Here is a 57671-nt window from a genome sequence, read left to right on the forward strand (position 1 = left end):
ACTACTTGTCTGTTTCGGGAATTTACTCTACTTACACTACAGAGCCAGTAAGATAACGCCCTGGTGGGGTGTCTTAGTTCCTCAGCGAACAGCTTTTTTAACTATTCTTCTAAGCAACTGATTATCTGACTAATTAATCCTGAAAGCGGATAAAACATCTCTTTTGAGGCTTTCGGGAACACAAATATACAACATAACCGGGCAGGCTGCTGTTCCTGTTTACAACTTTTTTTCTGACCTGAATAGAAACGCTCGGATCTGTCAATAAAACTTCAATCCCTGACTCTGCGGAGAAGATAGTTAAACCCAATCGAACCAACCTATATAGCCCATAGAATGAGCCATTCCCTCATTTTAAACCGTTACTGATGACTCCTTGAATTGAGTGGATGTTAAAAAGACATTAACAATCCTGTAAAACAATCTGTCTATTAAGTGAGAACTGAGGTTATTGAAAGCCTGAATTCTGAACGCTGGACCAATTATATTACGTATGACGCAAGTATATAACGCTGACCAGCGAACGCTTGGGGTTACCTTCTCAACAGAAAATGAAGCAAGCGTGCTAGTCTGGGCGCCCGTAGCCAAACACGTATCAATTAAAGTATATGGGTACGCAGCGGCTCTACCACTTAAACGGGAAGAACTAGGTTACTGGAGTTTAAAAACGAACCAGATTTGTCCCGGCGACCTATACACGTTCATTCTGGATGGTCAGAATGAACGGGCCGATCCTGCTTCCCTTTCGCAACCTCAGGGCGTGCATGGACCTTCGGAGGCTTTTGATACGGGTGCATTTGCCTGGAACGATTCGGACTGGGTTAATCCGGACCTGGACGATTACCTGATCTACGAACTTCATATCGGCACGTTTACATCCGAAGGCACGTTTGCCGCCCTGGAAGAAAAACTGGATTACCTGAAAAAGCTAGGGGTTAATGCCATCGAGGTTATGCCCATTGCTCAGTTTCCGGATGCGCGTAACTGGGGTTACGATGGCGTTTTTCCATACGCAACCCAGAATTCATATGGTGGGCCGCAGGCACTTCAGCATCTGGTGAATGCCTGTCATACCAAAGGGATTGCGGTCGTGCTGGACGTAGTCTATAACCACTTCGGACCGGAAGGTAATAACCTGAAAGACTTTGGGCCGTATCTGACGAATAAATACAGCACGCCCTGGGGCGAAGCCATCAATTTTGATGATGACTGGTGCGATGGCGTCCGGCGCTATTTTATTGAGAATGCGCTAATGTGGTTCCGCGATTTTCACATTGACGCCCTGCGGCTGGATGCCGTTCATGCCATCCGGGATTTTAGTCCGGTTCATATCTTACAGGAACTCCGGCAGCACGTTGACCAGTTGATGGCTGCCAGCGGACGACGGCATTATCTGATCGTTGAAAGCGATCTGAATGATCCCCGGCTGATCAATCCACTCTCAGAGAACGGTTATGGTATGGATGCCCAATGGATGGATGAGTTTCATCATTCGCTGCGGGTTACCGTTGGTGAAGAACGGACCGGCTATTACAAGGATTTTGAGGGCATTGGTCATCTGGCGAAATCGTACCAGAGTGCTTACGTATACGACGGTCAGTTCTCGAAAGTACGCCATAAGTTATTTGGCCAGAAGGCAGAGAATAATCCGGGACGGCAGTTCATTGTTTTCTCGCAGAACCACGACCAGATCGGTAACCGTAAACTGGGAGAGCGCTCCAGCCAGTTATACAGTTTCGAAACTCAGAAAGTAATGGCTGGTGCGGTGCTGGTTAGCCCGTATGTACCGCTGCTGTTCATGGGCGAAGAGTGGAGCGAACCGGCCCCTTTCCAGTATTTTGTAAGCCACACGGAACCGGAGCTGGTAGAAGCGGTGCGGCAGGGGCGGCAGGCAGAGTTTGCGGATTTCCACGCGGGCGAAAGTGGGGAGGTTCCCGACCCGCAACAGAAAGAAACCTTTGAGAAGTCGAAACTGCACTGGGAACTGCTGCAACAGGAACCGCACCAAACCATGTTTCGCTATTACCAGACACTGATCGCGCTCCGTAAACAGCATCCGGCCCTTCGTTGTCTCAATCGTCGGCAGCTCAACGTAATCCTGCACGAGGACAAGCAGACTATTCTTTTACAGCGCTGGCACGAGGATCAGCGGGTTCTCTGCCTGATGAATTTCTCGAAAGAATCCCAGTCCATCCAGTTGCCAGACGGACCAAACAATTGGCAGAAACTGCTCGACTCGACCGACCCTCAGTGGCAGGTTGAGCCAGCGCAGGACACCGGTTCCGGTCGCGCCAATCCGGCTCACGAAACCCTGTTGGATGCCAGCATCCTTACGTTACAGGCCGAATCGTTCGTAATTTATTCCCTCAATCATGACTAATCCGGTTGCTACGTACCGAATTCAATTTCATAACGATTTTACCTTCGCCGATTTTGAACGCATTATCCCGTATCTCGACAAATTAGGTGTCCGAACAGTTTATGCTTCGCCCATTTTTGAAGCGGTGCCGGGCAGCACGCACGGGTACGATGCCGTCAATCCGCAACGTATCAACCCGGAAATTGGCACTGAAAAACAGCTGAGAGCCATCAGCGCTGAACTGACAAAACGGGGCATCAAGTGGCTTCAGGATATCGTGCCGAACCACATGGCTTTCCATCCCAACAATGCCTGGCTGATGGATGTGCTGGAAAAAGGTCAACGGTCACTCTACAGTTCTTTTTTTGATATTGACTGGAGCAGTCCGCATCATCACGGGCGGCTGATGGTTCCATTTCTGGGCTCGTCGCTGGAAGAAGTAATTGAAGCCGGTGAACTCAAAATAGACTTCCAGCCTGATCGCCTTGTACTTGTACTGGCTTACTACGATACGGCCTATCCGATACACCTACGCTCATACGCCACTGTGCTGCAGGCCGGTGCCGATAAACCAGATAAGGCGGTTCAATCCCTGCTGAAAACGTTGGCCGACCTTGAACAGGTAACCGATGCCAAAACCTATGCGCTGCGTGTTACGGAGTTTCAGGTTGAGCTAACTAACTGGCTAAAAAATGAGGGGAAGTCTGCTTTTAAAACCTGTCTTAAAGCGGTCAATGAAAATCCAGCGCTTATCCGTCAGATTGCCGACGAGCAGATTTACCGATTGTGTTATCATAGCGAAACAGACAGTCAGATCAATTTTCGCCGGTTTTTTACCGTCAACAGCCTCATTTGTCTGAATATTCAGGACCAACAGGTTTTTGAGCATGTGCATAAGCACACTAAACACCTCCTGGAAGCAGGCGTATTTCAGGGACTGCGCATCGACCATATTGACGGTCTGTATGACCCCGGCCACTATCTGGATCAGCTCCGGGAACTGGCAGGTGAGGACGTTTATATAGTCGTTGAGAAAATTCTGGAGACGGGCGAAGACCTGCCAGCAAACTGGCCAATTCAGGGGGCAACTGGCTATGAGTATCTTTCGCTGGTCAATAATCTGTTTACCCGTACCGGCAGCCAAGAGAAATTCACCCAGTTCTATCACAAGCTGCTGGGCGAAAAAAGCATCATCCGCCAGGAGCTTCATGAGAAAAAAGCCTATATCCTCTATGAACACATGGCGGGTGAGCTGGATAATTTGAGCCGGCTTTTTGAGGAGCTTAATCTGATTGATAACGACCGGCAGGCCAACGTTTCGTTCGATACGTTGAAAGCAGGAATCGCGGAGTTTCTGATTCGATGCCCGGTGTACCGCTATTACGGAAACCACCTGCCCCTGAGTGTTCGGGAGGCCGCAGCCGTCCGGGATATTCTGGATCGGATTCGCCAACGTAAGCCAGGCCTGACAACGGTTATGGACGTACTGGAAGATGTACTTCTGACCAAGCCGCAGACGGGCGACGAGGCCTATAACCGCCGGGCCTTACGTTTTTATCAGCGCTGTATGCAGTTCACCGGTCCGCTGATGGCCAAGGGCGTAGAAGATACGCTCATGTATACGTACAACCGCTTTATCGGGCATGGCGAAGTAGGTGACTCACCGGAGTTTTTTGGGCTTAAAACCGACGAGTTTCACCAGAAGATGCTCGACCGGCAGGCCCGCTGGCCGCTGTCGCTCAATGGGACCTCGACGCACGATACCAAGCGGGGCGAGGATGTCCGCAGCCGCCTGAACGTTCTGACCGAGCTGGCCGATGAATGGATTGCTGAAGTGCATGCCTGGCAGGAGTTAAACGCTGATCTGAAGCAAAACGACGCACCCGATCCTAATGATGAGTACTTCATCTATCAGACACTGATTGGCGCTTATCCGATGCCGGATCAGGATGAGGATAAGTTCCCTCAACGTCTGACGGAATATCTGGAAAAAGCTCTGCGGGAGGCCAAGCGGTTTTCAACCTGGAATACTCCCGACGAAGCATATGAGGAAGCCGCTAAAACCTTCGCGCTACGATTACTGGATCGGAAACGCCCCTTCTGGAAACGTTTTCAGCAGTTTCACCAGCAGGTTTCCGATTTCGGGATTGTCAATTCATTAGCGCAGGTTGTTCTTAAATCGACCTGTCCGGGTCTGCCCGATGTGTATCAGGGTTGTGAGTTCTGGGACCTGAGTATGGTAGACCCCGACAACCGTCGACCCGTTGATTTCGACCAGCGTCAGCAGGATCTGGATGAACTGATAGCCAGTGATGCCGACGACCTGTGGTCGGAATTATGGCACAGCCGTTACGATGCCCGCATCAAGCTCTGGGTAACTCATCTTTTGCTTAATGAGCGGCAGCAGCAGGCCGACCTGTTTGCTAACGGTCATTATGTTCCCCTGACTGTCGAGGGCCGTTATAAGCAGCACGTACTGGCGTTTGCCCGTCGGCACGAATCAACCTGGTACGTAACTGTTGTTCCGCTCGGTCTGGCGCAGCTATGCCGCGAGCAGCAAACAGACCTCCTGAGTCTGGACTGGCAGGATACCCGCGTTGTTTTGCCCCCCGAAGCCTCTACGCAGTGGGAGAACCGGCTGCTCAGCACCAGCGGCACAGCCGAGAACGGTCTTGTCGTCAGTGAACTGTTCCAGACCTTACCACTGGCGGTGCTTAAGCTGGAGCAAGTCCGCAGTGCGCGAAGCGCCGGGATTCTGCTGCCCATTACGTCGCTGCCGTCGCCGTATGGTGTTGGTGATTTCGGTCCCGAAGCAATGGCCTTTGCCGACTTTCTGGGCCGCAGTCACCAGACGTACTGGCAGGTGCTGCCTCTGAACCCGGTTGAATCGGGACAGGGCCATTCGCCCTATAGTTCGAACTCCAGCATGGCCGGTAGCCCGCTGCTCCTGAGCCCGGACATTCTGGTTCAGGAGGGTCTGCTGGAAGAAGCTGACCTCCGGGAGGCTTATCTGCCAATAACCGAACATGTCGATTTCAAGGAAGCCCGCCGGGTCAAGGAACCGCTCTTTGATAAAGCCTATCAGAATTTCCGGAATATCCAGTCTGTCGGCCAGCAACAGGCGTTCAACCGGTTTTGCGAGCAGGAAGCGTACTGGCTCGACGATTACGCCCTGTATTCGGCGCTTAAACTGCATCACAACGACGAACCCTGGCACACCTGGCCCAAGAAATTCAGACTACGTCAGCCAGACGCTCTGGAAACCTTCAGCCAGCAGCATGCCGACGCCATTAACAAGGTAAAATGGCTGCAATTCATGTTTGCAAAACAGTGGAAAGCCCTGCGCGCCTACTGCAATAACCTGGGTATCCGGCTGTTTGGCGACCTGCCGTTTTACGTCAGTTATGATTCGGTGGATGTGTGGGCCAATCCAGAGCTGTTCAGTATTGATGACAACGGAAAAATGACGGGCATCGCCGGGGTCCCGCCTGATTACTTCAACGCCGACGGTCAGCTTTGGGGCATGCCCGTGTTCCGATGGGATGTGTTGAAAAAACAGAATTATGCCTGGTGGGTGGAGCGGCTTCGCAAAAACATGGAGCTTTTTGACCTGCTGCGGCTAGATCATTTCCGGGCCTTTGCCGACTACTGGGAGGTGCCCGCCAGTGAGCAGACTGCCGTTAACGGAACCTGGAAACCGGGGCCGGGCGCCGACTTTTTTTCTGTGCTGCGGCAAGAGTTCGGCGAACTGCCATTCGTGGCGGAAGACCTGGGGCAGATCAATGAGGCCGTCTATGAACTCCGGGACGAATTCGGGCTGCCGGGCATGAAAGTGCTGCAGTTCGCTTTTGGCGATGAGATGCCGAAAAGCATCAACACCCCGCACAACCACACGCTAAATTCGATTGCCTATACGGGTACCCACGACAACAACACCAGCCGGGGCTGGTACCGTCAGGATAAAGAAAAGGCGCAGAGCCGGCAGTTGGAACGGTACGTTGGCCTACCCGTAACAGAAGAGAATGTTCATTTGATTTTAGGTCGGCTGGCCTATGCATCGGTCGCTCAGACGGCCATACTGCCTTTGCAGGATGTGCTGGGTTTAGATGAATCGGCCCGGTTGAACACCCCGGCTACGACCGAGCGCAACTGGACATGGCGACTGCTACCTGACCAGCTCAGCCCGGCGATTGAGGAACAGCTCAGAGAATGGACTACAGTTTACAATCGGTACTGAGCGTGTCATTTGAATCAATACACTAGATAACTCAATGATGATTAAAATAGGCTATCACGCATCCCACGAGCAGATTAAACCCAGCACGTTGCTCGATTACGCAAAACTGGCTCAGGATGCAGGCTTTACGTCTGGCTCTTCGTCCGATCATTTTCATCCCTGGAGCAACCGCCAGGGCGAAAGCGGCTTTGCCTGGTCATGGCTGGGAGCCGCCCTACAGGCTACCTCGCTTGACTTTGGCGTAGTGAACGCCCCCGGTCAGCGCTATAATCCGGCTATTATTGCGCAGGCTGCCGCAACGCTGGCCGATATGTTTCCCGAACGGTTCTGGCTGGCACTCGGAACGGGGCAGGCACTGAATGAACACATCACCGGCGAAAAATGGCCCTCAAAGGCAGACCGAAACGCGCGCCTGAAAGAATGCGTCGATATTATCCGGGCGTTGTGGAATGGCGAGACCGTGTCGCATAAGGGGTTGGTTACCGTAGAAGAGGCTCAGCTTTATACCCGTCCGGTGGTGAAGCCACTGCTGTTCGGCGCGGTCGTCACGAGCAAAACAGCCGAATGGGTCGGTAGCTGGGCCGATGGGTTACTGACTATCTCACAGCCGAAAGACAAGCTGCGCGAAGTCATCGACGCGTTCCGGCGGGGTGGCGGAGAAGGCAAACCTATGCATCTGAAAGTCCAGCTTTCTTACGCGCCCACCCTTGAAGCCGCCCGGCAAGGCGCTTATGACCAATGGCGGTCGAACGTTTTTCCGAATAATATGCTGACGGAGTTACGGATGCCCGATCAGTTTGATGCGGCTGGTGAAATGGTCAACTTACAGGAGGTTGACCGAATGGTACGGATCTCATCCGACCTTGGCCAGCATCTTGACTGGCTCCAGCAGGACGTTGACCTGGGCTTCGAGCGGCTTCTTCTGCATAATGTCAACCTGGAACAGCAGCGGTTCATCGAAGATTTCGGCCAGCATGTGCTGCCAACTCTGCTGGCAACTGACCAGCCAATAAACCGTACAGTAATCAGTAGTCCGTTTTCGGCATAGTCCCATACCCTCAGGGCCGTATGAAACAAACGCGTGTTACTACCTGGAGCCAGTTGATGGATTGTCTGTACGAGGAGGCCTGGATGCCTGCACTCCAACGTTTCCGTCCGCCCTTTGCCTTTAGGGGACTGCCTGATGCGTCCTACACGCTAAACACGTCGCTGATGCGTCTAAGCGACAACTGCGCACCAATTGAAGGGCACCTGCTGCGTAATTTCAAGAAGTATGCGCTTCGAAATGTCGTCGAACGGGACTCGTTCTGGTACTGGCTGTCGGTCGCGCAGCATCATGGGCTACCCACCCGACTGATGGACTGGACCTTCTCGCCCTACGTTGCTCTGCATTTCGTGACGGCGTCAACGCAGCGATACGATCGGGATGGGGTGGTCTGGTGCCTGGACTATAAGAAAATGCACCAGCAGTTGCCTGATGCGCTGCGCGGTTTGCTTGAGAAAGAAGGAGCCGACGTGTTCACAATTGATATGCTGAGCCACATCCATTCATTGCGGGAGTTCGACGATCAGGCTGAGCATCCGTTTGCGTTATTGATCGAGCCCCCTTCTATCGACGACCGCATTGTCAATCAGTATGCCCTGTTTTCGGTTATCTCCAGCCCAACCGTTGGGATGAATAGCTGGCTGGAGGAGCGGCCCGATGTGTATCGGCAGATCATCATTGCGAAAGAACTGAAGTGGGAGATTCGCGATAAGCTGGATCAGGCCAATATCAACGAACGGGTGCTTTTCCCGGGTCTGGATGGGCTGAGCCTATGGCTACGGCGGCAGTATGTTCAGCCCAGCAGCGACTCCGATATTCCGTCAAATCTGTTGATGAACTGAACAGCCTGGCTTACCAGCATCTGTGCCCAATTAAAACATTCAGGCCTCTTCGCTGTCAATATTGAAGCGAAGAGGCCTGAATGTATAGGAAGGTCAATGTTTATTTCTTCATTACGCGTTTGGTCGTTTGCCGGTCGCCCTGCTGAATATGCAGCAGATACGTCCCCGTTGGCAACTTGCCGATTGACAGTCGGTGCTCGGCACCGGTTGCTGCGGGCTGGTTGCTGAGTACGGCCCCATCCGTCCGCAACAGTCGCAGACTGGTAGCGCCACCCGAACGGGGCACCTTAACCGTCAGCACGTCGTCGGCGGGATTCGGGAATACGCTCACCTCATCATCGAAGGTAGGTTCGGTAGCCGTAACGAGGTAATAAAGCGGGTCAGACGCGGCCGAGCCATTGCACTCATTGTACACCAGAACCCCATAGACGCCCGGAAATCCTTTGGGGTTAAACGTCTGGCTGGTGGCGCCGGGAATAGGCCGATCGTTCAGCAGCCACTGGTAGGCCGTTGCCTGCACCGTTCTGAAGGTTGTGCTGTCCGACGAAATGACGGGTTTGGCTGGAATGGGATTGGGCGTCAGCTTAATGGGAATTTCCTGACTGGTTGTGTAAGGACTGGAAGCCACAATCCGCATTTTGTAATTATCGCCGGGCGCAAATCCGGCCGGCAGACGGAACGTAAGCACACAGCCCGCAAAGCCCTGGGCATCGGCGGTGCCGGGTGAGATACATTCCCTGGCGGTCGTAAAGGTTTTGAACGTACCGTCGGGGCCGGATATCTGCAGCGAAAACGCGTTCTTTTCTTCAAACGTATCGCTGATGCGGTAGCTAACCGGTATAACTCCGTTTACGCATGACTGCGCAATGGTAGGGTCGGGCGTAATGTAAGGTGGTTCGTTGAGGGGACGTGTCCAGACTCCGTACAGCGACGACCCGTAGAGCATACCGTTCTCGGTTGTCAGGGGGAACATGCGCAGGTTCTCGGTGGCGGTATTGTCGGCGCTGTTCTGCAGCAGCGGCAGGCCGTTGTTATACCGACGCCAGAACACGCCCCTGGTCGTTGATACGCCAACGCCTTTGAAAGTACCCACAAACAACCCGCCGGGGGTGGGCAGAATAGACCGGACAATTGACGACGTTATGCCCTTATCGGCGCGGGCCCAGGTTGTCCCGTTGTCTACCGAACGATAAAGCGATTCACTATTGGTGCCGGCGTAAAGCGTATCACCGACGGCTGTTATCGTCCATACGTCGGCGTTATTTCGCACATCTTTTACAGCTTCCCAGTTCGTGCCATCGTTGGTTGACCGGTAGAGCCCTCCACCCTGAAAACCAAGGTAGATTGCGTTTTTCAGTTTGGTAACGTAGCTCGGACGACGGTCGGCGGAGGGCAGTCCGTCGCGCGACAGAAATTTCCAGTTCACGCCACCGTCCGTAGAACGAATAATTCCGTTACTCAGCGTAGCCGCAATAATGTCTTTACCGCTTACGTAAAGCTGGGTTAAGTAGACACCGTCTGGTATCGCCTGCGGAGCGTTAACGCGCTCCCAGGTATCACCATCGTTGGTGGAGCGATAGAGGTTGCCACTGGTCAGGTACAGCGTATTGCCATCCCGCACCAGCGCCTGAATGGTTTCGGTTGGCGTCAGACGATACCGGACAATCCGCCAGGATTTACCCCCATCGGTCGAACGAACAACGTTTTCGCCTGATACAACCCATAACTTATTGCCGCTGGTAACCAGCATTTCTGTATCGGCCAGCAGACCGGCGTTGGCATCCACCCAGGATTTGCCGCCGTCGTCTGACCGGTATATACCCTCGGCGCTGGTACTGATCAGCAGGCTGTTGCCCACAAACGTAATGCCGCTGATGCTGGCATCCGAGGGAAAGTTTGCTATCTGTGTCCAGACATTCCCGTTGTTCGTGGAAGTATATACGCCGGTATCGGTACCAATATAAATCACGCCGTTTTTAACCCGAATAACCGACACGGTTGTGCCGAAAGGCAGGCCGCTGTTAGCAGCCGTCCAGTTCGCCCCCAGGTCCGTTGAGCGGAAAAAGCCCTGCCCATAAGCGCCCGCCATCAGCATGCCGTTGATCTGCTCAAGTGCAAACACGTTGCCTTCCAGCGAGTTGTTGCTGGTAGCGGCAATCGGGCTGCGGAGAAGCGCCCAGGTCGTGCCGTCGTCGATGGTCCGGTAAATGCCATTTCCTGTTCCAGCCAGAATAGCCTTGGTGCCGGGTACATTCAGTAGAGAGAAAACACCGTCCCGCGTATATAAACCGGCCGTAACGGATAGCCAGTTCTGGCCGTTATTGGAGGAGCGATACACTCCGTCGCGGGTAGCTGCGTACAGAAATTGACCGCTGCGGAGAAAGGCGTTGGCCGCGGGCTGCGAGCCCGATAAGGTTGGGTCGAACCGGCTGGAAGCGGCCCACGATATACCGCCATCAGTCGAGCGATAAACACCGGCGCCACCCGTACCCAGCAGCAGCAGCGAGTCGGATTGATAAAGGGCTGTGGCCGACGAGGTTGTCAGACCTTTTGAGGTAATCTGCCAGGATTTTCCGCCATCGGCCGATCGGAAGAAACTACCCGCCGGACCGGCTGCGAAGGCTACTTTGTTATCAGATTCAAGCAGGGAAATCGGGCCACCGTAGGGGCCAAGCGGCTTCCACTGAGCCAGTATAGTTTGGGTTAAAAAAAAGCTTAAAAAGATCGTTATAGCTGGACGTATCATAGCGGCACTATCAGGCATGATTACCCGAAAGATACGCTCTGTGGACCCGGCGGTGAAAACTATTTAGTAAAAGGTAGAAATAACTAACCCTCTCCGCTTGCCCATGTTTGTGAAGTCGCTCACTGACAGCCATCCGCCTGTTCAGGCTCTTTCTCCGGGTGTTATCTATACCCGACAGCTCCGGCACGGGCTGGCTTTCCTGCAGTTTTACAGGCCTCCCCTTCATAGAATCATTCTCATAATTATGACATTTTGAGTTCGAAGGGCTGAACTGCTAAACAGCCAGTGGGGGCAAAGCATACAGATTCCGTATACTTTGCCCCCACTGGCTGTTTTCGTAGATTAGATTACCGGGGTCGGCGGCCACCGCCACCACTGGCGGGTGTGCCCCCGGCGGGTTGTGCGGGCTGCTGAGCGCCCGCGTTATCATTGCCGCCTTCGTCTTTCAGGTCGTCGTTGGCACCCCGGTTCCGTTGTCGCTGGGGCTGATCGAAGCTCATCTTCCCAAATTTATAGCTGAAGTTCACCCGGATACCGGCGTTGTACAGACTGGTCACGCTATTCTGCGCGAAGATAGGCGAACTTGACTCGGCGCGGATCGTAAACGGATTGTTGAAGAAGTTCTCGCCCGCAATACCGAAGCTGCCCCGTTTGTCTTTCAAGTCTTTCTTGATACCCAGACTATAGAACGCGAATCCGCCCTGCGAACCCTGCAGCTGAATCTGACGTCCGCGGATAAAGCCGAAGCCCTGAAGGCCCCAGCCGTTTTTAATGTTCAGGCTCGTAAAGAATCGGCCCGTCACGACCCAGCCGGAGTTGGTTGCGCGGTAAACAGCCGTTGCGCTGTTATTGGTCAGGTACGCGTAAAATGCATCGAAACCACCCCCAATCTGCCACTTCGAAAACAGGGTAGCGTTTCCGAATATGTTAATCCCATAAGCTTCTTCACGACCAATGTTCAGGTAGGTTGTCCGGATGGGCCGGGGCAGGGTTGGGTTAGTTACCTCACCCAGGCTGGTCGTAACCGTATCGCGCACACTCGTAATCGAGTTGTTGGTCAGTCGGGCAAACAGGGTAGCATTCAAATACACGTTTTTGACGTAGGCGCTTGTGCTGAACTCCAGATTGTCGGTCAGTTCGGGCGAAAGCAACGGGTTACCCTGCGTGATGTTGGTGGGGTTGGCCGCATTGACGTTCGGGTTCAGGAATTGAATACCCGGCCGCTGCAACCGACGGTTATAGGCCAGCTTGATGGTTTTGCCGCCTTTTAACGTCTTGGACAGGTTAATACTCGGCACTAAATTGCTGTAGCTCGGAATGCCCAGATCCTCACCGGCCTGACCACCCTGCTCGCCGGGCTGTGTGCGGCTATAGTTGGCGTTGATTGTCGTGTATTCGTAGCGCAGACCCGCCTTGAGGGTGAACTTACTCTTGGTTGTGAGCGTATACGATCCGTAGCCTGCGGCAATGTTCTGATCGTAATTGAGCGTGTTGGCCGGCCGGTTCTGATCCAGCACAAACATGCCCATGGCACCCGATGCAAAGTTGTAGCGGAAGCTGCTTTCTACCTGCCGGAAGATGCCCTTTCCACCAAACTCAATCAGCTGATTCTTCCCGATGGGTGTCTGATAGTCGGCCCGCAGCGTCGTTTCCTGGTTATAGCTGTCATTCAGGTTCTGCTGGCGCGACGTAATCGTGGCGAAGTCGGCCTGGCTCAGAAGGTTGGCCGTAAAGTCGTTGTTCCGGTTATTCCGGCTGAACTGCGCCGAAACGCTGAACTCCTGCTGCGGTTTGGCGTAGGTCTTGGTATAGTCGATGTTGGCATCGACCGTTCCCGACAAATCTTTGGTCTGTACGTTCCGAAGGTTGTAGGTTGGCAGATACGCCCCCATCGATCGGGTCAGGAAATTATCCTGAAACTGGGTGTTGTTGCGGGCACCGTAGCGCAGGCTGGCCGTAATGGCGCTGGTCTTGCTGATATCGTAATCCCAGCCGAGCGTGTACTGACCGAACACTCCCTGACTGCGCGTATCGGCCGACTGTTCGGTGGTTATCGTGGTGCCGTTGTTATTGAACGTCTGCTGGGTGTTGGCAAACCGGCCTCTTACGTTATAGTTGGCCCGACCAAAGCCGCTCAGGCTAAAGCCCATTTTTCCTGTTCGCAGGTTGCCGTTTAATCCCAGGTTAGTGCCCCGGTTACCCACGCCTGAATCCAGATTCAGTGTGAATCCCTGCAGGGTAGTTTTCTTGGTTATGATGTTGATGATACCGGCCGAGCCTTCGGCATCGTACTTGGCCGAGGGGCTGGTGATGACCTCCACGGTCTTGATCATGTCGGCTGGAATCTGCTTCAGGGCGTCGGCTACGCTGCTGGCCACGATGGTGGATGGCTTGTTGTTGATCAGCACCCGCACGTTGCTACTGCCCCGCAGGCTGACGTTACCATCCAGGTCGACCGACAGCAGCGGCACTTTCCGCATTACGTCGGTTGCGTCGCCCCCTTTGCTCGTTACGTCTTTCTCGGCGTTATAGACCAGCCGGTCCACTTTTTCCTCAACTATAGCCGCCTGCCCAACCACGTTCACCTCGCTCAGCGTCCGGATGTCGGGCGCCAGCATCACGGTGCCCAGGTTTACGTCGCCCCGGCGATCGAGCTTTACGCTTGAAATGGTCTTGTTGCGATAACCCACGAAAGAAATCAGCAGTTGAAAATCGCCCGAGGGCAATTTGTTGAGCGTAAACCGGCCCTTTTCATCGGCAACGGTGCCGTCAATTGGCCTTTTGGTCGTTACGTCAATAAGCGCAACACTGGCAAACTCAACCGGTTTGCTGGTCGTTGAATCCACAATGATACCCGTCAGTTTGGCATTGCCGCGGGGAACGTCGCTATTGGAAACACCCGGTATGGTCGCGGCTGGCCGCTGACCTCCCCCACCCGGCGTCGTGGGAAACTGCGCCCGAACTACGCTTGCCGTAGTTAGCGCAAGGGTACCCGTAACGAAAAGAAGTATTGTTTTTTTCATAATCAGGTTAAACTGTACCTACTTGAATGAGTTAGCAAATTTCGAATTTGTTCCCGGAAAAAGACAAGTAAATCCACCAGATTCAGCCATTCATGGCTTTATATCCTTGAATTATACACAAACGGTTAACAGCCGGGACGAACGGGGCAGATTACTCAGGCGAACAGTTGAGTGTTATTGCTCAATTCCGGATAGGTTGCCGGTTCCATTACTTCGGGAACGTCACTGGGTTCAGTTCGCGACGTGATTCGTTTGCTGATACTATAACTATGCATTCGCTCGGCCGGGTAGGGTTGCATCAGCAGCGCCAGCGCGTCTGCTTCCGTCAGATCATCGTGCAGCCAGGCCTGTTCGGCATCGGCGCCATCCGGCAGGTGGGTCAGCACGCAGGGCATCCGTTTTTTGGTGTTATGGATGGCCGCCAGCAGCGGATTGGCTTCAGTCGTCAGTAACGTATAAGTCCGGACCAGTTCGCCGGTTTCGGGGTCGGGCCATTCGTCCCATAAGCCCGCAATCGACATAATTTTCTGGTCTTTGGCGGTGATATAGAACGGAAACTTTTTGCTGCCCTTTGTGTGCCATTCATAAAAACCCGTGACCGGAATCAGGCACCGCTGGCCTTTCTGAGCGGCCGTACGATAGGATGGTTTATCATAAATAGTTTCGGCGCGGGCGTTAATCGTCTTTGTGCGAATGTCAGCCGCATCGTCAGCGGTTTTGGCCCAGCGCGGAATCAGCCCCCATTGAATCAGCTGCAGTTTACCGGGCTCCTGTCGGGTTACAATGGGCCAGGCCGGAAACTGGTATGCATTAGCGTGATAAATGGGCTGAAAATTAGCCGTTGGCGGCAGCGCAGCCGCATAACGGACTTCCAGTTCAGGGGCCGACACGTCGAGTGATTTATGGTAGCACATACAGAGCCGATAGTCTATGCTATCGGGGCTTGGATTATGCCGACAGCCATCTGCTACCGGCTCTGTGTCTTAAACCATAAACTATAACCATCGGTTATCCAAATTCGTGAATGATGTGAATCCAATGACCCCTTCAATTCAACTAACGCACCTCGCAGATGGTCAGGCGCTTGACCTCGCTGACCTTGAGAACAATACCTGGCAGCAACTTCAGTCGGCGCTGAAGAATGAATCCGATGGTTTTAAAACGATAACACTGGCGACCTGTACGGCCGATGGTGCCGATGCCCGGATGGTGGTCCTGCGGCAGGTGGACGCCGAACGTAAGTATGTCTGGTTCCATACCGATGCCCGCTCAGAAAAAGTGATTCAGCTGGAAGCGTTCCCCAATGCGACGCTGCTGTTCTGGGACGATAAACGACAGGTACAACTGCGCCTGACGGTCGAAACCCGGCTGCATACAGACGACTACGTTGCCGATGAACACTGGAAGGACCTATGGGTTGGCAGCCGCAAGACGTATCTCTCCGAGAAGACGCCGGGCAGTGAGCAGCCCGAGCCGTATCCGGGCTTCCCGGTTAACCTGGGTGACGATCTGCCTACCGAGGCCGAAAGCGAAGCCGGTCGGAAAAACTTCGCCGTTATCGAATGCCGCGTACTAACGATGGAATACCTGCACCTTAGCCGCGCCGGGCAAACGCGGGCGCGGTTCCAGTACGAACCCGTCCGGAAATCGGTGTGGCTGGCACCCTGACCAGACAGTCTTGACAAAGCACGGTGTCTCATCTGTATCTGGAATACGTTTACCGTATGACAACTGGCAGCCGTATTCCAGCTATTTCTGACTATGGGGCCAGGGCAACTGCGGGGAACGAAATCGATAAGCTTCTCTTTTATATAGTTACCTGTTTTTGGCCAGCTTTACCAGAGACGAAACATTAAGCAGAACTATCTCTATCAGACATACTTCTGCCAGTTATGTTCTTCTTTGAACCCCAGAACTTCGCGGATTTTCCGATTTGAAAACAAGGCTTCGTGCTCGCCCAGTTCACGGGTTACGGGCACTGTAGGAAAGAACCTTTCCGCCAGTTCTTTGCTGGGAATAATGGCCCCGTTATGATCATTTCCAGCATTGAAAACCTGATACCCGAGGCCATCTTTTTTCAAACATAAATCCACGATCTGTCCCAGGTCACGCGCATCTATGTAACAGAAGGCATTCCGGCGTCGCACTTCCGGGTGCTCAAAATAGTAAGGAAACAGTTCCGCGTATTCGTGCGGTTCAATTACATTCCCGATCCGAAGAGCATAGATATCAAAGCCTGACCGTCGCTGGAAGCTGCGCGCTGTTTTCTCATTGACGACCTTCGATAAGCCATAGCTGTCCATGGGATCAACGTCATAGTCCTCCTCCAAAGGCAGAACCTGAGGGTTGGTTTTACCATCCGAAAAACAGACCCCATAGGTGGTTTCTGACGAGGCAATGATAATCTTTTTGATACCCAGCTTAACAGCGGCTTCAATCACATTATAGGTGCCGATGGTGTTCACCCTGAACGTTTCATTATCCGGATTGATCAGTATCCTGGGTACGGCAGCAAAATGGACTACGGCATCAAATTTAGGTACGCCATTGCCAGCCTCCAGTTCGTCCAGGGCGGCATACGAGCTCATGGCATTAAACATTTGCCCAGAATCGGTTATATCCGCGATCAGATTATCTACCCCTGGGTGCTTCAAAGGCACCAGGTCTACATTCATTACCCTGTGTCCTTGGTTGAGAAGGTAGGGAATTACGTGCTTGCCTGCTTTTCCCGATCCTCCTGTAAACAATACTCGCATTTTAGTCATAGGTTCTTCTGTTCAGAACATGTTTGGGAATTGATACCAATTAAAAGTCATAACCGCTTCAATGGTCCGCAATCTCTCTTTTTTTAATCTTGAACGAAAGCAGAAATATAATCTGCATCAACTACTGAACAAGCTCCTGTAACCCTAGCGCATTAATGCGCCAGGGCGAACGTAATGTGACAGCGGCTAGTGCCAAAGCCGGTAAAAAGCAGAAACGCTTTGGAGTAAACATAGCCGCTATGAAGAAAGCTCATAACCAGTGAATTTGTCATTTCAGAAGCAATCGGGCTTTTCAGAACAGGGTTATCCCTTGCGACTTCGGCGCGACTTACGCCAGTTGGCGTAGTCCTGGTAGATTCGGTCCAGAAACACGGCGGGGCTGACGGAATAATAGACGCCGTTCAACGTAACAGGGCCGAGTGGCACCCGGTTCTGGAGGGTATAGCGGTAACCGGTCATTAGGTTAACCCCGAACCACCGAAGTGGCCGGATACCAAATACCTCCGGAAATTTAGCCGAGATGGATAAGCCTACGCTCAGGGGTACGGCTATGCTGTTACGTCGGTCGGGTTTCTGGGTGTCGGTACTAAACAGATCGTACCGGGCCGACCCAACGCCGACTTCAATGGGCGCGCTCAGTTCCCAGAATTTGCGTCGGAAAAAATAGGGCTCTACGTAGACTGTTGCGTACTGAATTCGCCGGTACGTGACCTGAAACTCGTCCCAGGAGTCGCTGATATGCTGCGTTGTGAAGTAGTAGCCAACGCCCAGCTTGATATTATTGGGCAGGAGAAACCCCGCCCGCGCTCCCCACACGTTTACGGGATTACGGAGCAACGGCGGACTCGCATCTTTAAAATAAAAGAACCGCTGGTCGGCTTCGAGAATGAAGCGCGGTTTTTCGGGTCGTTCGTTTTTGGAAGCTGGTAGGCTATCAGCAGGCTGGGCGCAGGCCCTGTGTCCGGCTACGAACCACAACAGGCTAACTATAAGTAAACAACGCAGCATACGGAATACGGAGTTTGTGAACAGAGAGACCTATCCCTTAAAACCCCTGAAGCCTTCCCAGTGTTGCTGGAACGGCGAGAATCTGTCTAACCTCTTTAGCCTCTTTACGAGTTATAGGGTACGGATATCAACGTAAAGCAGTCTATGCCTGCCAATAACCGCGCATTCAACTACGATCTGGACTATAAGAACCTGAACCTCCGCGAGCAGCCTGAACTCTATCGCGTTGGCAAGGGCGAGATGGGGGTATTGCTCGTGCAGCCCTACAAATCAGAAATCCTGCCCCACTGGCGCTTTAAAACGCCCGAGATTGCCCGCGAGTCGTCGGAGAAAATCTTCCAGATGTTTCTGGACTACAAACAGAAAGGGGACTTCATCGGCATGGACATGGCCAGGAAGTTTCTACAGATGGGATACACACGAGCCAGACGTTACGCCAACCACAAAACCGGACAGAAATATGACGGCCCGGTGCCCGATGACCAGAAAGGCCGTTCGGGTGCCCACGGCCGCGAGCAGCTTCCTCGTGATGAAGACCCAGTCAAAGCCGAATCGGCCCGCATTTTCTATGGCAAGTATCTGGAAGCCCGTGAAGACCCTGAATACAGGAAGCAACGAAAAGACTGGCAGGAAAAATACGGTTGAAATCACCAGCCCGTATAGATCAGGGTTTTCGCCGTCGCAGAATCTGGACCTCCATGGGGTGCAGTTGAACCGGCACGACCCGTACGGGCCCGTGCGTCTGGCTGCCGTCGGTTTCGTGAATCGTTACGCTGCCGCCTGACTTCGTAACAACCTGCCCCGGCGACTGCGGCTGGGACTGATTGCTGAACAGAATGTCGAACGGAGCCTGATCAGGGTTTAGAGAGACATCGATAATCACCTCCCCATTGAATCCGCCGTTGGTTTGGGTATTTGCCACAATCAGCACTTCCTGATCGTTCAGAATCCGCGAAAAGGCCAGCACCCCCGGACTAAAGGGCGAGATGCCAAAGTTTACGCCATCGCCGGAAATCGGTCGAAAATACTGGCGGCCGTAACGCAAAGCAGGCTGCTCATTCCGGACTGCACTGATCGCTTTGATGGCCGCGTAGAACGAATGCTGCGGATCAAACGCGTTTGGTTTCCCCCACAGCGCTTCGCGCACGGCGGCATCGCTATTACCCAGGCCATGCAGCCCCTGCTCGGTACCGTAATAAACACACGGTATACCCTGCAACGTAAACAGACAGGCCAGCCCCAGCGTAGCCTGGGCGTCGAAGCGGGTGGGATCGGCAGCATCACGATAGTAAAAGCGCTGCTTCATGTCGTGATTGTCCAGAAACGTCACGAAGAAATTCGTCGCGTCGCCGTGGGTGCTGAGAATATCGCGCTGCACATCTTTTCGCCGGCGGTACATGGCCTGCACCGACGAAGGTGGCGTTAAGCCTTTGGCGACCGACGGCAGACGGAAAAACAGCGGAAAATCAAGAGCGGCATCAACGCCAATCGGCTCATTACCCTGGCTGGTTGTGCGGCCAATGAACTGATTGATTTTTTCTTCTTCGTCGAAGACTTCCCCGAACGTAAAGAAGTTTTTCTTGCCGATACTCAGGGCAAACTCGCGCATGGCATTGGCAAAAATCCGGGCAAAATCGGGCTCAATGAACTTCAGCGTATCAATCCGATAGCCGTCCACATCGAATTTGGCGATCATATATTGATAAGCCAGAATTAATGTTTCGTGCACCGGAAATGACCGCCCCAGGCTGTCCGTTTCGCTGAAATCAGTCACCAGTTCTTTCAGCGATTCAAAATCGCCACCGGCTTCGCCCCCTTTGCCCTTACGCCGGAACAGTTCGTTTCGCTGGAGTTCAACGGGCCACACAGCCGCATCGTCCGGAATCGGAACGGGAGCACCGCTGAAATCGGCAAAGGCAGCATTCCCCTGCGCGTCATGCCACCGGACGGGATATACACTGTTTCGACCATCGGCGCTGGGCGCATTGTCGCTGCCATTCACGACGTAGCCAAACACATTGCCCGCGTGATTGAGCACGATATCAAAGATAATGTAGATGCCCCGGGCGTGGGCAGCATCAATCAGCGCCCGGAGTTCATCCTCAGCCAGGGCCGGGTTAATTCGGGCAACCTGCGGGTCCGATGAAAAGCGCGGCTCGACCTGCAGAAAGTCCTGAAAGCCGTAGCCGTGATACGTAGTGTCTTCATACTGACAGTTCTTAATAACCGGCGAAAGCCAGATAGCGCCTACGCCCAACTCCTGGAGGTAGTCGAGTTGTTCGCGCACGCCGTTGAACGTACCGCCCTGAAAAACGCCGTGGAGACCATCGAAAGGCGACAGACGCGGTGGCGCAACCGGGTTGTTGAACCGATCGAGCAGCAGAAAATAAATCCATGTATCGCGCCAGTCGGGCGGGGAAGGAAAGGGCGTGTTAATCGAAACCGTCTGGTTGCCGATGGTAACTTGTCTGGATTGCGAAGTTGCAGCGGACGCCAAAGCCGAACGAACGGCTTCACTGCGGATGGATGTTGGCATATTAGGTAGAAGAAGTTTAGTCGGCTATTAATTCTGGCAAGGCGGCCATTGCGCGCTTAGTCGGAAAATACGGTTCGGCAGCAAACGCAGGTTTGTATTTTTACAGAACGTACGCCCTGTTTTAGTAACCGGCAAAAGGCACCGCGCTCCCACAGGCCTGATCCGATTTGGGTCATTTACAGCGAATGAAAATAAGCGCACAGCAGTAGTACGGTTAATCTTTGCGTAGCTTTGCGCCTTCTTTGTGCCCGGGCTGAAAAGCGCCGGCGCGAAGAATACAATAAAGTCTCAAGCACATGACGAGATACTATGCAGCTCCTCGACGGCAAACTTCTTTCGGCACAGATTAAACAGGAAATCGCGGCTGAAGTCGCACAGATTAACGAGCAGGGCGGTAAGATTCCACACCTCGTCGCCATTCTGGTGGGCAATAACGGGGCCTCAGAAACCTACGTAGCTTCGAAAATGAAAAACTGCGAAGAGGTAGGCATGCACTCGACGCTGATCCGGCTCGACCCGTCGGTCTCCGAAGCCGAACTGCTCGACAAGGTCCGTGAAGTCAACGACAACCCCGACATGGATGGGTTAATTGTTCAGCTGCCCCTCCCCGACCACATCAACCCCGACCGGATCATGGAAACCATCAATCCGGCCAAAGATGTGGACGGTTTTCACCCCATCAATATTGGTCGGATGGCCAAGGGACTACCCGCCTACGTGTCGGCGACACCGCAGGGCGTTCTGGAGATGATCAAACGCTACGACATCAAAACCGCCGGGAAACATTGCGTGGTGGTGGGCCGGAGCCAGATTGTGGGCCTGCCCATGTCAATCCTGATGCAGCGCAACACCTACCCCGGCAACTGCACCGTAACGCTCACCCATTCCCGGACCCAGCATCTGGAAGACATCTGCCGCTCGGCCGATATTCTGGTGGCCGCCCTCGGCAAACCCGAGTTTATCACCGGCGACATGGTGAAAGAAGGAGCTGTCGTCATTGACGTGGGTCTGGAGCGCGTGCCGGACGCGACCAAGAAAAGTGGCTTTGCGCTCAAAGGCGACGTAAAGTTCGACGAGGTGGCGCCGAAAGCGAGCTTCATCACGCCCGTTCCGGGTGGCGTTGGGTTGATGACCATCTGCTCGCTGATGCAGAATACGCTTAAAGCCGCGCGTGGCGAAGTGTACAGCCGGTAAGCTTAGCTTTGCTTAACAAACTTTAACAGCCCGCCCCGGCCCGGACGGGCTGCTTTTTTGCGTATTTTTGGGCACTACTTACACAAAAGCAGTTCGTTAATCTTTATTTATATGCAATCATTCAAACGCCTGAACACCCTCGTCGGCTGGTTCACGTTCGTTGTCGCGCTGATTACTTACGCGATGACCGTCGAACGCACAGCCAGCTTCTGGGACTGTGGCGAGTTCATTGCGTGTTCGTTTAAACTCCAGGTACCCCACCCGCCCGGCGCCCCGTTTTTCCTCCTGCTGGGCCGGATCTTCTCCATGTTTTCGCTCGGTGATCTGACCAGCGTAGCGTACTGGGTCAATATGGTTTCGGTACTGGCGAGTGCGTTCACGATCGCTTTCCTGTTCTGGACGATCACGATGCTGGCGCAGAAACTGCTCGGCAAAGCGGAGAGCGAATACACCACGGCAGATACCCTACTGGTCATCGGCACGAGTGCCGTTGGGGCGCTGGCCTACACGTTCTCGGACACGTTCTGGTTCTCGTCCGTTGAAGCCGAAGTGTATGGCATGTCGTCGTTCTTTACGGCTATTGTTGTATGGGCGGCTTTTAAATGGGAACGTATCGAAGACGAAGCAGCCGCTAATCGCTGGCTGATTTTCATTGCCTACCTGACGGGGCTTTCCATCGGCGTTCACCTGCTGAACCTCGTCACGCTGCCCGCCCTGGCGCTTATTTACTATTTCAAGAAGTATCCGAAACCTACGTTCTGGGGTGGCGCAACGGCCGCCGGTATTGGCCTGATTATTCTGGGCATCATTAACGCGGGTATTATTCCGGGTTTGCCGGGTATGGCCTTTGTGGTTGAACGCTTCTTTGTGAATACCCTCGGCCTGCCGTTCAACTCCGGCATGTTTTTCTTCGTCGTTGTTTTCCTGGGAGCTGTTACCTACGGCATCATCTGGTCGTCCCGGCAGAAGCGGCCCATCTGGAATACCAGTCTGCTAGCGCTGGCCTTCGTGCTGATTGGTTATGCGTCGTATATGCAGGTGCTGGTACGGGCCGATTTTAACCCGCCCATCAACGAAAACAACCCCGACGATGCGCTGAACTTTTTGTCGTATCTGCGTCGGGAGCAGTACGGCAGCCGGTCGCTGCTCTATGGTCCGGTATTCACCGCCCAGCCGATCGACAACAAAAAAGGCGCGCCGATGTGGAAAAAGGAAGGCAACCGTTACGTTATTTTCGACTATCAGCCGGAATACGTCTATTCGCCGGGCGATGAGATGCTATTTCCGCGGGTGTACAGCAGCCAGCAGAACCACCCGCAGCTATACCGCCAGATGCTGGGCCTCGCCGAAGGGCAGAAGCCAACCATGGGCGACAACCTGAAATTTCTGTTCAGCTATCAGCTTGGCCATATGTGGTGGCGCTACCTGATGTGGAACTTTGCCGGTCGTGAGAGCGACGAAGAAGGCGCGGGCTACATGCTGCCCTGGTCAACGGATAACGGCGTACCGGATCTGCTTAAAGCCAACAAAGCGCGCGACAACTTCTATATGCTGCCTTTCGCGCTGGGCCTGTTCGGGATTGCGTTCCAATATTTCCGCCGTCGGCGCGATTTCCTGATCGTCGGGCTGCTGTTCTTGTTCACCGGTATTGCCCTGCAGATCTTCCTGAATTCGCCCCCTTCGGAGCCGCGCGAACGCGACTACATTTACGTTGGTTCGTTCTATTTCTTCGCCATCTGGCTGGGTCTGGGCGTCATGGCCATTGCCGAAGGACTACGCAACACGCTTAAATCGGACATTGCCCGCAACGGACTGGTGGTGGGCCTGTGCCTACTGGTTCCGGTTATGATGGGTGCCAAAAGCTGGGACAACCATAACCGCGACAACCGCTATCAGTCGGTCGATTTCGCCAAAAACCTGCTCAATTCCTGCGCGCCCAACGCGGTGCTGTTTACGGGTGGGGATAACGATACGTTCCCGCTCTGGTACGTGCAGGAGGTTGAAGGCTTCCGACGCGACGTACGAGTTTGTAACCTGAGCCTGCTGGGCACCGAGTGGTACATTCAGCAGATGAAGCGGAAGACCTACGAGTCGGAAGCCCTGCCGATTTCGCTGGAGTTCGACAACTTCAACAAGGGGAAGAACGACGTCGTAATGTTCTATGAACTGCCCGGCGTGAAAAACGGCATTGATCTGAAGCAGTACATCAACCTGATCAAGACCAACAATCCGGCTCTTCAGGTACCGCTGACCAACGGTGATATGACCAGCATTCTGCCTTCGTCGGAGCTGTTCCTGCCGATTGACAAGGCGGCTATTGACAAGGCCAACTTTGTTCCGGCTTCGCTGCGTCCGATGATGAAAGACACTCTGCAGTGGTCAATTGGCAAGAAGAACCTGTACAAGCCTGACCTGATCATGCTCGATATGATCGCCACCAATAACTGGCAGCGGCCCATTTATTTTTCGAGTACCCTGGCCAGCGATAACTATCTAAACCTGAAGAACTATATGCAGCTGGAAGGGTATGCGTACCGCCTGATGCCGGTTGCTGTACCGGGCGCATCGGATGGTTACGTCAACTCCGACATCATGTACACCAACATGACCAAGAAGACCTTCTGGCGCGAGTTCGACAACCCGAACGTTTATTACGATGAGACCTACAAAGGCCCGCCGGTGGTTTCGGCCCGGATTGCGTTCTTCCGGCTGGCCGATCAGTTAATCCGCGAGGGAAATACGGCGAAGGCGCGTGAGGTTCTGGATTATTCGCTGAAGGTGATTCCCGATAAAAGCATTCCCTACGACCAGATTTCGTCGAACTACGTTCGGTTCCTGTTTGCCGTGGGCGACAACAAGAAAGCGCTCGAAATTGCTAACACGATGGCCACCCGCGCCGACCAGAATCTAAGCTATATCAAGAGTGGTCGTGGGCAGTTCGGCAATCCGAACGCCGATATGTATGTTCTCCAGACGATCATTGAGGCCTGCACGGAGGCCAAGCAAACTGCAGCGGCCAATAAATACGAAGCGATCTACCAGAAGCACGCGAACTCGTTTGGCTGATCCGAACAGTAATCTCGAAAAAGTGGCCGGTTTGCTGAACATTAGTAAACCGGCCACTTTTTTTTACCGGCCCCACCCGGCATAGAAAAAGGCAACTTGGTATCAGTGGATGGGATGGTCGACTTTTTCTTCTTCCAGGTCAATCCGGGCTTCTTCTTTGCGGATGACCTCGTCATCAAACTCTTTCTTATGACGCAATCGACGTAACTCGTCGCGTTGCGCGGTCAAAATGCCGGATAAAATTTGATTGTAACGCTTTATTTTCCCCGCATCACAATCCAGCGAATGCAGGTGCTGCGCCGTCAGATCGAGGTCGGTTTCCAGCCGGTTTTTCAAGTTACCGACCAGTTCATTAGTGGTGGCCTCTTCCGCATGTTTCCCGTTCAGCGTCTTCAACGCAACATCCAGTAGCTTCAGCCGAATAATGGTTTCCTGCTCGTCTTGGGGTGCCGGATTATCCGGGTCTTGATAATTTACCAGCCGGATAACAAACGGTAGGGTCAGCCCCTGAACGATGAGCGTAACCAGAATGACCACGAACGTAATGAACAGAATCAGGTTCCGGTTCGGGAAAGGCTCTCCGTTGGTTAACGTCAACGGAATGGACAGTGCCGACGCCAGTGATACAACCCCGCGCATACCGGCCCAGCCAATAATGAACGGAGCGCGCCAGCCGGGATTTGGATCTGCAACTGAAATGACTCTGCTAATGATGCGGGTAAATCCAGACGTAAAGAAAGCCGCTCCTACCCGCGTCACGATAATGAGCAGCGTGATCAGCAAAGCATAGAGAACAGCCTCTGTTTTTGAGTAACCGCCCAGTCCTTTCATGATCAGCGGCAATTCCAGCCCGATCAGGATAAACACCAGACCGTTTAGGGCAAACACCACAGTTGCCCACATCCCGGTACCCTGAATACGCGCACTATGATTCAAGATTCGGTGGCTCTGATTGGATAGGAACAGCCCTCCGCTCACCACCGCCATCACTCCGGAGAAATGGAATTCTTCGGCAGCCAGATACATAATATATGGCGCCATGAACGTCAGTAGAATATTAATCCGGGTAGTTGTGGGCAGCCAGCGATGAATCATGTAGAACACGCCTGCAACGCTTACGCCAGCAACCACGCCCATGATCGTAACCAACATAAATTCGGTAGCGGCCTGCTGCCAGACAAACGTTCCGGATAAGACAGCCGCCAGCGCAAACCGGAATACAATCAAACTTGAGGCATCGTTCATCAGGCTTTCGCCTTCCAGAATGCTGATGAGTCGTTTGGGCACGTCAATACCCCGTAGAACAGAGGTTGCGGCTACCGCATCGGGGGGCGAAATGATCCCGCCCAGCAGAAAGCCCAGCGCCAGCGTAAAGCCCGGAATCAGGGCACTTGACACATAGGCTACAGCAAAGGAGGTGAAAAGAACCAGCCCAAAGGCAAAACCTGCAATGATCCGTCGCCAGCGCCAGAACTCTTTCCAGGCTGTGAACCAGGCGGCTTCATACAGCAAGGGAGGCAGGAAGATCAAGAAAATCAGTTCAGGATCAATACTGATGGTTGGAATACCGGGAACAAAGCTGATTGCCAGACCACCCAACACCAGAAAAATAGGCGTCGGCACGCGTAACCGCTGCCCAATCATGACAAATAGCGAGACAGCTAGTAGCAATGCCAGACAAAGAAACAGCGTTTCGTGCATACTGCGACAGCGGAAAATGATTGTGGTAGGGTGCTAAAATAAACGCTGAGCAACCAACTTCCAGAGCCAGGCTGGATATAATGCCGCAGGCCCCGATAGGATCAACTATCGGGGCCTGCTTTCTGAACGCTTTCTTTTTAAAGTTCAGGACGTTACAACAGCGCGTCCTGCTGAAACTTATACGTAATTACGCCATGCAGGATGGGCTGTAGCTTTTTCGCCAGTTCATTCATGTATATAAAGCCGGCTTTCTGCAGCGAGGCACTCTTCTTACGGTATTCGATTGGAATAACGGTCAACTCATTCGACCCTGTACTGGCAGCTGTCTGGGCCAGGCTACGCATTCTGCCTGTTAGTTTTGCCAGCCCTGAATTGACCGATAGTTTTCCTTCAAAAACAACATCCTTGCTGCCGGCCAATGATTTTTCCTCTGCCCGGATAAGCAAAAAATCTTTACCGCCCGAGAAGGCAATACCCTGTTCGGTTAATACCTCCGCAATAGATAGAAAGCTTCCTTATCGGCCAGATCCGTTGTGATCAGAATCACATTAGCGCCTTTAAATGGAAGATACTGACTGTGCAAATTAGTAGAGAGCACGCAGAAGATAAGCGCAAGCCAGTAACCAGATTGTTTAAGTAACATTTGTTTCATAGAACTACTCTGCGTTTAAAGAATTCAAAACCTGCGTAGGAATAAACCAGGATAGCCGCTGTTTCTAGTACGGCCTCAGATTGGTTCTCGGTATAAATTCCGCTTTTGAAGTCCTGTACCCAGTCAATTAAAGCGAGACTGTACAAAACCAAAGCAACCAGACTGCCCAGAACAGCGCCCAGAATTAAAATAGACTGTCGCATAACGTGAGAGAGTGTGAGTAGTATTACTGTAAGTGAATGGTGGTATCTATTCCGTGCAATTTCATTGCCAGCTTATTTATTTCACAGTAACTATTCATTAGCTTTCTGATACTTACATATGAAAAACCCGGATAGCTTCATGTATTATCGATAATCTCAGACCTATATACGTTCAGTATGTCATACAACTACTCATTCTATCCGCCTGCTTTGCTAATGGAGTGTGTATTTACATCTACATAATTGAGGAATACATTAAACGATTATAAATCCTAATATACGCTATTCTTGGAAATATCATATTCGTATAATCTAATACCAGGCTGCGTCAACGCTAAACTTTATTTTATCCATATTCCCCAAATAATTAGATTCTATATTGATTTACTGAGTAATTGTAAATAAATTCAGTATAAGCAGACAGAAACAGGTTAATATATGACGGATTGCTATTTCGGTTTACCGGGTTTGGTTGCTCTAAGTTCATTGATATTCTCCGTTTTTTGCAGCCGGAAACCAAATAGCGTGAGCTTATCTGATACCAGTTATCAACAAAAAAGGCCCGGAAATCCGGGCCTTTTTTTAGCGTATCTTGGAATGCTTATCCATGAAAGAAATCTTTCATCTTGTCGAAAAAGCCTTTCTCATTTTTATTTGGCTTGGGCTGGAAGTTGGGCGAGTTGCGCAGCTTCTCCAGGATTGATCGTTCTTCAGCAGATAGTGTTTTAGGCGTCCAGACGTTAACATGCACCAGTTCATCGCCCCGGCCGTACCCGTTCAATTCTTTAATTCCCTTTCCTTTCAGACGTAATATCTTACCGCTTTGGGTGCCGGGGTCAAGTGTAATCCGGGCCTTGCCGTCAATAGTTGGCACTTCTACACTCGTACCAATAGCGGCATCAACAAAGTTGATATACAGGTCGTACACCACATTATTTCCGTCGCGTTTCAGGTCGGCGTCTTCCTCTTCTTCGACGACAATCAGCAGATCGCCTGCTACGCCACCGCGTGGCGGTACGTTCCCCTTGCCGCCTACCGATAATTGAATTCCTTCGGCAACACCCGCCGGAATCTTGATTGGGATAACGTCTTCCTGCAGTACGCGTCCTTCGCCAAAGCAGGCATCGCACCGGTCGGTAACGAGCTTACCCTCCCCGTTACAGGTTGGGCAGGTGCTGGTTGAGACCATCTGCCCGAGCATTGTATTGACAACTTTACGGGTCTGGCCGGTGCCATTACAGGTCGAGCAGGTTTGTACGGCGGTTCCGTTTTTGGAACCGTTGCCTCCGCAGGTTGTACAGGTTACGTGTCGTTTTACCTTGATTTTTTTCTCGACGCCGTTGGCAACTTCCTGAAGGTTCAGCTTTAGCTTGATGCGCAGGTCCGAACCGCGCCGAACGCGCTGCCGCTGGCCACCGCCCCCGCCATTGGCCCCCCGGAAGAAACTGCCAAAAGGCGAATCATCGCCGAAGACGTCGCCAAACTGGCTAAAGATATCCTCCATCGTCGGGCCACCAGGGCCATATCCACCACTGGCAGCGCCACCCATCCCAGCATGGCCAAACTGGTCATAACGAGCCTTTTTCTGCGGGTCGTTCAGTACGTCGTAAGCCTCAGCCGCTTCCTTGAATTTCTCTTCGGCGGTTGGGTCGTCGGGGTTTTTATCCGGATGGTATTTAATGGCCATTTTTCGATAGGCCTTCTTCAAATCGTCCGGCGAGACGTTCTTATCAACGCCCAGAATTTCGTAATAATCGCGCTTGGTTGCCATATCTTTTTAATGAGTGAATAGTGAATGAGTGATTTAGCGAATAGACATGCTACAGAACATTCACTCAATCACCCATTCGCTAATTCACCCATTGAATTAACTGCCTACAATAACTTTCGCAAATCGAATGACCTTGTCATTCAGGTAATATCCTTTTTCAACTTCGTCAATCACCTTCCCTTTTAGGTCGTCGCTCGGCGCCGGAAACTGCGTGACGGACTCGTGGAGGTCAGCATTGAACGGCTCACCTTTAGATTCCATCGGTTTGAGCCCTTTGCCCTCCAGGGTTTTGAACAGCTTGTTGTAAATCAGCGAAACGCCTTCTTTTACGGCAGCGATATCTTCAGTCTGCTCAATCGACTGCATCGCCCGCTCGAAGTCGTCAACAACCGGAATCAGAGCCTTCAGCAAACTCTCATTGGCATTGCCAATCAGGTCCAGCTTCTCCTTCGCAGTTCGCCGACGGAAGTTTTCGAAATCGGCATACAGCCGCAGGTATTTATCTTTTAGTTCGGCGATTTCGCGGCTGCTGGTATCCGTCGTCGCTTCGACAGTTTCAGGTTCCTCAACTGTTCCGCCGTTAACCGTCACGGCCTCGTCGGTAGTTAAGGTTTCTTGAGTTGACTGGTCTTCAGTTGTCAGGTTGTCAGGTTGTTGTGTATCGGTGGACAGATTTTCGTCCATAATGTCTTTATTTTCCATTGATGAGCTTCTATTTCGCTTCCAGAAATTCATATGCAAAGATGGGCAAAACCCCGGCCAAAACCACGCTTACTGCCAACTTGACATAAGCGGCTAAGGATAAAAATTCGTTCACGATCAACTTTTAGCACCCTGAAATCTGTTCCTTTTATAACCTCTGTATTTCAGTATGCACGCGTTGACCAGCCAATATACCCAACTTATCAAAACGAAAGCTCTTGCGCTGGGCTTTGATTTTTGTGGTATTGCCAAAGCTGACTTTCTGGAAGAGGAAGCGCCCCGCCTGGAGACGTGGCTCAAAAACGGCATGCACGGCCAGATGGATTACATGGCCAACCATTTCGATAAGCGACTCGACCCGCGTCTGCTGGTAGACGGAGCCAAATCGGTCGTAACGGTTTTGCTCAATTACTATCCCGACGAGAAACTGCCGGAAGGCGATGAGGATTACAAACTATCCAAATACGCCTATGGAACTGACTATCACTTTGTTATCAAAGACAAACTGAAAGACCTGCTGGCGTATATACACGAGGAAATCGGTGAGGTGGGCGGGCGGGCCTTTGTGGATTCGGCGCCAGTTATGGATAAAGCCTGGGCCAAACGCAGCGGGCTGGGCTGGGTGGGCAAGCACACCAACCTGATCAACCGACAGATGGGCTCGTTCTTTTTCATCGGCGAGCTGATTCTCGACTTGGAGCTGCAGCCCGATGGCCCCATCACCGACTACTGCGGCACCTGCACCCGTTGCCTTGACGCTTGCCCGACGGATGCCATTGTGGCTCCTTACGTAGTGGATGGCAGTAAGTGCATTTCGTACTACACCATCGAGCTGAAAGAAGCCATTCCGGAAGAAGCCCGGGGGAAACTTGACAATTGGGTGTTTGGCTGCGACATCTGCCAGGATGTGTGCCCGTGGAACCGCTTCGCCCGTCCGCATCAAACTCCAGCCTTCGAGCCCCACCCGGACCTGGCCACCTTTACAAAAGCAGACTGGGAAGAAATTACGGAGGATGTGTTTCGCGAAATATTCCGTCGGTCGGCGGTGAAACGAACGAAGCTAGATGGTCTCCAGCGCAATATCGCCTTCAATAAAGATTGAGCTTCAGGTGAATGGATTCAGCGCTCCTAATGAATCAGACAACGCAGCCGGTTTTTAGTAATTGTGAATTATTGGTTACATTGCGCCTGTTCAACCCACATCCATAGAAGAGTTTTTTGTATGCAACGAGACCGTCCACAAACGGAGCAGCGGCTTATTAGTGCTGTTGGTCAGATCATTACAGAAGAAGGTTTTGACCAGCTTGGTATCAATCGCATTGCCAGTCGGGCAGGCGTCAACAAAATTCTGATTTATCGGTATTTTGGGGGTCTGGAAGGCTTATTGAAAGCCTATTTCGATCGTAACCCGCCGATCGTTTCCTCGGCTCCACCCGACATAAACCAGCTAAAGGATCTCCCCCTCGACGTTCTGTTTGATACCTGCTGCGAATACACGCTGGCGGAATTTCGGCTCCTACGGCAGAATGTAAATGCGCAGGAATTTCTGAAAGCCAGCTTATTTCGTACCTCCGACACGCCCCAGCATTCCGTTGCCGCTGAGCGGGAAGCGCAGTTCACGAAGCTGATTGATGAACTGGCGCAGGTAATCGGCGCGGAATATGGCGTTGCCTTTGCTGCTATCGTGGCCAGTTCCATGACGTTACTGACCTTTCAGAGCCAGCAGCACAAAACTGTTTTTGGGCTGGATCTGAGTACGGATGAAGGCTGGACCAACATTGAGATGGCGCTCCGGCACATCTATCGGGGCGCTTATCTATTCACGAAAGAACGATTAAGCCTGGCCGAAAAAGCGGCTTAGGGCATCGCCTACGCGCCAGACGTCTTCAAACGTATTGTAGAGGGGCGCAGGCGCCAGTCGAATGCAGTCGGGTTCGCGCCAGTCGCCAATAATCCCCTGCTCGGTTAAAAAGCGGAACAGGGCTTTTCCCTGCTTTCTTACCAACAGCGAAAGCTGGCAACCCCGCTGATTTGGGTCGTCGGGCGTCAGAATCTGTACCTCGCCGAAGCCGCCAAGCAAATATTCCAGATAGCTGGTCAACAGCTCACTTTTCTGGCGGAGGGCAGTCATGCCTGCTTCGGCAGTGATGGCAAGCGAAGCCCGGTGCAGGGCCAGCGCGGGAATATTAGGTGTGCTGAGCTGCCAGCCATCGGCACCGGGCGCGGGCAGAAAACCGGGCGTCATCTCGAAGCGCCGGTCTTCGCGGTATCCCCACCAGCCCGCCAGCCGGGGCAGGTTCTGCTCGTGGTGTTTCTGATGAATGAACACACCCGAAACGGCACCGGGGCCACCGTTGAGGTATTTATAGGAGCACCAGGTCGCAAAATCGACGCCCCAGTCGTGCAGCCGCAGCGGTACGTTGCCAATAGCATGCGCCAGATCAAAGCCAATGCTGACGCAGTGCCGACGCGCCGTTTCGGCAATGGCGGCCATGTTGTACACCTGTCCGGTATAATAATTCAGCCCACTCATCCAGATTACGGCCAGCTCGTCGGCATGTTCGGCAATAGCGGCCTGGATGTCAGTTGTATGGATTAGATGATCGTCGGGCCTCGGCGCTACTTCAATGATCGCGTCCACCAGCGAGCCCATGCCTGGATTCCGAAGCTTTACGTGGGTTTCAAGCGCATACTGATCCGAAGGGAAATCGCCTTTGATGGTCAGAATTTTATACTTACGGCCGGTTGGCTGGTAGAACGAAGCCAGCAGCAGATGCAGGTTAACCGTCAGCGCATTCATAGGGCAAACCTCGCCCCTATCGGCACCCACAATCTGCGCCAGGGCTTCTTTGCAGGTGTTATGGTAACCGAGCCACGTATGCTCTGCGCCTTCGGGCACTTCAAACCAGCCTTCCACCCCCAGATTCTGCCAGGTAGTAAGTTCCTGCTCCAGAGCGGCCCTGGCTGTTGTAGGCTGAAGACCAAGCGAGTTACCGCACAAATACGTCAATGGCTGCCCATCACGCTGGGGAATATGAAAGCGATCGCGAAACAGGCGGAGCGGATCATTCTGATCGAGTTGCCGGGCAAAAGTGAGGGAGGTTTCGTAGGTCATAAATAGACTTTAACACAATTACTGAGTAATGAACGGCTTTATTTGACTGGTTCGATAGCAAAGAACACGTTCTGGATTGTCCGGCTTAGCAACTACTGTCCATCCGGGCAATGTCCCAACACCGATAATCTAAGCCACTTAGTAAATCTATATAAACTATAAAGTATACCCCTTGTTGACAAACAAATGTCAACGTTTATGAAAAATAATCTTACAAATCAGGCGGTGCACTCAGCCTCAACGACAAGATCCGGGCTGAGCCCGATCCGATGCAGTTTAGTACTGGCTCTGTGTATGGCGTTTGCCCTGACAGCCTGCGAAGATCACCGCATTCCGCAGCCGGGTCAGGTGATCCGTTCCAACAACCCCAAACCGGATTGGGGGCCAACGATAACGCCCCAGATGCTGGCCGTTATTGAAGAGCTTCAGCGACTGAATCCGGTTCCACTGTATACGCTTTCGCCCCAGGAGGCCCGCACAAAACCGAGTTTTAAGGATGCTGTTAATTCTCTGCTCGATAAACAGGGTATTAGTCGGCCCCGGGCTAACGTGACGATCAGCGAACGTATGATTTCGGGCGCCGACGGTGCTCAGATTCGGGCTAAAATCTATACGCCAAATAACGTAACCGGCCCGATGCCCGTCATAGTCTATTACCACGGTGGCGGCTGGGTTATTGCCAGTCCGGAAGTCTATGAATACTCAACGCTGGCGCTGGCTGAAGAAACCAAGGCCGTTGTCGTTTCAGTTGATTACCGGCTCGCACCCGAGTTTAAGTTTCCAACAGCTCACGAAGATGCTTACCGGGCCTATGAATGGGTAAAAAACAATGCTGCACTAATCAACGGCAATGCAAACAAAGTAGCCGTTGCGGGTGAAAGCGCCGGGGGCAACATGGCCGTTACGGTCAGCATGATGGCCCGCGACCGGGGTCTGCCCCTACCGGTACATATTCTGTCGGTCTTTCCGGTGGCCAACAATGATCTGAACACCCCATCGTATAATCAATATGCCAATGCTATGCCGCTTAACCGGCCACTGGTGCAATGGTTTGTCGATAAATACTTCCGATCGCCCGCTGACGGCGACAGTCCGCTGATTTCACTCGTGGACGTAGCGGATCTGCGTGGTCTGCCGCCAACAACGATCATCGGCGCGGAGATTGACCCGCTTCAGACCGAAGGCATGCAGTTGCGCGATAAGCTCCAGAGTCAGGGAGTGTCGGTTACGTATCAACTTTACACGGGCGTAACGCACGAATTCTTTGGCATGTATGCCATTGTACCCGAAGCACAGCAGGCTCAGGCCCTGGCAGCTACCCAGTTGCGAAATGCATTCCGGTAAGAGCAGGATGTTTATATATAACAAAGCCCGGTATCACGACTGATACCGGGCTTTTTGGATAAAGTGTAACGCTTACTGATGGGCCATACCGCCTTTTTTGCAGCAGCTTGGTAGTTTATTATAGCCCGCTTCATCGGCGGGTACTTCTTCGGCATCATACCCGGTCTTGCTGATGTTTGCTTTCAGTTTGGCAACATCGGTTTTTGCGGGGTTATACTTAATGGTTACGACCTTGGTCTTCACGTCCAGATCCGCTTCTTTCACGCCTTTTTCGAAGGCTAGATTCCGCTCGATTCGCGCCTTGCACATGGTGCAGACAGCCGACGTTTTAATCTTTATCTCTTTCTCTTTATCATCCCGCAGAGTATTGCCGCGGGTGGCTGTGCCAGCAAACAGATTGCCCACCAGCATCAGTGAGGTTAGGGCCGTCAGAAATAGGTTACGTAACATAGGTTTACTTGGTTATGGTAATTAATTAACGAAAATTCAGTACGAATGGTGCATTTTGCCCATACCTTTCATGCGGTTCATGTTCATCAGACTGGGGGACAAACGCAGGTAAATCTGGCCTGAAACTGGCCTGTTCCCATACAAAGGCTGCAGCAGGCGGTCGGGAACGTTACCCGTTATCTGAGCACCCAGCACCAGATCCGTTTTGGCATACTCCAGAATCCTGTAGTTCATTCCCAGCGTCAGGCTGTTGATAGTCAGGAGCGGATTCAGACGGAATGGGTCACTGCTCGGGAACTTGGCATCCTCCGACGAACTCAGGCCCAGTTCCTCTGCTGACTTCGTTACGTTTTCATACCGGCCGTAAAACGCTACGCGGTTGAGTTGCAGGCTACTTTCGGCCAGGTAGCCAGCCTCACGGGTTCCGTGGTGACTATTCATGCCCCACACAAACGCCGACGTTACGTAGCTGTCAGGTCCTAAACCCTTACTGTGCAGCACCGACGCCGTTGTACGGGTTACGTCTTCATCGGGGTGGGCTTCTTCGGGACTGTGTAGAAAACCCTGCGAAAACTGCAGCGCCAGCGACGGCGAAGGGTTCACCGACACCCGGTAAGAGTAACTGTCAAATCTGGGTTCATCGAAATTAAAGCGATTTTCGTCAGGTTCTCGTCCTTTGAACGCTGACCCTTCCAGTTTGGCCCACTTGTAGCGGAATCCAACCGTTGTTACGCCGAAAAGAATATGCGTAGCATCCTGCCAGTGATGGCTCAGGGGAGCTTCGGGGTTGCCAAAGGCCGAAATACGATGCATGAACGCGGGCGGTCCGACTGCTGGTTCACCGGGGTAGCCGACGTAGCCATAGAGGTCAATATCTTTGCTAAAGGCATGCGCATAGCTTACTGACAATTCAGAAACCAGATCGTGCGGATGCTGCTTGTCGATCAGGGGCTGCCCCTTATAGGTTTCGCCCGTCTGAAACAGCAGCGGATAGCCACCGTTCCCGACCGTCAGCGGATCGAGAGAAAGCATGGCCCGCACCTGAAACAGGCCCCGCTTTCCAACCTTACGCTGGGCCATACCCATTACCCAGTTGGGCGCTCCAAACTGCCGGGCACGCCCGCGCCCGTCGGGGTTGTTTACATTCTGAGCTGTATAGCGCAGATAAACGGCGTAATGGAGCATATAACTCCAACGGTTACCGTGGGTCATGTAGGCATACATCGGCGTATTGTCAGGATGCCAGGAGGTACCGGAACCGTTACGGTTCATGGACAGATTACGCGACAGCGAATGGGTCATACCCATAGTGGTATCCATAGTCAGACCATAGTTCATCATGGGCATATTCGCCATTGAGCCGTTCATAGCCATGTTCGTGTGCATAGTATGATCCGCAGGCTTCGTCGTGTCGCCTGCCGGCTGACCAACCGCCGTAGCCTTTACCGGCATAGTCATTCCCTGATGGTGCTGATGTTGAGCCCAGACCGGGCCCGATAAGCCGAGGGCAATAGTAAAAACCAGTTTTTTCATTCCGTTGGATATTGAACTCATTGAATGATTTGTGCCCGAATAGTCCCATCTCGCTCCCAGAGACCCAGTACCCGTTCGTTCGACAGAACAGCTAACTTAGGAAAGCCGCCGGCTTCCAGAACCTGTGGCTGAACGTGGCCGGGCGTAACAGCCCATACCTGTCCACCCTGCTGTTACAGGACATACGTACCGTTGAGCGTCGAGACTATTTTAGGATTTTTACCAACTGCAATTTTCGTTTCGGCCTCACCCGGGCGGGCCGTAAACAAGGTATCCCTACGGCGCCAGACGGTCCAGATAGCGCCCTGTGGGTTTATGAACAACCCGCCCCCATCCATCGGACAGGCGTTGAGCAACCAGGTACCTACGCCTAACCTGACCGCCCGGCCAAACGTCTGCCCACCGTCGGCGGAGCTAATCAGATACATATCCCTCGACCCTTTCAGGAAATTGCGAAACATGAGCACAACCTGATCTCCCCTGCTAACCGCCGTAAGCTGACAGCATTCACAAACGGTCCCGTCCGGTGATTGATAAATGATCCGGTTAGCCGACCATGTGCGCCCGCCATTGGTTGAGTGGGCACCCGCAATTTTGTTTCTTTTGTTTCCCCGCAGATCGAGCCAGAACGCGTTGAACGTATCATCCGGGCCGGCAGTCAGTGTAACAAATCCTTCCAGTGCGGTACGGGGTACATCTGTTACGGTTATCCGCTTCTGCCAGTGGCCCGTAGTCCGGTCGAGCCGGTACGCCCATACGTCGCCAGCCTTATCAATCGCCGTAATAACTACTGAACCTGACGTTGCCGCTATCTGAGGACCACGGGACGCTCCCAGATGCAGGCCGGGTAAACTATCAATTAGCTGTGGGCGGCTAAACGATTCGCCGGTAGCCGATGTACTGTACAGAATTTTTTGTCCCTGCCCATACACTACATGCACCTTACCGGCGGGATCAATTGCCACCGCCGGATGAGTACCTTCACCTATGGTCTGTCCTGTTTCAGCTCCATACCAGCGGACAGCCCACAATATGGTTAACATGTATAAAAAGTAAGGCATAAATCGAGCATTAATAAGAGATAAAACCAGCGGAATAGCCCTAAAGGTGCTATTCCGCTGCATCACCAATTACGCATTTGCCGACATAGCGCGGCACTCTTCAGCGCATTTGCGGCAGGCTTCGGCGCAGGCTTTGCAGTGGGCCACGTGATCGGCGTGTTTTTCGCATTCTTCAGCGCAGGCTTCACAAATCTCCGCGCACAACACCATGAAATCGCGCGAAAACTCGGAGCCGCGGGCATCCAGCCGTCCGCAGAGCGTGCAGAAATCGGCGCAGTCGCGGCAGAGCTTGATGCAGGCCGTCATATCGTGGCCTTTGCTGTCATTATCGCCCATTTCGAGGCAGGCCGTTACGCAGCGTTCGCAGGCCTGAGCGCATTCAAAGCAGGTGTCGGCGTGTTTGTGTCCCTGTTCCATTGTTTCCATAACTGTTGTCAGAGTTTATAAAGACCACCGTTGGTCTGACAAAGTAACTCCTCTACGCCGGTTCGGTTTTTACATAATTCGGGTTGGAATTAAAGCGCATCCAGACTCCGGCGGTCGGCCCGGTCGGCCTTGCGAAACTGCCCCGGCGTCTGGCCCGTCACCTGCCGAAACTGATTGGACAGGTGCTGAACGCTGCTATAGCCTAACCGCCAGGCTATTTCGGTCAGGGTCAGTTCGTCATAACGCAGCCATTCTTTCACTTTTTCAATCTTCAGCGCAATGATGTACTTCTCAACGGTCTGACCTTCACTCGCCGAAAACAGGCCGCTCAGGTACGAGTACTCATACCCTAGTTTTCGCTCCAGAAACGAAGAGAAATTTTCGGACGCCAGCCGTTCGCTTTTCAGGTGCTGGATTTCATTGATCAGCAGCACTTTCATGTGCTCAACCAGCGACTGCTTCCGGTCATCAACCAGATCAAACCCATTGGCCTGTAATGCCTGCCGGATGGCGTCAAGCGTAACGGTCGGCGGTAGCTCGTTTACATCTACCTCCCCCAGCTCAACCCGATTGACGGTCAGGCCCAGCGATTCAAGTTCTTCACGCACGACCCGCTTGCAGCGATCGCACACCATATTTCGAATGATGAATGTCATACGGATCAGGAATAAGAATGCGCTCAGAGTTGCGGTTTGAATCGAAAGCCGGCGTATATCATTCGGCCCGTGATGGGTCCCCACACCCGCGCTCCGGCATCGAAGTCGGGGCCGAACGGATCAGCCGCGCCCACAATCGGGTTGGTCTGCCGGAAACCCGTCAGGTTTTCGCCCCCCAGATAGATTTCCCAGCCGCTGCGAAAGGCCCGGCTAACCTGCGCGTTGAGGTTATAAAAGCCAGGGGCAAAGTCGGTCGGCATATTGGCGTAGCTGGTATGCACATAACCTTCACCCAGGTAGGGAATTCGCCTAGGGCCGTTCCACTGGAGCGTTGCGTCAAATTTCCATTTGTCGAACGGTAGGGCATACCCGGCGTTGAGCAGCACCCGATCGCGGCTGACCATCATCCGGGGCAGCAGCCGCTCTTCGCCGAATGGTCCGCCCATACTCTGGCGTACGTCGAAGAGCCGGTAGGCGGCCTTCACCTCGAACCGACGGACGGGCTGCACATTCAGTTCGACCTGAAAGCTGTTGGCAAAGCTGGCTCCGTTCAGATTGTAAAAATGCAGTTCGCGGGGATGCTCTACGTCAACGACCAGCTGGTTCTGGAAGTCTGTCCGGTGATAATCCAGCACCAGCGACGACTTCTTGCCCAGCAGCTCAAAATCATTCGTCACGCTCAGACCGTAATTCCAAGAGATTTCGGGACGCAGGCTACCATCCAGAAACACCGCCCGCGAACTGACCAGATAGCCAAAGTTTTCGGCGAACGGATTCGGAACCCGAAAGCCCCGCCCAGCCGATGCCCGCAGCGTCAGGTTCGGGTTCAGATTGTATTTCAGATGGGCCCGCGGAGTCCACTGCCCGCCGTATAAATTGTGGTAATCGAACCGTCCGCCCAGCACCAGCGTCAGCTTTTCTGGATACGTATACGTGTACTCGACGAAGATTCCCGGCACCGACTCCGTGCGACTGGTTTGCCGGGAACCAAGTTGTTCGCGATAGTCGTCGAGCAGGTAGCTAAGTCCGGTTTTATAAGTATGGTTGGTATTGCCGATGATGGACTGATAGATCAGGTTTGCGTAGAACGTCCGCTGCTGTCCCTGGTAAGGCCGGTACCCAAAATTGGCCGTCTGCTCGTGGTGCAGGCCATTCAGAATCAGACCCAGCCCTTTGTAGGGCTTTTCGGGATAAAGCCGGGCCGTTTTGGAGAAAAACTCCAGTCGCCTGGTGGTATTGCCGAAGCCATAGCGCGACGAACCAAAGCGGGATAGCTGCCCCCCGTCGCGGTCTTCATACAGGGCTTTCACGCCAAACTGCGCCATAAACCGCTCACTGCTGTATTTGTAGCGATTAATGGCGTTAAACTGGGTGTACAGCGGCAGGTCCCGGAAACCGTCGTTGTTTTGATCCAGCTCCGAGCGTAACGTGCTGGCGTGGCCCAGCACGCCCACACTCCATGTTTTGCTTAACAGCTTCGACCAGTTGGCGTTGCCTTCGAGCCGCCCGAAACTGTTAACGTATCCATTCAGGAACAGTTTATCGGGACTGTCGGGCTTTTGTAATTCAACGTTCATCTGCCCGCTCATACTCTCGTAGCCATTCACGACCGAACCAGCGCCCTTGCCGACGTCGATACTCGTAATCCACGTACCGGGAATATAGTTCAGGCCAAAGGCGGTGGCCAGCCCCCGGACGGTCGGAATATTCTCTACGTTGGTCTGAACATACTGCCCGCCCAGGCCCAGAAACTGAATCTGTTTCGCGCCCGTGACGGCATCGCTGTACGACACACTGACCGACGCGTTGGTCTCGAAACTCTCCGACAGGTTACAGCAGGCCGCCTTAGCCAGTGTTCGCTGCGTAATGAGTTCCGTCTGGATAGGATTGATCCGGTCAATCTGGCCGGGTGCGCCGGAAACGGTCACCTCCTGCAGGGTTTGCTCGGCCCGGAGCGTTACGGTCAGTTCAGCCGCCGGACTGGCCACTCGCAATGTGTCGGCCTGATACCCTACGTAGCTAACAATCAACTGGCTACCAGCCGGCTGCATCTGAATGTAAAACCGGCCAGCAGAGTCGGTCACCGTGCCCGTTGACGTTTCTGCCCACCGCACCGTAGCGCCGACGAGAGGCACCCGCCTTCCCTTAACAAGTTCATTAACGGTGCCGATAAGCCGGGGCGCGGTTGAGACTAATACTGTGTCGGCAGCGGGTTTTATTGTTTGTATGGAATCGGATTGGGCCATGGCCGAAACGCCATACCAGAGCGTAAAGCCAGATAAAGCCATCCGAAGACAGAAGAATCGCATGATGGTCTTGATTGAAGTGAAACACAAGACGCCCGCATCGTCAGGATGCCGGCGCCACAGAATCAATCAATACCTCAAATCAGAAGTGTGTGAACAAGCGTCAGAATATCCCGCCCGGAACGGGAAGGAAGAGACGGGAGAGACGAAATGGATGACGTAGTATCGGTGGCAAAAATCCACTCGACCATCCAGGTCAGCAGGGCCGTAACGCCCGCCAGAACCGTTTCCGTTACGGTCTTGACAAACTTCGCAACTAACTGACTCAGCGAGGACGTAACGTCAACATTCTCAAAGTGCTGATCGTCCTGGCAGCACTCGGTTTTCTTGACGACGGTTTCCTGGACCGGCATAGGATTGTTGTCCGTAGCACAACCCACCTGCTGCTGGTTTTCGCTGAAGGCAACGACCACCGTCTTTTTCTTGCCGCGCATTTGACACGTGTGCTCAACCAGCCCAAAGCCGGTACTGCTCAGCAGCACGACGCAGGCCATCAACAGGTTGAACAATCGGAACAAAGCACGTTTCATAGCGGACCAAATGTAGAATTGGACAAGTATAAAAGCAAGCTACCCGGCAAAAAGTTCGACGCTGGTCAGCTACGCCTGATTATTCAATGATCCTGCCCTTTACTTTTTTATGAAAAATCTTTACCAAGTCGTATTTTTGTTTTTGCCAAATTACGTAACTGCCCGGCTGCTAACCTGTGAACTATTCTTTTCTTCCGATTCTGACTGGGCTTTCGCTCCTGCTGACGGCCTGCGACAAGCCACTTTTCTCGCTCCTGCCCGCCGACGAAACCGGTATTACGTTCTCAAATCGTATCGTTGACAACGATACGATGAACATTATCGACTTCGAATACATCTATAACGGGGGGGGCACCGCCATCGGCGATTTCAACAACGATGGCCTGTCGGACGTGTTCTTTACCGGCAATCAGGTGGCCAACCGACTCTATCTGAACAAGGGGGAGTTTAAGTTTGAAGACATTACGCAGAAGGCGGGCGTAGGCGGTAACGGCAAGTGGTGCTCCGGTGTGGCGCTGGTGGACATTAATAACGACGGCTGGCTGGACATTTACGTCGGAGCAACTGTCAGTAAGGTAGCCGCCAAACGGGAGAACCTGCTGTTCGTGAACCAGGGGGCGAAAAATGGCCAGCCGCCGGTATTCCGCGAAATGGCGAAGGAATACGGTATCGCCGACGACGGCCACACGACCAACGCGGCTTTCTTCGATTATGATAACGACGGCGATCTGGACCTGTACGTTCTGACGAACACCATCGAAAACTACCCCAACGCCTATCACGATAAAGTCAAGGACGGCTCGTCGCCCACCACCGACCGGCTGTACCGCAATGACCCCAATCCGACGCTCGGCCACCCGGTCTTCACGAACGTATCGAAAGAGGCTAATATCCTGACCGAAGGCTATGGTCTGGGATTGAATATTACGGACATCAACCGCGACGGCTGGAAAGATATTTACGTGACGAACGATTACCTGAGCGACGACCTGCTGTACATTAATAACCACGACGGTACGTTCACCGATCAGGCGGGGCAGTATTTTAAGCACACGAGCAGTTCGGCAATGGGGAACGACGTGGCCGACATCAACAACGACGGACTGGTCGATGTCGTGGCGGTGGATATGCTCCCGCGCGACAACTACCGCAAGAAGATGCTTGTCGGGCCGAATAACTACCAGACCTACCTCAACAACGAGCAGTATAAGTTCAACTACCAGTACGTCCGGAACACGCTGCAGCTTAACCAGGGGCCAGTCCCGACGGTTGCGGGTGGCGTGCATCCCGTGTTCAGCGACATCAGTCTCTTCAGCGACGTGGCCGAAACCGACTGGAGCTGGACACCGACCCTGCTCGACTTCGACCACGACGGCTACCGCGACCTGCTAATCACGAACGGTTTCCCAAAGGACATTACTGACCGCGATTTCGTGTCGTTCCGGGCGGAGAGCGCGACGGTAGCTACCAAGTCGTTCATGCTGGAGCAGATTCCCATTATCAAGATCAGCAACTACGCCTTCCGCAACAAAGGTGGCGACAAAGCGGGCGATCTGGGGTTTGAAGACGTAACCGAAAAGTGGGGCCTGAAAACGCCATCGTTTTCCAACGGGGCGGCCTATGGCGACCTGGACAACGATGGCGACGTGGATTATGTGGTGAACAACATCAATGATTCAGCATTTGTCTACCGCAATAACCTCGTTGAAAGCAAGCGTGCCAAAGCCAATTACCTGCGGGTTAAGTTTGTCGGTCCGGCGCAGAACCGCATGGGGCTGGGGGCCACCGTCGAATTGCATTACGGTAACCAGAAACAGGTTTACGAACATACTCCCTACCGCGGCTACCTGTCGACTGTTGAACCAGTAGCTCATTTTGGGCTCGGCGCTACGGCAACGATCAATGAAGTGCGGATTATCTGGCCGGGGCTGAACGGACAGCCCCAGCGGCAGCAGGTGCTGCGTAACGTAAAACCCAATCAGGTTCTGACGGCCGACGTACGCAATGCCCGCGAACCGGTTGCTCCCGCCAGTGCCCCAAAGAGTTTGTTTACCGAGGTGACGGATTCGCTGAAGATTGCTTACCAACATAGCGAACTGGAGTATATTGACTTCAACGTTCAGAAACTATTACCGCATAAACTCTCGCAGTTTGGCCCCGCCGTATCCGTTGGTGATGTCAACGGTGATGGACTGGACGATATGTTCGTCGGTGGCTCCAAGTTCAACAAAGGGCATTTTCTGCTGCAGACGGCCGCTGGTGCCTTTGTCGAGAAAGACCTGCTGCCGGGCGAGGCTGTCCCCGGCCCTTACGGCGGAACGGCTAAGGATAAGATTCAGGAGGACATGGGTACACTGCTTTTTGATGCCGACGGCGATGGCGACCTGGATCTTTACGTTGCCAGTGGCAGTATCGAAGGAGATCCGTCGGCGCCCATAGCTACGGGACCGGTTTTTCAGGACAGGCTGTATCTGAACGATGGCAAAGGCGGGTTATCATTGGCACAGAATGCCTTACCCGCCAATAGCGTCAGCAAGTCGTGCGTGAAAGCCGCCGACATTGACCGCGATGGCGATCTGGATCTGTTCGTGGGTGGCCGGGTCGAACCTGATCATTACCCCAAGCCTGTGTCGAGCTTTGTTCTCCGTAACGATTCCAGGCCCGGTCAGCCCCGGTTTACGGACGTTACCAAAACGCTGGCTCCCGCTTTGCAGGACATTGGGCTGGTTTGCGATGCGCTCTGGACCGACCCCGACAATGACGGCTGGCCCGACCTGATGCTGGCCGGCGAGTTTATGCCCCTGACTTTACTGAAAAACCAGCAGGGCAAATTACAGGCTGCCAAAGACCAGCTAAGTGAGCAGAAAGGCTGGTGGAATTCGCTGGTGGCTGGTGATTTCGACCGCGACGGCGACATCGACTACATAGCGGGGAATCTCGGCCAGAACGCCCGCATGCGCGCCAGTAAAGAGGAACCGGTACGGGTCTACGCGGGCGACTTCGACAACAACGGCTTTTACGACGCCATCCCGACTATTTTCATCCCCGACGAAAAAGGAAACCGCCGGGAGTTTACGTTCCACGGCCGCGACGATCTCATCAAGCAGATGATTTCCATGCGGAAGCGGTTTCCACTGTATAAGGATTTTACGCAGGCCAGCATTGATAAACTCCTGACGGACGAAGAACGCGAAAAGGCGCTGGTGCTGGAAGCGAATTACTTCCAGTCGGCTTACGTGGAAAACAAAGGGAATGGTAAATTCGAACTGCACCCGCTGCCAACACCCGCACAGATGGCACCGATCTTTGGCATGGTGGCCAATGACGTTGATCGCGACGGTAACCTCGACGTTATGCTGGTGGGTAATGACTACGGTGGCGAGGTGCTCATGGGCCGCTACGACGCCCTGAATGGCCTCTGGCTACGGGGCGATGGCAAAGGTGGTTTTACGGCTCAGACAACGGCAGCCAGTGGCTTCTACGTCCCCGGCAATGCCAAAGGACTGGCGCAGTTAACCGACGCCAGCGGTCGCGAACTGCTGGTGGCTACCCAGAATCGGGGGCGGCTGTGCGTGTTTCGCAACAACCAGCCTGCTCCGTCTGTCCGGCTGCGCTCCACCGACGTATCGGCCTTGCTAACCTTTAAGGACGGTAAAACTCAGAAAGTCGAGTTTAGTTATGGTAATTCATTTTTGTCGCAGTCGGCGCGAACGCTGCTGGTAAGTCCGCAGGTCAAGGGCATTGAAATTACCGATTCAAAAGGGCATAAACGACCGGCCCTCAACGAAGCAACGCTGACCCGCCGATAACTAAAAAGGCCCGGATGTCCGGGCCTTTTTAGTTATCGATAAACTACCTATTCTTCCACCGGTACAACTTCATGCAGCGGGCGCAGGTTGCGCTGCTCTTCTTCATTGAACGGGAAAATATCCAGAATCTTAGTCGTGTTCACGTCCGTAATCTCGAACGGGTCGAGGGCCGATTTCAGACTTTGCTCGATGCGTTCATAGGCCTGCTTAGGCGTTTCCGCGTTAACGAGCATCAGGCTGGGTGTTTTTTTCTGCTTGCCCGTTTTTTCGTCGTCCGTAATGAACAGGGCCTTCACCTTATACCAGGTGTTGCCCCCGTCTTCGATATGAAAGACATCGGCGAGTTTCATCCGCGAAATATCCGTAATCTCAAAATCGGGGGTATTGGCGGCAATCTCCTGATAAAGCCGGGCTTCGGCGTCGGTATAGGAAACGGCATCCACCAGATAGGCTTCCGTCACGGTTTTCTGCTTAATAAACTCTTCGTTCCGCGTGCCAACGTTCGAGTCGTCAATGGGTTGCTGATAGCGGATTTTTCCGAGGAACCAGTTAGGCATTTTTCAGTGATTTGGTATATAATTAGAACAAAAAGCAGGCGGCAAAGGTGCCGAAAAAAAGTGATTTACCGTAATCGATACCCCCATTCCTGCCGGCTTTCTGAGCGCGGGCGACTCTCCTTTCTGCATTAAACTTCCGGCCTTTCTATACCCAGAAATACACTGCACAATTCACCTGACTTGACCCGTATTTATACGGAATCTGCACTAACCCGCTTGACAATCAAAGCGTTTTGGCGCAACTTTCTATTCCCTAAACTCTATAGCCATGAATGGAAATGCGGAAAAGATAGATACGCTGATTCCGATAACCCGACGGAACGGCCATAAGCCCGTAGCCCCACCTGCAAAAGAGCCGGAAGCAGCCTCGTTCCGGGAGCTAAGCTCTGCTCTTCGGCTCACCAAGACCGCGATGGGCGTGTTTCTGTTCCTAAGCTGGCTGGTGCTCTTCATCATGGGCATGAGCCTGAGTGCAAATCGCTATAGTCCGTTTCTGACCGACGCCAGCGGTAGCGTCAACTGGGCAAATCTGCTGACGTATGGACTATTGTTCACACCTACTAATGGAGCGATTCTGGCTTCGCTGGCGGGCGTACTGGGCGGCATTGCCTCTAACCTGGCCGCCGATAATAAGTTTCGACACATTCCGCCTACTTCGGCCAACACGACCAGCGATGATTTTCAGAGCTATCTCTATATGACCGAAAACCCGTTGGTATCCATGCTGCGGGGCTTCCTGACTTACCTGATTTTCATTGCCGGGTCGTACCTGACCAATTTCACAACCTCGTCCGATAGTGCCCACCCCGAGCAGTTTCTGGGGCTTACAGCTCCGGCTTATTTTAAGTTTGCCGTTTCAATATCGTTGCTGGCTTACCTGGCTGGCTATGACCCCTCACGCATGAAGAGCCTGATCAATTCGTTCAGCCTGACGCGCAAAGAGCCCGAACCAAGCGGCCAGAGCAGCGTTTCGGCACATATCATTCAGGAAAAAACAAAAATTGATGCCAAAGTCACGCAGGATTCGCCTGCCATCGGGCGAAAATAAAAAGGGCGGAACTGGCTAACCAGTTCCGCCCCGCTTGAATCTATGAGCGCTGCGTTTACAGAATCAGCCCGCTTCTGCGCAGCATCGCTTTGGGCGACGGTTCGCGGCCCCGGAATTTCTTGTATAGTTCCATTGGCTTCTCGCTGCCGCCTTTCTCCAGGACGTTCTTGCGGAAGCTGTCGGCGGCCGCTTTGTTGTCCAGACCGCCTTTCTCCTTGAAGAACTCAAAAGCATCGGCATCCAGCACTTCGCTCCACTTGTAGCTGTAATAACCAGCCGAATAACCCCCCGCAAAAATGTGCGAGAAGGCCGGGCTGAACGCTATGCCTTCAACGCGCGGAAACAGGTTAGCGACGGAATCTACTTTATTTTCGACCTGCGTAATAGTCTCGCCGGTTGGCTTCTGCCCGTGGTAGTACATATCTACCAGCCCAAAGCGCAACTGCCGCAGGTTAGCCAGACCGGCCAAAAAGTTCTGGCTGGCGCGGATTTTCTCAATCAGTTCGTTCGGGATCACCTCGCCAGTCTGGTAGTGCTTCGCGAAGAGTTTCAGTGCTTCGGGGTCGTAGCACCAGTTCTCCATCACCTGCGAGGGCAGCTCGACGAAATCACGCGGCACGTTGGTCCCGCTCAGGCTTTCGTATTTGCCGTTCGCCAGCATGCCATGCAGACCGTGGCCGAACTCATGGAACAGGGTCGTTACCTCGTAGAACGTCAGCAGCGACGGCTTGGTGTCGGTAGGCCGCGTAAAGTTGCAGACGTTAATGATATGCGGCCGGATGTTCTGTCCGTTCTCAATTTTCTGGCCCTGAATATCATTCATCCAGGCACCGCTGCGCTTACCGGCCCGGGGGAAATAATCGCCATAGAATACGGCTACGAATTTGCCGTCCTTGTCGAATACATCGAACGTGCGCACTTCGGGGTTATACACCGGAATGTCTTTGCGCTCCTTAAAGGTCAGACCATACAGCTTGTTGGCAACCATGAACGCGCCGTCCAGCACGTTGTCGAGCTTAAAGTACGGCTTCAGCGTTTCGTCATCGAGGTCGTATTTTTCTTTCTTAAGCTTCTCCGCGTAGTAGCTGTTGTCCCAGGCCTGGAGTTTGTCTTCCGTAAAGCCGTGTGCTTTAGCGTAGGTAGTCAGCTCGCCCAACTGCCGTTCGGCTGCCGGACGGGCATACGTAACGAGTTCATCGAGGAAGCTCTGCACTTTATCGCGCGAGCCGGCCATGCTTTCTTCGAGCACGAAATCGGCGTGGGTTTTGTAGCCCAGCAGGTTCGCCCGCTCGTAGCGCAGGTTCACAATTTTTTCGATGATTACCGAGTTGTCGTTTTTGTCGCCGTGGAAACCGCGCCCGTTGAAGGCCATATACAGTTTCTTACGCAGCTCCCGGTTGTCGGCATACTGCATGAACGGCCCGTAGCTGGGAGCCTGCAGCGTAAACGCCCAGCCTTCCTTGCCTTTCTGCTTGGCCGTCGCTTTAGCAGCTTCGCGAGCGAAATCGGGCAGACCAGCGAGGTCTTTTTCGTCGGTAACGACCATCACGAACTCGTTGGTTTCGTTCAGGACGTTTTCACCAAACTGCAGCGAAAGCTGGGATAATTCCTTGTCAATAGCCCGCAGCCGCTCTTTGCCTTTAGCATCAAGGTTGGCACCGTTACGTGCAAACCGCTTATAGGCTTTCTCAAGCAGCATAGCGCTTTCGGTATCAAGCTTGAGGCTGGCGCGCTGCTCATAAACGGCCTTTACGCGGGCAAACAGTTTCTCGTTCAGGGTGATGTCGTTGCCGTATTCGCTCAGCATCGGCGAAACCTCTTTCACGATTTTCTGCAGTTCAGGTGTGGTTTCGGCTCCGTTGAGGTTGAACAGTACCGACGTAACACGGCCCAGCAGATCGCCCGAGCGTTCGAGCGCCACAATCGTGTTCTCGAACGTAGGCTTCTGGGCATTGTTAATAATGATGTCTACATCTTTGCGTCCCTGGGCCAGACCTTCCTGAATGGCTGGCAGATAAGCATCGTTCGAAATCTTGTCGAACGGAGCCGTCTGGTGGGGAGTTGGGTACGGCGCTAAAAATGGATTCTGGGTCATTTTGGGTTGATTCGGCGACGGCTGGGCCAGCGCGGTAGTGGCCGCAACGGCCAGCAATAAACCGGTTTTTCGGATTCGTTGATGACTTAACATCGAATTTTGGGATATGAGTTTCCTGGAAAAATAGGAAACTATGACGCATTTGCCAAATGAAAGTTGCTGTATCGGTCTGATTATCGGCTGAATGGCAATTAGTTAAACTATTACGTAGACAAAAAAAACAGCCAACCAAAGTGGTCGGCTGTTTTTGTCCATTACTCCCTCACTTAATAACTGCGCGGATACGAACCGGGTCCGCGATCATAGCGATTGCCCCGACCGGGACCGCGGCTGGCCGTCCGTTCGTAGGGCCGCATCCGCTCGATAACCCGGTCGCGCTGAGCCGAGTTCAGAACGGCCATCATGTCGAAAAACTGGCGTTGCCGCAGTTGCCGGAACGCGTCGCGCTGGCGCGGGTCGCGGGGGTTGATGCTGCGGGTTTGCTGTTCGAAGCGGTCGCGAATCCGGCGAATTTCGCGTTCCTGCCGACGCGACAGGTTCAGCTCCCGATCCCACCAGTCCAGATGGCGGTCAAACTGATAGTCGTCAAAGTCGTAATTGTAATTAGGCTGGCCGTAATTCTGGCCATAGCTTGGCTGCTGCGGATAATCGGAGTAAGGCTGTCGGGCCGGGGGTGCGGTTGGATAGCCGTAGCGTTGCGCCAGTGCGCTGGTAGTGAGCAGAACGACCAGTGTAGCGGTCGTCATTAGGGCTTTTTTCATGGTGGTTGTTATCGGGTTGTATTTGCCCCTTTGAACAACCAGCCGGACAATGGTTTAATGCCAGCTGAAAAAAGATCAGGCGCAGTCAGTTTGACTGCGCTTGATGGATTATACCGTTTTGACCGGCGTTATCTGCTGTTTGATTTCGCGGATGCGGTCGTTGAAATCAACATGCGGGTAATCGACATTGGCGAGCCTGGTGGCATTCAGGTACTCCATCACCACCGGGTCGTGCGGTACGCGCTTGCCGGTCCGCACGCTGATGTATTTGGAGGTCATCCAGAGCACGTTCTTCAGGTGGGATTTGGCATCGTCGGTCATAAAAAACTCCGTGACGAGCGTATCCTCGTTGAAGAAAATCAGCCGCGACGTAATGCGTATCCACTCGCTCACCATGGCGGGCCGGAGGTAGGCAATCTGGTGCTGATACACCACCCAGCTCGTGCCCAGCTCCCGAAACAGCTGGCCGGGATTGAAGTCATACAGTTTAGCGACCTGATCTTCGCGGGCGTTAAAGTAATAGTCGAAGTATTTCGAGTTATTGAGGTGCTGCAGTGGATCGCAATCCTGAAAACGGATGATCATCCGCGATTCGGTTTCGGTTGGATAACTGCGGTTTGGATCTCGTTTGAACATAGCAAAAGAAGATAGTGAAGAAACAGGTAAGCAGCGGACTGCGATTCGGCAAAGTTCGGTAGTATCGCAAAAATTTCAGCGCAATTCAGTTCACCGGCGTAATCCCATTTAATATATTTCCGTTAGTACAACAAAATAGTCGTTTAATTCTAAATCGCCATCCTGCATGAAACGAATGCGTTTGCTTCTCCCTTTACTTGCCTTATGCCTCACCTTCGCTTCGTTCGCGCCCCAGGATGATCCCGATGCCGTTGTGGGAACATGGCTGAACGGAACCAAGAAGGGGCACGTCCAGATATTTAAAAAAGGCGGCACGTATTTTGGCAAACTGATCTGGCTGAGTGAACCCAACGATCCGACTACCGGCAAGCCTAAAACCGACATCAAAAACGCCGACGCATCGAAACATTCACGCCCGTTACTGAACTTGCCCCTGATGTATAACTTTAAGTACGACGGTGGGAATGTCTGGAGCGACGGTAAGATTTACAACCCTGAGGACGGGAAAGAGTACAACTGCAAAATGACACTAAAAGACCCGAACACGCTCGACGTGCGCGGTTACGTTGGTATATCACTGCTGGGCAAAACCCAGACCTGGACACGAATTAAGTAGTTATTACGTTGTCGGGTTATTTAGTTTTGCGGCTCGATTCGCCTGTTTACGCTAACCGCCCTGACGGTCTGACATGCAACCTGCTAACCCGACAACCTTGATTATCGGCGCCGGTCCGGCCGGGCTGGCCGTGGCCGGACAACTGGCCCACCGGAATCTGCCCTTTACCGTGCTGGAGGCTTCTGAATACACGGGCTTTGCCTGGCGGAATCATTATGACCGGCTCCATCTGCATACGGTCAAGCAGCATTCGGCCCTCCCCCATTTTCCCTATCCGGCCAATTACCCCACCTACGTATCGCGTCTGCAGGTGGTCGAATACCTCGAACGTTACGCGGAACACTTCGGCATCAAACCGCTTTATAACCAGAAAGTTGTTCGTATCGGCCGTAATCAGACGCCCGGTAGTCCGGCCTGGCAGGTGCAGACCGAAACCGAGCTGTTCAACGCCGACCGTGTTGTGGTAGCAACGGGCTATAACCGCATCCCGAACGTACCGGAACTCCCCGGCCAGCGCGATTTTCGGGGTATTATCTGGCACAGCCGGGAGTACCGTAACGGCGCACCGTTCAGCGACGAAAATGTGCTGGTGGTGGGTATGGGCAATACCGGGGCCGAGCTTGCGCTTGATCTGTATGAACATGGCGCTCGGTCCTTTATTTCGGTACGGCGGCCTATCAACATAATTCGGCGGGACGTATTCGGCCGACCCGCCCAGCCGACGGCTATTTTCCTGAGCAAATTCCCCTACTGGTTCTACGACTTTGTAGCGGGCCTAGCGCAGCGGCTGACGGTGGGCGATCTATCGGCTTACGGTCTTGGCAAACCGGACCGTCCGCCCTCCTACGATACGCGTCAGGGCCGGATTCCGGTCATTGACCTCGGCACGCTCGATCAGATCAAAGCGGGGAATATTAAGGTGGTGCCAGGTATTGAGCGGGTCAACGCCCGAACCGTTACGTTCACCGATGGGCGCGAACTGCCGTTCGACGCGATTATTCTGGCCACCGGCTACCGACCGGGCCTATCGTCCATGCTGGGCGAGGAATTGTCGGGCCGCGTTCTGAACGAACGCGGCTACCCCAAACAGTTGTGCTTTCCGGAGGCTGACCTGGCGGGACTGTATTTCCTGGGGTATACTACTCCGCTGACGGGCATCATCTATAACCTCAACATCGACTCGGAGCGGATCGCTCAACACATTGCCGAAAACAATCCGGTCCCGGTATCGTTCTAATAAGGTAGTCAAAGCGACTACGTATTACCATTCAACGTTAATCATTACGACCATGAACGAGACAACTGTAAAAGGTGGCTGGAATGAACTGAAAGGCAAACTGAAACAAGCCTACGGCGACCTGACCGACGATGATCTGGCTTATGAAGAAGGCCAGTCGGACGAGATGTACGGCAAAATTCAACAGAAGACCGGCAAGACCAAAGACGAGATCAACAAAGCGATTGCCGATCTGTAAATCGCAACAATCAATACGTAAACACCCGTTTCTGAACCAGCAGGCTGGCCGGAAACGGGTGTTTTTCTTTTACCCTTATCCTGTACGTCCCGACAAGAATTGTGTAAGTATCGGCACCGTTCTTAGCCCGAACTTTGTTCTATCCATAAAGACCGTTCAGCCTACCACCTCATGGCAACGGTTATAGAACCTGTAAGTATGAAATCTGTCGAATTCAAAACCAATATCAAATGCGGTGGCTGCGTTGCTGTGGTCACGCCCTATCTGAACAAAGCCGTCGGCGAAGGCCGCTGGCAGGTTAATACGCAAAGCCCCGACAAGCGGCTCACCGCCGAGACGGAAGACGCTACGGCGGTGCGGCTGGCTGTTGAGCAGGCTGGCTACAAAGCGGAGCGTTTATAATCTGGAATCCTGGAGCCCTTCCGGGCAACTATCCAATGAATACAAGTATTAGTCCTTTTGCCAAATCGGGTAAAAATGTCGGCTCCGGAACCGACGTTCGGAAGACCTACCCGGTGCTGGAAATGAGCTGCGCGGCCTGTGCGGTCAGTGTCGAGTCGATGCTGAAGAATACGCCGGGCGTCAGCGATGCAGGCGTTAACTACGCCAACCAGACGGCTTGGGTGCAGTATAACCCGAAGACCATCACGCCCGAAGGTCTGCAAAATGCCGTTCGGTCCATTGGGTATGATCTCGTCGTTGATGCCGAAGACCCGCAGCAGGTACAGGAAGAAGCGCAGCAGGCGCACTACCAGTCGGTTAAGCAGCGCACAATCTGGGCCTTTCTGCTGTCGATTCCCGTCGTGGTTATCGGCATGATCTTTATGGACGGCGCCAGGCTTCCTTATGCCCATTGGATCATGATGGCGCTCTCGGCACCCGTTGTCTTTGGCTTAGGCCGGTCGTTCTTCGTAAACGCCTGGCGACAGGCCCGCCACGGCAAAGCCAACATGGATACGCTGGTTGCGCTAAGCACCGGTATTGCCTTTCTGTTCAGCGCGTTCAATACGCTGAATCCAGATTTCTGGTTACGCCGGGGGCAGGAGCCGCACGTTTATTTTGAAGCGGCCTCGATGGTTGTCGCGTTTATTCTATTGGGTAAACTCCTCGAAGAACGCGCCAAATCAAGTACTTCATCGGCTATCAAAAAACTGATGGGCCTGCAACCCAAAACGGTACGTATCCTGACGGGCGACACCGAGCGCGAAATTCCTATTGCGCAGGTACAGGTGGGTGACGTTCTGATTGTCCGGCCGGGCGAAAAAATTCCGGTCGATGGTCAGGTAACGTCGGGCCAGTCGTACGTAGACGAAAGCATGATTAGTGGAGAGCCGGTGCCGGTTGACAAACAGGCGGGCGCGCCGGTATTTGCCGGGACGATAAACCAGAAAGGCGCTTTTCAGTTTCGGGCCGAACGTGTGGGGGCCGATACCATTCTGGCGCAGATCATCCGCACGGTACAGGATGCGCAGGGCAGCAAGGCACCCGTACAGCAGTTGGTCGATAAAGTCGCGGGCGTGTTCGTACCGGTCGTGATCGGCATTGCCCTGCTTACGTTCGTCATCTGGTTCCTGCTGGGGCAGGATAATGCCCTGACAACAGCCCTGCTTACGTCGATAACGGTGCTGGTGATTGCCTGTCCCTGTGCGCTGGGGCTTGCGACGCCAACCGCCATCATGGTTGGTGTTGGCAAAGGTGCGGAGAACAATATCCTCATCAAAGACGCCGAAAGCCTGGAGTTGGGCTACAAAGTCAATGCGGTGGTGCTGGACAAAACTGGCACGCTAACGGAAGGAAAGCCGGTCGTAACGGACCTACACTGGCTGGTTTCGCAGGACGAAGCGAGCCGTTTGGCTGCGGTGCTGTATGCCCTGGAAGCGCAGTCGGAGCATCCGCTGGCCAACGCCGTTACGGAACACCTGAAGGTAAACGGCGGAACGCCGGTTCGGCTGGACACTTTTGAGAGTGTAACGGGCAAAGGCGTAACGGCCCGCTACGAGGGCGTAACGTATCTGGTCGGCAGCCGAAACCTGCTGGCCGAACACGCGATTAGCCTCCCGAATGAGCTGGAACAGCAGGCCCTTCAGTTACAGAACCAAGCCAAGACCGTCATTTTCTTTGCCCGAACAAGCCCGGGTGGGAACGTAACGCCATCGCTGTTAGCCCTCATTGCCATTGCCGACCCCGTTAAGGTTACGTCACGGCAGGCCGTTGAAACGCTGCAACGCCGGGGTATCGACGTGTATATGCTAACCGGCGACAACGCCCAGACCGCAGCCGCTGTTGCGCAGCAGGTTGGTCTGGCGCACTATCAGGCGGAGGTGTTACCCGCTGACAAAGCGGGCTTTGTAAAGAAGCTACAGGCCGAGGGCCGGGTGGTGGCGATGGTTGGCGATGGGATCAACGACTCGCAGGCACTGGCACAGGCCGACGTGAGCATCGCGATGGGCAAAGGCTCGGATATTGCGATAGATGTCGCCAAGATGACGCTGATAACGTCTGACCTCACCAGCGTACCCAAAGCATTACAGCTTTCCAAGCGCACCGTGCAGACCATCCGGCAGAATCTGTTCTGGGCCTTTGTGTACAACCTCATTGGTATTCCGGTTGCGGCTGGCGTCTTATATCCGGCGTTTGGCTTCCTGCTCAACCCCATGATCGCCGGGGCTGCTATGGCCCTTAGCTCGGTTTCGGTAGTGAGCAACAGCCTCCGTCTGCGCGCAATCCGGTTATAAGCCCTATCTTCATTTTTATAACAACAAGCGGTCAATCCTTCCTGGGGTTGGCCGCTTTCTGTATCAGAACTACCGTTTACACAGAAGAGCGTTAACAAGTATTAAAAAGATTGATTTTCAAGGGCTTTGTCAGTAACTATACACTTAATCACTTTCAACTTCCTAACTCTTCTTTTTTACGCCTATGTTTACTCTCCATCTATGTATACGGCGAGGGTTGCTGGCTGCTGCTTTGTTGCTTGGCGGTCTCAACCTTGCTCCTGCCCAAACGAATTCAGCCGCTCTACCCGAAGGCGTTACCAAGGTCACCTCCGTGGAAGGCATCACGGAGTATCAGCTTAAAAATGGGCTTCGGGTACTTCTTTTTCCTGATCCTTCAAAACCCACAGTTACTGTCAACATTACGTATCTGGTCGGCTCGCGACATGAAGGGTTGGGCGAGAGCGGCATGGCCCACCTGCTCGAACACATGGTGTTTAAAGGCTCGACCAAGCACAAAAACATCCTGCAGGAACTCACCGAACATGGTACCTGGCCAAACGGCACAACCTGGTACGACCGCACGAACTACTTCGAAACGTTTTCGGCTACCGACGAGAATCTGAAGTGGGCGCTTGACCTGGAATCGGACCGGATGGTGAATAGCTTCATTGACAAGAAAGATCTCGAAACCGAGTTCACCGTCGTCCGGAACGAGTTTGAGATTGGCGAAAACTCACCCCAGTGGACACTCGAGAAACGGGTATTGTCGGCCTCCTACCTCTGGCATAACTACGGCCGATCAACCATCGGCTCAAAAGAAGACATCGAGCGGGTGCCGATTGAAAACCTCAAAGCCTTTTATCAGAAATATTACCAGCCCGACAACGCTGTGTTGCTGGTGGCCGGTAAGTTCGATGAACGTAAAACCCTCGACCTGGTCAGTCAGTATTTTGGCCCGATTGCCCGCCCCTCCCGGCAGTTGCCAAAAACCTATACCGTTGAGCCGACGCAGGACGGCGAACGTCACACCACCCTCCGGCGCGTGGGCGATACGCAGGGCGTGGCCGCAGCCTACCACACCCCCGCCGGCTCACATCCCGACTACGCAGTCATCGACGTTTTAATGGACGTCTTAACCAACGAGCCCTCCGGCCGACTGTACAAGGCGCTGATTGAAAACAAAAAAGCGGCTCTCCAGTATGGCTGGACACCCGCCCTGCACGACCCCGGCTTCGCTTACTTTTACGCTGAACTCCGGAAGGAGCAGTCGCTCGATTCAGCCCGTGCGGTGCTGTTGGCCACCCTCGATGAGCTAAGGCAGAAAGCACCGACCGCCGAAGAAGTGGAGCGGGCAAAAACTAAACTGCTTAAAGACATAGACCTGCTGTTTAAGAACACCGACCGCGTCGGCCTGCAACTCAGCGAGTGGATCGCTGCTGGCGACTGGCGGCTGGTGTTTCTCTACCGCGACGCCATTCGCAAGGCGCAGCCCGTCGATGTGCAGCGCGTGGCGGCTGCTTACTTTAAGCCCTCGAATCGGACGGTCGGCGTCTTTATACCTGATCAGAAACCCGACCGAGCCGATATTCCGGATACGCCCGATATCGCAGCTCTGGTAAAAGACTATAAGGGTGAAACGGCAGTAGCGGCTGGAGAAGCCTTCGACGTATCGCCCGCCAACATTGACGCCCGCACCAAACGGGGCGCTGAAGCCAACGGCCTGAAGTATGCGCTATTGCCCAAAAGCACCCGCGGCAACTCGGTGAATATGCAGATCCGGCTGCGCTACGGCGATGAAAAAAGCCTGATGAACCAGACGCTGGCATCCCGTTTCGCGGCTCAGATGCTGGAACGCGGCTCGAAAACCCGTTCGTTTCAGCAGATTAAGGATGAACTGGATAAGCTAAAAGCCCGCGTGCAGGTGTATGGGTACGGCCAGTCGGCCACGGTGCGGATTGAAGCCGAAAAAGACAAACTACCCGCCGTGGTAAAGGTTGTTTCGGATTATTTGAAGAATCCGGCTTTCCCGCAGGCGGAGTTTGACAAACTAAAGCAGGAACGCCTGGCGCAGATTGAGTCGCAGAAGCAGGAGCCACAGGCCATCGCCTGGAATACATTGAGTCGCCTGATGGAGCCATATCCCAAAGGGCACCCACTCGCAACGATGACCTTCGATGAAGAGATTGACGCCATCAACAAGCTGTCGTTGAACGACGTGAAAGATTTTCACAAAAATTTCTACGGCGCTCAGGATGCGACGGTGGCCGTGGTTGGCGCTTTCGATGAAGGGATAATGCGCAAACTGGTCAAAGATGAATTTGGCAAATGGAAGGCGGCTAAATTGTTCGTCCGCATTCCCCGGACACTCTTTAGCGACGTAAAAACCCAGACGCAGGCGATTCAGACGAACGATAAGACCAGCGCCGTTTTTGCCGGCGGTATGCAGGTGCCTCTCCGCGACGATGACCCCGATTATCCGGCTTTCGCCCTGGCGAACTACATCCTGGGCGAAGGCATGCTGAACTCACGGCTGGCCACGCGCATCCGAACAAAAGATGGGATCAGCTACGGCGTTGGTTCGTATATCTGGGCCGACGACAACGACCGCGTTGGCGGCTTTGGCTCATACGCCATCTACAACCCCGAAAATGCAGAGAAATTCGATAATGCGTTCCGCGAGGAGGTA

General features: G+C 53.4%; 41 protein-coding genes (1 of these 41 cut by a window edge). 19 read left to right on the top strand and 22 right to left on the bottom strand.

The window, feature by feature from the left end; genetic code table 11:
* The first annotated feature begins 493 nt into the window (after positions 1-493).
* From treZ to HNV11_RS14140, 4 genes are read left to right on the top strand one after another with little or no spacing between them, the layout of a single operon-like run.
* Positions 494-2380: a malto-oligosyltrehalose trehalohydrolase gene (gene treZ, locus HNV11_RS14125; RefSeq protein WP_171740279.1), complete on the top strand. Its 1887-nt coding sequence runs from the start codon at positions 494-496 to the stop codon at positions 2378-2380.
* On the top strand, positions 2373-6596 hold the full coding sequence (gene treY / locus HNV11_RS14130) for a malto-oligosyltrehalose synthase (RefSeq protein WP_171740280.1): 4224 nt from the start codon (positions 2373-2375) through the stop codon (positions 6594-6596). Before treZ ends, treY begins: the two co-directional genes overlap by 8 nt.
* 37 nt (positions 6597-6633) lie before the next feature.
* Positions 6634-7644: a TIGR03885 family FMN-dependent LLM class oxidoreductase gene (locus HNV11_RS14135; RefSeq protein WP_171742183.1), complete on the top strand. Its 1011-nt coding sequence runs from the start codon at positions 6634-6636 to the stop codon at positions 7642-7644.
* Between the two features lie 20 nt (positions 7645-7664).
* Positions 7665-8483 (top strand): FRG domain-containing protein, encoded by an 819-nt coding sequence (locus HNV11_RS14140; protein WP_171740281.1) that lies wholly within the window; start codon positions 7665-7667, stop codon positions 8481-8483.
* A gap of 100 nt (positions 8484-8583) precedes the next feature.
* On the opposite strand, the gene HNV11_RS14145 is transcribed toward HNV11_RS14140, so the two are convergent.
* The 3 genes from HNV11_RS14145 to HNV11_RS14155 all read right to left on the bottom strand — a co-directional run bounded on the left by HNV11_RS14145 (position 8584) and on the right by HNV11_RS14155 (position 15166).
* Positions 8584-11229: a YCF48-related protein gene (locus HNV11_RS14145; protein ID WP_171740282.1), complete on the bottom strand. Its 2646-nt coding sequence runs from the start codon at positions 11227-11229 to the stop codon at positions 8584-8586.
* Positions 11230-11576: 347 nt separating this feature from the next.
* Entirely contained in the window at positions 11577-14252 is a 2676-nt protein-coding gene (locus HNV11_RS14150) for a TonB-dependent receptor domain-containing protein (protein WP_171740283.1), read from the bottom strand.
* Positions 14253-14407: 155 nt separating this feature from the next.
* The gene (locus HNV11_RS14155) at positions 14408-15166 is read right to left on the bottom strand and encodes an SOS response-associated peptidase (protein WP_171740284.1); all 759 of its coding nucleotides are present in this window, start codon (positions 15164-15166) and stop codon (positions 14408-14410) included.
* A gap of 124 nt (positions 15167-15290) precedes the next feature.
* Here HNV11_RS14155 and HNV11_RS14160 point away from each other — a divergent pair, with 124 nt between their 5' ends.
* Entirely contained in the window at positions 15291-15920 is a 630-nt protein-coding gene (locus tag HNV11_RS14160; RefSeq protein WP_171740285.1) for a pyridoxamine 5'-phosphate oxidase family protein, read from the top strand.
* 203 nt (positions 15921-16123) lie between these two features.
* On the opposite strand, the gene HNV11_RS14165 is transcribed toward HNV11_RS14160, so the two are convergent.
* Complete coding sequence (locus tag HNV11_RS14165) at positions 16124-17017, bottom strand: NAD-dependent epimerase/dehydratase family protein (protein WP_171740286.1); 894 nt, start codon at positions 17015-17017, stop codon at positions 16124-16126.
* A 303-nt stretch (positions 17018-17320) separates the two neighbouring features.
* A complete protein-coding gene (locus HNV11_RS14170) occupies positions 17321-18025 on the bottom strand; it encodes a hypothetical protein (RefSeq protein ID WP_171740287.1) in 705 nt (234 codons plus the stop codon).
* A gap of 144 nt (positions 18026-18169) precedes the next feature.
* Here HNV11_RS14170 and HNV11_RS14175 point away from each other — a divergent pair, with 144 nt between their 5' ends.
* Positions 18170-18670, top strand: a complete 501-nt coding sequence (locus HNV11_RS14175) for a DUF4385 domain-containing protein (protein WP_171740288.1) — start codon at positions 18170-18172, stop codon at positions 18668-18670.
* A gap of 19 nt (positions 18671-18689) precedes the next feature.
* On the opposite strand, the gene HNV11_RS14180 is transcribed toward HNV11_RS14175, so the two are convergent.
* The gene (locus HNV11_RS14180) at positions 18690-20561 is read right to left on the bottom strand and encodes an alpha-amylase family glycosyl hydrolase (RefSeq protein WP_171740289.1); all 1872 of its coding nucleotides are present in this window, start codon (positions 20559-20561) and stop codon (positions 18690-18692) included.
* Positions 20562-20870: 309 nt separating this feature from the next.
* On the opposite strand from HNV11_RS14180, the gene HNV11_RS14185 reads away from it, so the two are divergent.
* Together HNV11_RS14185 and HNV11_RS14190 are read left to right on the top strand one after the other, a co-directional pair.
* Positions 20871-21755: a bifunctional 5,10-methylenetetrahydrofolate dehydrogenase/5,10-methenyltetrahydrofolate cyclohydrolase gene (locus HNV11_RS14185; protein WP_171740290.1), complete on the top strand. Its 885-nt coding sequence runs from the start codon at positions 20871-20873 to the stop codon at positions 21753-21755.
* Between the two features lie 111 nt (positions 21756-21866).
* On the top strand, positions 21867-24821 hold the full coding sequence (locus HNV11_RS14190) for a glycosyltransferase family 117 protein (protein WP_171740291.1): 2955 nt from the start codon (positions 21867-21869) through the stop codon (positions 24819-24821).
* A 102-nt stretch (positions 24822-24923) separates the two neighbouring features.
* On the opposite strand, the gene HNV11_RS14195 is transcribed toward HNV11_RS14190, so the two are convergent.
* The 4 genes from HNV11_RS14195 to HNV11_RS14210 all read right to left on the bottom strand — a co-directional run bounded on the left by HNV11_RS14195 (position 24924) and on the right by HNV11_RS14210 (position 29850).
* Entirely contained in the window at positions 24924-26522 is a 1599-nt protein-coding gene (locus HNV11_RS14195) for a Na+/H+ antiporter (RefSeq protein ID WP_171740292.1), read from the bottom strand.
* Positions 26523-26674: 152 nt separating this feature from the next.
* Positions 26675-26866, bottom strand: coding sequence for a hypothetical protein (locus tag HNV11_RS14200; RefSeq protein ID WP_171740293.1), 192 nt, complete (start codon positions 26864-26866; stop codon positions 26675-26677).
* 1112 nt (positions 26867-27978) lie between these two features.
* A complete protein-coding gene (gene dnaJ / locus HNV11_RS14205) occupies positions 27979-29148 on the bottom strand; it encodes a molecular chaperone DnaJ (RefSeq protein ID WP_171740294.1) in 1170 nt (389 codons plus the stop codon).
* Positions 29149-29244: 96 nt separating this feature from the next.
* Complete coding sequence (locus HNV11_RS14210; RefSeq protein WP_171740295.1) at positions 29245-29850, bottom strand: nucleotide exchange factor GrpE; 606 nt, start codon at positions 29848-29850, stop codon at positions 29245-29247.
* Positions 29851-30019: 169 nt separating this feature from the next.
* Between HNV11_RS14210 and queG the strand changes: the two genes are divergently transcribed.
* On the top strand, positions 30020-30952 hold the full coding sequence (queG, locus tag HNV11_RS14215; RefSeq protein ID WP_171740296.1) for a tRNA epoxyqueuosine(34) reductase QueG: 933 nt from the start codon (positions 30020-30022) through the stop codon (positions 30950-30952).
* 120 nt (positions 30953-31072) lie between these two features.
* Complete coding sequence (locus tag HNV11_RS14220) at positions 31073-31711, top strand: TetR/AcrR family transcriptional regulator (protein WP_171740297.1); 639 nt, start codon at positions 31073-31075, stop codon at positions 31709-31711.
* Here HNV11_RS14220 and kynU read toward each other — a convergent pair.
* Positions 31685-32965 (bottom strand): kynureninase, encoded by a 1281-nt coding sequence (gene kynU / locus HNV11_RS14225; protein ID WP_171740298.1) that lies wholly within the window; start codon positions 32963-32965, stop codon positions 31685-31687. The two genes, HNV11_RS14220 and kynU, sit on opposite strands and share 27 nt — an antisense overlap.
* 198 nt (positions 32966-33163) lie before the next feature.
* Here kynU and HNV11_RS14230 point away from each other — a divergent pair, with 198 nt between their 5' ends.
* The gene (locus HNV11_RS14230) at positions 33164-34309 is read left to right on the top strand and encodes an alpha/beta hydrolase (RefSeq protein WP_171740299.1); all 1146 of its coding nucleotides are present in this window, start codon (positions 33164-33166) and stop codon (positions 34307-34309) included.
* Between the two features lie 72 nt (positions 34310-34381).
* Here HNV11_RS14230 and HNV11_RS14235 read toward each other — a convergent pair whose 3' ends face one another.
* The 7 genes from HNV11_RS14235 to HNV11_RS14265 all read right to left on the bottom strand — a co-directional run bounded on the left by HNV11_RS14235 (position 34382) and on the right by HNV11_RS14265 (position 41271).
* Positions 34382-34759, bottom strand: coding sequence for a heavy-metal-associated domain-containing protein (locus HNV11_RS14235; RefSeq protein WP_171740300.1), 378 nt, complete (start codon positions 34757-34759; stop codon positions 34382-34384).
* A gap of 36 nt (positions 34760-34795) precedes the next feature.
* Entirely contained in the window at positions 34796-36292 is a 1497-nt protein-coding gene (locus tag HNV11_RS14240) for a hypothetical protein (protein WP_171740301.1), read from the bottom strand.
* A 173-nt stretch (positions 36293-36465) separates the two neighbouring features.
* The gene (locus HNV11_RS14245) at positions 36466-37335 is read right to left on the bottom strand and encodes a sialidase family protein (RefSeq protein WP_240163435.1); all 870 of its coding nucleotides are present in this window, start codon (positions 37333-37335) and stop codon (positions 36466-36468) included.
* 87 nt (positions 37336-37422) lie between these two features.
* Positions 37423-37779, bottom strand: a complete 357-nt coding sequence (locus HNV11_RS14250) for a four-helix bundle copper-binding protein (RefSeq protein ID WP_171740302.1) — start codon at positions 37777-37779, stop codon at positions 37423-37425.
* 89 nt (positions 37780-37868) lie between these two features.
* Positions 37869-38435, bottom strand: a complete 567-nt coding sequence (locus HNV11_RS14255; protein WP_171740303.1) for an AraC family transcriptional regulator — start codon at positions 38433-38435, stop codon at positions 37869-37871.
* A gap of 23 nt (positions 38436-38458) precedes the next feature.
* Positions 38459-40744: a TonB-dependent receptor gene (locus HNV11_RS14260; RefSeq protein WP_240163437.1), complete on the bottom strand. Its 2286-nt coding sequence runs from the start codon at positions 40742-40744 to the stop codon at positions 38459-38461.
* Between the two features lie 74 nt (positions 40745-40818).
* On the bottom strand, positions 40819-41271 hold the full coding sequence (locus HNV11_RS14265) for an HYC_CC_PP family protein (protein ID WP_171740304.1): 453 nt from the start codon (positions 41269-41271) through the stop codon (positions 40819-40821).
* A gap of 176 nt (positions 41272-41447) precedes the next feature.
* Between HNV11_RS14265 and HNV11_RS14270 the strand changes: the two genes are divergently transcribed.
* Complete coding sequence (locus tag HNV11_RS14270) at positions 41448-45080, top strand: FG-GAP-like repeat-containing protein (protein WP_171740305.1); 3633 nt, start codon at positions 41448-41450, stop codon at positions 45078-45080.
* 47 nt (positions 45081-45127) lie between these two features.
* Here HNV11_RS14270 and HNV11_RS14275 read toward each other — a convergent pair whose 3' ends face one another.
* Positions 45128-45637, bottom strand: a complete 510-nt coding sequence (locus HNV11_RS14275) for a DUF4494 domain-containing protein (RefSeq protein WP_171740306.1) — start codon at positions 45635-45637, stop codon at positions 45128-45130.
* 268 nt (positions 45638-45905) lie between these two features.
* Between HNV11_RS14275 and HNV11_RS14280 the strand changes: the two genes are divergently transcribed.
* A complete protein-coding gene (locus HNV11_RS14280; protein WP_171740307.1) occupies positions 45906-46685 on the top strand; it encodes a hypothetical protein in 780 nt (259 codons plus the stop codon).
* A gap of 55 nt (positions 46686-46740) precedes the next feature.
* Here the strand turns inward: HNV11_RS14280 and HNV11_RS14285 are convergent, their stop codons facing one another.
* The 3 genes from HNV11_RS14285 to HNV11_RS14295 all read right to left on the bottom strand — a co-directional run bounded on the left by HNV11_RS14285 (position 46741) and on the right by HNV11_RS14295 (position 50177).
* On the bottom strand, positions 46741-48873 hold the full coding sequence (locus HNV11_RS14285; RefSeq protein ID WP_171740308.1) for a M3 family metallopeptidase: 2133 nt from the start codon (positions 48871-48873) through the stop codon (positions 46741-46743).
* 173 nt (positions 48874-49046) lie between these two features.
* Positions 49047-49541 (bottom strand): hypothetical protein, encoded by a 495-nt coding sequence (locus HNV11_RS14290; RefSeq protein WP_171740309.1) that lies wholly within the window; start codon positions 49539-49541, stop codon positions 49047-49049.
* A gap of 108 nt (positions 49542-49649) precedes the next feature.
* Complete coding sequence (locus HNV11_RS14295) at positions 49650-50177, bottom strand: acyl-CoA thioesterase (protein WP_171740310.1); 528 nt, start codon at positions 50175-50177, stop codon at positions 49650-49652.
* 166 nt (positions 50178-50343) lie between these two features.
* Here HNV11_RS14295 and HNV11_RS14300 point away from each other — a divergent pair, with 166 nt between their 5' ends.
* The 6 genes from HNV11_RS14300 to HNV11_RS14325 all read left to right on the top strand — a co-directional run.
* Positions 50344-50793: a DUF2147 domain-containing protein gene (locus HNV11_RS14300; protein WP_171740311.1), complete on the top strand. Its 450-nt coding sequence runs from the start codon at positions 50344-50346 to the stop codon at positions 50791-50793.
* Positions 50794-50866: 73 nt separating this feature from the next.
* Complete coding sequence (locus HNV11_RS14305) at positions 50867-52030, top strand: flavin-containing monooxygenase (protein WP_171740312.1); 1164 nt, start codon at positions 50867-50869, stop codon at positions 52028-52030.
* Positions 52031-52082: 52 nt separating this feature from the next.
* Complete coding sequence (locus HNV11_RS14310) at positions 52083-52268, top strand: CsbD family protein (protein ID WP_171740313.1); 186 nt, start codon at positions 52083-52085, stop codon at positions 52266-52268.
* Between the two features lie 198 nt (positions 52269-52466).
* Positions 52467-52670, top strand: coding sequence for a heavy-metal-associated domain-containing protein (locus HNV11_RS14315; protein ID WP_171740314.1), 204 nt, complete (start codon positions 52467-52469; stop codon positions 52668-52670).
* Between the two features lie 35 nt (positions 52671-52705).
* Positions 52706-55003 (top strand): heavy metal translocating P-type ATPase, encoded by a 2298-nt coding sequence (locus tag HNV11_RS14320; RefSeq protein ID WP_240163439.1) that lies wholly within the window; start codon positions 52706-52708, stop codon positions 55001-55003.
* Between the two features lie 184 nt (positions 55004-55187).
* Positions 55188-57671: the 5' portion of a M16 family metallopeptidase gene (locus tag HNV11_RS14325; RefSeq protein WP_171740315.1), read on the top strand. It continues 336 nt past the right edge of the window; only the first 2484 of its 2820 coding nucleotides appear in the window; the start codon lies at positions 55188-55190; its stop codon lies off the right edge, out of view.

This window comes from Spirosoma taeanense (assembly GCF_013127955.1).
Classification (GTDB): domain Bacteria; phylum Bacteroidota; class Bacteroidia; order Cytophagales; family Spirosomataceae; genus Spirosoma; species Spirosoma taeanense.

Coding starts and splice junctions, on each gene's coding strand:
- treZ (WP_171740279.1), top strand. CDS start 494: ATGACGCAAGTATATAACGCTGACCAGCGAACGCTTGGGGTTACCTTC.
- treY (WP_171740280.1), top strand. CDS start 2,373: ATGACTAATCCGGTTGCTACGTACCGAATTCAATTTCATAACGATTTT.
- HNV11_RS14135 (WP_171742183.1), top strand. CDS start 6,634: ATGATTAAAATAGGCTATCACGCATCCCACGAGCAGATTAAACCCAGC.
- HNV11_RS14140 (WP_171740281.1), top strand. CDS start 7,665: ATGAAACAAACGCGTGTTACTACCTGGAGCCAGTTGATGGATTGTCTG.
- HNV11_RS14145 (WP_171740282.1), bottom strand. CDS start 11,229: ATGATACGTCCAGCTATAACGATCTTTTTAAGCTTTTTTTTAACCCAA.
- HNV11_RS14150 (WP_171740283.1), bottom strand. CDS start 14,252: ATGAAAAAAACAATACTTCTTTTCGTTACGGGTACCCTTGCGCTAACT.
- HNV11_RS14155 (WP_171740284.1), bottom strand. CDS start 15,166: ATGTGCTACCATAAATCACTCGACGTGTCGGCCCCTGAACTGGAAGTC.
- HNV11_RS14160 (WP_171740285.1), top strand. CDS start 15,291: ATGACCCCTTCAATTCAACTAACGCACCTCGCAGATGGTCAGGCGCTT.
- HNV11_RS14165 (WP_171740286.1), bottom strand. CDS start 17,017: ATGACTAAAATGCGAGTATTGTTTACAGGAGGATCGGGAAAAGCAGGC.
- HNV11_RS14170 (WP_171740287.1), bottom strand. CDS start 18,025: ATGCTGCGTTGTTTACTTATAGTTAGCCTGTTGTGGTTCGTAGCCGGA.
- HNV11_RS14175 (WP_171740288.1), top strand. CDS start 18,170: ATGCCTGCCAATAACCGCGCATTCAACTACGATCTGGACTATAAGAAC.
- HNV11_RS14180 (WP_171740289.1), bottom strand. CDS start 20,561: ATGCCAACATCCATCCGCAGTGAAGCCGTTCGTTCGGCTTTGGCGTCC.
- HNV11_RS14185 (WP_171740290.1), top strand. CDS start 20,871: ATGCAGCTCCTCGACGGCAAACTTCTTTCGGCACAGATTAAACAGGAA.
- HNV11_RS14190 (WP_171740291.1), top strand. CDS start 21,867: ATGCAATCATTCAAACGCCTGAACACCCTCGTCGGCTGGTTCACGTTC.
- HNV11_RS14195 (WP_171740292.1), bottom strand. CDS start 26,522: ATGCACGAAACGCTGTTTCTTTGTCTGGCATTGCTACTAGCTGTCTCG.
- HNV11_RS14200 (WP_171740293.1), bottom strand. CDS start 26,866: ATGCGTAGCCTGGCCCAGACAGCTGCCAGTACAGGGTCGAATGAGTTG.
- dnaJ (WP_171740294.1), bottom strand. CDS start 29,148: ATGGCAACCAAGCGCGATTATTACGAAATTCTGGGCGTTGATAAGAAC.
- HNV11_RS14210 (WP_171740295.1), bottom strand. CDS start 29,850: ATGGAAAATAAAGACATTATGGACGAAAATCTGTCCACCGATACACAA.
- queG (WP_171740296.1), top strand. CDS start 30,020: ATGCACGCGTTGACCAGCCAATATACCCAACTTATCAAAACGAAAGCT.
- HNV11_RS14220 (WP_171740297.1), top strand. CDS start 31,073: ATGCAACGAGACCGTCCACAAACGGAGCAGCGGCTTATTAGTGCTGTT.
- kynU (WP_171740298.1), bottom strand. CDS start 32,965: ATGACCTACGAAACCTCCCTCACTTTTGCCCGGCAACTCGATCAGAAT.
- HNV11_RS14230 (WP_171740299.1), top strand. CDS start 33,164: ATGAAAAATAATCTTACAAATCAGGCGGTGCACTCAGCCTCAACGACA.
- HNV11_RS14235 (WP_171740300.1), bottom strand. CDS start 34,759: ATGTTACGTAACCTATTTCTGACGGCCCTAACCTCACTGATGCTGGTG.
- HNV11_RS14240 (WP_171740301.1), bottom strand. CDS start 36,292: ATGAAAAAACTGGTTTTTACTATTGCCCTCGGCTTATCGGGCCCGGTC.
- HNV11_RS14245 (WP_240163435.1), bottom strand. CDS start 37,335: ATGTTAACCATATTGTGGGCTGTCCGCTGGTATGGAGCTGAAACAGGA.
- HNV11_RS14250 (WP_171740302.1), bottom strand. CDS start 37,779: ATGGAAACAATGGAACAGGGACACAAACACGCCGACACCTGCTTTGAA.
- HNV11_RS14255 (WP_171740303.1), bottom strand. CDS start 38,435: ATGACATTCATCATTCGAAATATGGTGTGCGATCGCTGCAAGCGGGTC.
- HNV11_RS14260 (WP_240163437.1), bottom strand. CDS start 40,744: ATGCGATTCTTCTGTCTTCGGATGGCTTTATCTGGCTTTACGCTCTGG.
- HNV11_RS14265 (WP_171740304.1), bottom strand. CDS start 41,271: ATGAAACGTGCTTTGTTCCGATTGTTCAACCTGTTGATGGCCTGCGTC.
- HNV11_RS14275 (WP_171740306.1), bottom strand. CDS start 45,637: ATGCCTAACTGGTTCCTCGGAAAAATCCGCTATCAGCAACCCATTGAC.
- HNV11_RS14280 (WP_171740307.1), top strand. CDS start 45,906: ATGAATGGAAATGCGGAAAAGATAGATACGCTGATTCCGATAACCCGA.
- HNV11_RS14285 (WP_171740308.1), bottom strand. CDS start 48,873: ATGTTAAGTCATCAACGAATCCGAAAAACCGGTTTATTGCTGGCCGTT.
- HNV11_RS14290 (WP_171740309.1), bottom strand. CDS start 49,541: ATGAAAAAAGCCCTAATGACGACCGCTACACTGGTCGTTCTGCTCACT.
- HNV11_RS14295 (WP_171740310.1), bottom strand. CDS start 50,177: ATGTTCAAACGAGATCCAAACCGCAGTTATCCAACCGAAACCGAATCG.
- HNV11_RS14300 (WP_171740311.1), top strand. CDS start 50,344: ATGAAACGAATGCGTTTGCTTCTCCCTTTACTTGCCTTATGCCTCACC.
- HNV11_RS14305 (WP_171740312.1), top strand. CDS start 50,867: ATGCAACCTGCTAACCCGACAACCTTGATTATCGGCGCCGGTCCGGCC.
- HNV11_RS14310 (WP_171740313.1), top strand. CDS start 52,083: ATGAACGAGACAACTGTAAAAGGTGGCTGGAATGAACTGAAAGGCAAA.
- HNV11_RS14315 (WP_171740314.1), top strand. CDS start 52,467: ATGAAATCTGTCGAATTCAAAACCAATATCAAATGCGGTGGCTGCGTT.
- HNV11_RS14320 (WP_240163439.1), top strand. CDS start 52,706: ATGAATACAAGTATTAGTCCTTTTGCCAAATCGGGTAAAAATGTCGGC.